The sequence below is a fragment of the Nocardia sp. NPDC001965 genome (genome assembly GCF_053594175.1).
This window is the reverse complement of the sequence record NZ_JBSFDZ010000020.1, coordinates 8,330-66,000: the sequence shown is the minus strand read 5'-3', so window position 1 is coordinate 66,000 and position 57,671 is coordinate 8,330. Positions and strand designations below refer to the sequence as shown.

At 68.7% G+C, this 57,671-nt stretch carries 50 protein-coding genes and 2 pseudogenes (1 of these 52 cut by a window edge); 35 read left to right on the top strand and 17 right to left on the bottom strand.

The annotated features are described in order from the left end of the window. From ACWCPQ_RS24565 to ACWCPQ_RS24555, 3 genes are all read left to right on the top strand, one after another. On the top strand, positions 1-358 hold the end of the coding sequence (locus ACWCPQ_RS24565) for an alpha/beta fold hydrolase (RefSeq protein ID WP_449902789.1). It extends 518 nt beyond the left edge of the window; 358 of the gene's 876 nt are visible here — the last part of the coding sequence; its start codon lies beyond the left edge, outside the window; it ends in the stop codon at positions 356-358. A 194-nt stretch (positions 359-552) separates the two neighbouring features. Then, a complete protein-coding gene (locus ACWCPQ_RS24560) occupies positions 553-1,332 on the top strand; it encodes a DUF72 domain-containing protein (RefSeq protein WP_449902786.1) in 780 nt (259 codons plus the stop codon). A 116-nt stretch (positions 1,333-1,448) separates the two neighbouring features. Continuing rightward, positions 1,449-2,423, top strand: a complete 975-nt coding sequence (locus ACWCPQ_RS24555; RefSeq protein WP_449902784.1) for a TIGR03557 family F420-dependent LLM class oxidoreductase — start codon at positions 1,449-1,451, stop codon at positions 2,421-2,423. Between the two features lie 183 nt (positions 2,424-2,606). On the opposite strand, the gene ACWCPQ_RS24550 is transcribed toward ACWCPQ_RS24555, so the two are convergent. Continuing rightward, positions 2,607-3,404 carry a VOC family protein gene (locus ACWCPQ_RS24550; protein ID WP_449902782.1) on the bottom strand — a complete coding sequence of 266 codons (798 nt, stop codon included), beginning with the start codon at positions 3,402-3,404 and terminating at the stop codon, positions 2,607-2,609. A 326-nt stretch (positions 3,405-3,730) separates the two neighbouring features. On the opposite strand from ACWCPQ_RS24550, the gene ACWCPQ_RS24545 reads away from it, so the two are divergent. From ACWCPQ_RS24545 to ACWCPQ_RS24525, 5 genes are read left to right on the top strand one after another with little or no spacing between them, the layout of a single operon-like run. Then, positions 3,731-5,131, top strand: a complete 1,401-nt coding sequence (locus ACWCPQ_RS24545; RefSeq protein ID WP_449902779.1) for a GntP family permease — start codon at positions 3,731-3,733, stop codon at positions 5,129-5,131. A gap of 23 nt (positions 5,132-5,154) precedes the next feature. After that, entirely contained in the window at positions 5,155-6,396 is a 1,242-nt protein-coding gene (locus ACWCPQ_RS24540) for a CaiB/BaiF CoA transferase family protein (RefSeq protein ID WP_449902776.1), read from the top strand. Further along, on the top strand, positions 6,393-7,331 hold the full coding sequence (locus ACWCPQ_RS24535; protein WP_449902774.1) for a hydroxymethylglutaryl-CoA lyase: 939 nt from the start codon (positions 6,393-6,395) through the stop codon (positions 7,329-7,331). Before ACWCPQ_RS24540 ends, ACWCPQ_RS24535 begins: the two co-directional genes overlap by 4 nt. After that, positions 7,328-8,344 (top strand): 2-hydroxyacid dehydrogenase, encoded by a 1,017-nt coding sequence (locus tag ACWCPQ_RS24530; RefSeq protein ID WP_449902771.1) that lies wholly within the window; start codon positions 7,328-7,330, stop codon positions 8,342-8,344. The genes ACWCPQ_RS24535 and ACWCPQ_RS24530 overlap by 4 nt, the downstream gene beginning before the upstream one ends. 33 nt (positions 8,345-8,377) lie before the next feature. Further along, entirely contained in the window at positions 8,378-8,680 is a 303-nt protein-coding gene (locus ACWCPQ_RS24525; protein ID WP_449902769.1) for a hypothetical protein, read from the top strand. 56 nt (positions 8,681-8,736) lie between these two features. Here ACWCPQ_RS24525 and ACWCPQ_RS24520 read toward each other — a convergent pair whose 3' ends face one another. The 3 genes from ACWCPQ_RS24520 to trpB all read right to left on the bottom strand — a co-directional run bounded on the left by ACWCPQ_RS24520 (position 8,737) and on the right by trpB (position 12,684). After that, complete coding sequence (locus ACWCPQ_RS24520; protein ID WP_449902767.1) at positions 8,737-9,540, bottom strand: IclR family transcriptional regulator; 804 nt, start codon at positions 9,538-9,540, stop codon at positions 8,737-8,739. A gap of 118 nt (positions 9,541-9,658) precedes the next feature. Continuing rightward, positions 9,659-11,122: an MDR family MFS transporter gene (locus ACWCPQ_RS24515; RefSeq protein ID WP_449902765.1), complete on the bottom strand. Its 1,464-nt coding sequence runs from the start codon at positions 11,120-11,122 to the stop codon at positions 9,659-9,661. 320 nt (positions 11,123-11,442) lie between these two features. Beyond that, positions 11,443-12,684 (bottom strand): tryptophan synthase subunit beta, encoded by a 1,242-nt coding sequence (trpB, locus tag ACWCPQ_RS24510; protein ID WP_449902763.1) that lies wholly within the window; start codon positions 12,682-12,684, stop codon positions 11,443-11,445. Between the two features lie 340 nt (positions 12,685-13,024). Between trpB and ACWCPQ_RS24505 the strand changes: the two genes are divergently transcribed. From ACWCPQ_RS24505 to ACWCPQ_RS24485, 5 genes are all read left to right on the top strand, one after another. Beyond that, positions 13,025-14,395: an NAD-dependent succinate-semialdehyde dehydrogenase gene (locus ACWCPQ_RS24505; protein ID WP_449902887.1), complete on the top strand. Its 1,371-nt coding sequence runs from the start codon at positions 13,025-13,027 to the stop codon at positions 14,393-14,395. Continuing rightward, positions 14,392-15,453 carry a tartrate dehydrogenase gene (locus ACWCPQ_RS24500; RefSeq protein WP_449902760.1) on the top strand — a complete coding sequence of 354 codons (1,062 nt, stop codon included), beginning with the start codon at positions 14,392-14,394 and terminating at the stop codon, positions 15,451-15,453. Before ACWCPQ_RS24505 ends, ACWCPQ_RS24500 begins: the two co-directional genes overlap by 4 nt. Positions 15,454-15,611: 158 nt before the next feature. Next, positions 15,612-15,956, top strand: coding sequence for a YrdB family protein (locus ACWCPQ_RS24495; protein WP_449902757.1), 345 nt, complete (start codon positions 15,612-15,614; stop codon positions 15,954-15,956). A 415-nt stretch (positions 15,957-16,371) separates the two neighbouring features. Further along, a complete protein-coding gene (locus ACWCPQ_RS24490) occupies positions 16,372-17,829 on the top strand; it encodes a catalase (RefSeq protein WP_449902755.1) in 1,458 nt (485 codons plus the stop codon). Positions 17,830-18,080: 251 nt separating this feature from the next. Next, a complete protein-coding gene (locus ACWCPQ_RS24485; RefSeq protein WP_449902753.1) occupies positions 18,081-19,046 on the top strand; it encodes a glycerate kinase in 966 nt (321 codons plus the stop codon). Between the two features lie 18 nt (positions 19,047-19,064). Here the strand turns inward: ACWCPQ_RS24485 and ACWCPQ_RS24480 are convergent, their stop codons facing one another. Continuing rightward, a complete protein-coding gene (locus ACWCPQ_RS24480; RefSeq protein ID WP_449902751.1) occupies positions 19,065-19,532 on the bottom strand; it encodes a PPOX class F420-dependent oxidoreductase in 468 nt (155 codons plus the stop codon). 610 nt (positions 19,533-20,142) lie between these two features. Here ACWCPQ_RS24480 and ACWCPQ_RS24475 point away from each other — a divergent pair. From ACWCPQ_RS24475 to ACWCPQ_RS24445, 7 genes are all read left to right on the top strand, one after another. Continuing rightward, positions 20,143-20,466: a hypothetical protein gene (locus ACWCPQ_RS24475; protein ID WP_449902749.1), complete on the top strand. Its 324-nt coding sequence runs from the start codon at positions 20,143-20,145 to the stop codon at positions 20,464-20,466. Positions 20,467-20,942: 476 nt separating this feature from the next. After that, entirely contained in the window at positions 20,943-21,077 is a 135-nt protein-coding gene (locus ACWCPQ_RS24470) for a hypothetical protein (protein ID WP_449902746.1), read from the top strand. A gap of 241 nt (positions 21,078-21,318) precedes the next feature. Then, positions 21,319-21,969: an ABC transporter permease gene (locus ACWCPQ_RS24465; protein WP_449902885.1), complete on the top strand. Its 651-nt coding sequence runs from the start codon at positions 21,319-21,321 to the stop codon at positions 21,967-21,969. Then, positions 21,962-23,149, top strand: a complete 1,188-nt coding sequence (locus ACWCPQ_RS24460; protein WP_449902743.1) for an ABC transporter ATP-binding protein — start codon at positions 21,962-21,964, stop codon at positions 23,147-23,149. The genes ACWCPQ_RS24465 and ACWCPQ_RS24460 overlap by 8 nt, the downstream gene beginning before the upstream one ends. Continuing rightward, on the top strand, positions 23,146-23,925 hold the full coding sequence (locus ACWCPQ_RS24455) for an ABC transporter permease (protein WP_449902741.1): 780 nt from the start codon (positions 23,146-23,148) through the stop codon (positions 23,923-23,925). The genes ACWCPQ_RS24460 and ACWCPQ_RS24455 overlap by 4 nt, the downstream gene beginning before the upstream one ends. Then, positions 23,922-24,899 (top strand): glycine betaine ABC transporter substrate-binding protein, encoded by a 978-nt coding sequence (locus tag ACWCPQ_RS24450; RefSeq protein ID WP_449902740.1) that lies wholly within the window; start codon positions 23,922-23,924, stop codon positions 24,897-24,899. The genes ACWCPQ_RS24455 and ACWCPQ_RS24450 overlap by 4 nt, the downstream gene beginning before the upstream one ends. Positions 24,900-24,923: 24 nt before the next feature. Then, on the top strand, positions 24,924-26,687 hold the full coding sequence (locus ACWCPQ_RS24445) for an FUSC family protein (RefSeq protein ID WP_449902738.1): 1,764 nt from the start codon (positions 24,924-24,926) through the stop codon (positions 26,685-26,687). 120 nt (positions 26,688-26,807) lie between these two features. Here the strand turns inward: ACWCPQ_RS24445 and ACWCPQ_RS24440 are convergent, their stop codons facing one another. Then, positions 26,808-28,361 carry an alpha/beta hydrolase gene (locus tag ACWCPQ_RS24440; RefSeq protein WP_449902735.1) on the bottom strand — a complete coding sequence of 518 codons (1,554 nt, stop codon included), beginning with the start codon at positions 28,359-28,361 and terminating at the stop codon, positions 26,808-26,810. A 350-nt stretch (positions 28,362-28,711) separates the two neighbouring features. Between ACWCPQ_RS24440 and ACWCPQ_RS24435 the strand changes: the two genes are divergently transcribed. Then, entirely contained in the window at positions 28,712-29,860 is a 1,149-nt protein-coding gene (locus ACWCPQ_RS24435; protein ID WP_449902733.1) for a lipase family protein, read from the top strand. A gap of 31 nt (positions 29,861-29,891) precedes the next feature. Here ACWCPQ_RS24435 and ACWCPQ_RS24430 read toward each other — a convergent pair whose 3' ends face one another. Both ACWCPQ_RS24430 and ACWCPQ_RS24425 read right to left on the bottom strand, forming a co-directional pair. Beyond that, positions 29,892-30,485, bottom strand: a complete 594-nt coding sequence (locus ACWCPQ_RS24430) for a TetR/AcrR family transcriptional regulator (protein WP_449902730.1) — start codon at positions 30,483-30,485, stop codon at positions 29,892-29,894. A 39-nt stretch (positions 30,486-30,524) separates the two neighbouring features. Next, a complete protein-coding gene (locus ACWCPQ_RS24425; protein WP_449902727.1) occupies positions 30,525-31,748 on the bottom strand; it encodes a cytochrome P450 in 1,224 nt (407 codons plus the stop codon). A gap of 110 nt (positions 31,749-31,858) precedes the next feature. Between ACWCPQ_RS24425 and ACWCPQ_RS24420 the strand changes: the two genes are divergently transcribed. The 9 genes from ACWCPQ_RS24420 to ACWCPQ_RS24380 all read left to right on the top strand — a co-directional run bounded on the left by ACWCPQ_RS24420 (position 31,859) and on the right by ACWCPQ_RS24380 (position 43,112). Then, positions 31,859-32,203: a YnfA family protein gene (locus tag ACWCPQ_RS24420; RefSeq protein ID WP_449902726.1), complete on the top strand. Its 345-nt coding sequence runs from the start codon at positions 31,859-31,861 to the stop codon at positions 32,201-32,203. A 235-nt stretch (positions 32,204-32,438) separates the two neighbouring features. Next, complete coding sequence (locus tag ACWCPQ_RS24415; protein ID WP_449902724.1) at positions 32,439-33,764, top strand: bifunctional o-acetylhomoserine/o-acetylserine sulfhydrylase; 1,326 nt, start codon at positions 32,439-32,441, stop codon at positions 33,762-33,764. A gap of 168 nt (positions 33,765-33,932) precedes the next feature. Beyond that, entirely contained in the window at positions 33,933-34,370 is a 438-nt protein-coding gene (locus ACWCPQ_RS24410; RefSeq protein ID WP_449902722.1) for a PASTA domain-containing protein, read from the top strand. A gap of 602 nt (positions 34,371-34,972) precedes the next feature. Then, positions 34,973-35,062 (top strand): potassium-transporting ATPase subunit F, encoded by a 90-nt coding sequence (locus ACWCPQ_RS24405; protein WP_449902720.1) that lies wholly within the window; start codon positions 34,973-34,975, stop codon positions 35,060-35,062. Then, on the top strand, positions 35,063-36,733 hold the full coding sequence (gene kdpA, locus ACWCPQ_RS24400) for a potassium-transporting ATPase subunit KdpA (protein WP_449902718.1): 1,671 nt from the start codon (positions 35,063-35,065) through the stop codon (positions 36,731-36,733). It abuts the gene before it with no gap. Then, entirely contained in the window at positions 36,733-38,880 is a 2,148-nt protein-coding gene (gene kdpB / locus ACWCPQ_RS24395) for a potassium-transporting ATPase subunit KdpB (RefSeq protein ID WP_449902716.1), read from the top strand. The genes kdpA and kdpB overlap by 1 nt, the downstream gene beginning before the upstream one ends. Before the next feature lies 1 nt (position 38,881). Then, the gene (locus ACWCPQ_RS24390; RefSeq protein ID WP_449902715.1) at positions 38,882-39,826 is read left to right on the top strand and encodes a potassium-transporting ATPase subunit C; all 945 of its coding nucleotides are present in this window, start codon (positions 38,882-38,884) and stop codon (positions 39,824-39,826) included. 26 nt (positions 39,827-39,852) lie between these two features. After that, a complete protein-coding gene (locus tag ACWCPQ_RS24385; protein WP_449902713.1) occupies positions 39,853-42,393 on the top strand; it encodes an ATP-binding protein in 2,541 nt (846 codons plus the stop codon). Next, the gene (locus tag ACWCPQ_RS24380) at positions 42,393-43,112 is read left to right on the top strand and encodes a response regulator (RefSeq protein WP_449902711.1); all 720 of its coding nucleotides are present in this window, start codon (positions 42,393-42,395) and stop codon (positions 43,110-43,112) included. The genes ACWCPQ_RS24385 and ACWCPQ_RS24380 overlap by 1 nt, the downstream gene beginning before the upstream one ends. An 11-nt stretch (positions 43,113-43,123) precedes the next feature. Here ACWCPQ_RS24380 and ACWCPQ_RS24375 read toward each other — a convergent pair. From ACWCPQ_RS24375 to ACWCPQ_RS24365, 3 genes and pseudogenes are all read right to left on the bottom strand, one after another. After that, a pseudogene (locus ACWCPQ_RS24375) lies at positions 43,124-43,276 on the bottom strand (DUF7144 family membrane protein); the annotation flags it as partial. Between the two features lie 25 nt (positions 43,277-43,301). Then, a pseudogene (locus tag ACWCPQ_RS24370) lies at positions 43,302-43,463 on the bottom strand (hypothetical protein); the annotation flags it as partial. Positions 43,464-43,583: 120 nt separating this feature from the next. Then, positions 43,584-45,407 carry an alkyl/aryl-sulfatase gene (locus tag ACWCPQ_RS24365; protein ID WP_449902709.1) on the bottom strand — a complete coding sequence of 608 codons (1,824 nt, stop codon included), beginning with the start codon at positions 45,405-45,407 and terminating at the stop codon, positions 43,584-43,586. A gap of 288 nt (positions 45,408-45,695) precedes the next feature. Between ACWCPQ_RS24365 and ACWCPQ_RS24360 the strand changes: the two genes are divergently transcribed. Then, positions 45,696-45,926, top strand: a complete 231-nt coding sequence (locus ACWCPQ_RS24360) for a lipopolysaccharide assembly protein LapA domain-containing protein (protein WP_449902707.1) — start codon at positions 45,696-45,698, stop codon at positions 45,924-45,926. Between the two features lie 49 nt (positions 45,927-45,975). On the opposite strand, the gene ACWCPQ_RS24355 is transcribed toward ACWCPQ_RS24360, so the two are convergent. From ACWCPQ_RS24355 to ACWCPQ_RS24335, 5 genes are all read right to left on the bottom strand, one after another. Further along, entirely contained in the window at positions 45,976-47,664 is a 1,689-nt protein-coding gene (locus ACWCPQ_RS24355) for a SulP family inorganic anion transporter (protein WP_449902882.1), read from the bottom strand. A gap of 65 nt (positions 47,665-47,729) precedes the next feature. Then, a complete protein-coding gene (locus tag ACWCPQ_RS24350; protein WP_449902704.1) occupies positions 47,730-48,389 on the bottom strand; it encodes a GAP family protein in 660 nt (219 codons plus the stop codon). A gap of 176 nt (positions 48,390-48,565) precedes the next feature. Then, complete coding sequence (locus tag ACWCPQ_RS24345; protein WP_449902702.1) at positions 48,566-48,991, bottom strand: DUF7144 family membrane protein; 426 nt, start codon at positions 48,989-48,991, stop codon at positions 48,566-48,568. A 93-nt stretch (positions 48,992-49,084) separates the two neighbouring features. Beyond that, on the bottom strand, positions 49,085-50,236 hold the full coding sequence (locus tag ACWCPQ_RS24340) for an AI-2E family transporter (protein WP_449902700.1): 1,152 nt from the start codon (positions 50,234-50,236) through the stop codon (positions 49,085-49,087). Next, positions 50,233-50,607 (bottom strand): SHOCT domain-containing protein, encoded by a 375-nt coding sequence (locus tag ACWCPQ_RS24335; RefSeq protein WP_449902698.1) that lies wholly within the window; start codon positions 50,605-50,607, stop codon positions 50,233-50,235. Before ACWCPQ_RS24335 ends, ACWCPQ_RS24340 begins: the two co-directional genes overlap by 4 nt. A 336-nt stretch (positions 50,608-50,943) precedes the next feature. Here ACWCPQ_RS24335 and ACWCPQ_RS24330 point away from each other — a divergent pair, with 336 nt between their 5' ends. From ACWCPQ_RS24330 to ACWCPQ_RS24320, 3 genes are all read left to right on the top strand, one after another. Continuing rightward, the gene (locus tag ACWCPQ_RS24330; RefSeq protein WP_449902696.1) at positions 50,944-53,460 is read left to right on the top strand and encodes a LuxR C-terminal-related transcriptional regulator; all 2,517 of its coding nucleotides are present in this window, start codon (positions 50,944-50,946) and stop codon (positions 53,458-53,460) included. A 118-nt stretch (positions 53,461-53,578) separates the two neighbouring features. After that, positions 53,579-53,776 carry a hypothetical protein gene (locus tag ACWCPQ_RS24325; RefSeq protein ID WP_449902695.1) on the top strand — a complete coding sequence of 66 codons (198 nt, stop codon included), beginning with the start codon at positions 53,579-53,581 and terminating at the stop codon, positions 53,774-53,776. Positions 53,777-53,786: 10 nt separating this feature from the next. Beyond that, positions 53,787-54,752, top strand: a complete 966-nt coding sequence (locus tag ACWCPQ_RS24320) for a DUF389 domain-containing protein (protein WP_449902693.1) — start codon at positions 53,787-53,789, stop codon at positions 54,750-54,752. Positions 54,753-54,760: 8 nt separating this feature from the next. Here the strand turns inward: ACWCPQ_RS24320 and ACWCPQ_RS24315 are convergent, their stop codons facing one another. Beyond that, entirely contained in the window at positions 54,761-55,780 is a 1,020-nt protein-coding gene (locus ACWCPQ_RS24315; protein WP_449902691.1) for a polysaccharide deacetylase family protein, read from the bottom strand. 118 nt (positions 55,781-55,898) lie between these two features. Here ACWCPQ_RS24315 and ACWCPQ_RS24310 point away from each other — a divergent pair, with 118 nt between their 5' ends. After that, entirely contained in the window at positions 55,899-57,491 is a 1,593-nt protein-coding gene (locus ACWCPQ_RS24310; RefSeq protein ID WP_449902689.1) for a putative glycoside hydrolase, read from the top strand. Positions 57,492-57,671 lie beyond the last annotated feature (180 nt).

Below are 57,671 nucleotides of genomic sequence, written 5' to 3'. Positions count from 1 at the left end.
CCGGTGGGGCCTGCGCCGGTACCTGCGCAACGGAACGTTCACACCGGAGCGGCTGGAACAGGATCTCGGCCTGCTCCGGACCCCGGCGGGCCGGCGCTGGTACGCGCATTTCTGGTCCGGCTACGAGGTACGGGTTCGCCCCGAGTTGCGGGCGCGGCTGGGTGCGATCGAATGCCCCACCACCATCATCTGGGGGACCCGGGATCCCGCCATCCCGATGACCACCGCCGAGGAGCTGGCCCGGCACATTCCGAACGCGGAGCTGGTGCGCGTGGACGCCGATCATTTCCTGATGGAACAGCGACCCGGCGAGGTCACCGCGGCACTGCGCGATTGGCTGCGCCGGCCCGCGCGGTGACGACCGACCGCCGGGACCGTCGTCGTGCGTCCGCCGGGCAGCGGGTATGGGTGGGAGCGTCCGGGGTAGCCGCCGGGTATGGCAGTCGACCATGTCGTACCGGCAGCGGATAGAAGAGATCCGGTACGCACCCGGATCGAGACCGACCACCGGACGACCGATATTAGAGCGCTCGAGGCAGCGGTGGTCCGGCGATGACACTGCGTATCGGCACCTCGGGTTGGCAGTACCGGGACTGGCGCGGCGTCCTCTACCCGGACCGATGCCCGCAGAGGTTGTGGCTGGAGCACTATGCCGCGAATTTCGCGACCGTCGAGAACAACAACGCCTTCTACCGGCTGCCGGCGCGAGAGACCTTCGCGGCCTGGCGGCAGCGAACTCCCGACGATTTCGTCCTCGCCGTCAAGGCCAGTCGTTTCCTGACGCATATGAAACGTCTGCGCGATCCGGCGGAGCCCGTGGCGCGGCTGCTGCGGCACGCCGAGGGCCTGGGCGGACGCCTCGGCCCGATTCTCCTGCAACTACCCGGCACACTCCCGGCCGATCCGGGCCTGCTCGACACCTGTCTGCGCTGTTTCCCCGCCGATATCCGGGTCGCGGTGGAGCCACGGCACGAATCGTGGTGGTCACCGCGTATCCGCGCGGTGCTCGAGCAGAACCGGGCCGCGCTCTGCTGGGCCGATACCGGATCTCGCCCGGTGACACCGCGGTGGCGGACCACCGGCTGGGGCTATCTGCGCCTGCACCGCGGCCGCGCACGACCGGCGCCGCGGTACGGCACCCGCGCGCTGCGCGGCTGGGCCGAGCGGCTGACCCGGACCTGGCCGGACGACGCCGATGTATTCGTCTACTTCAACAATGATCCCGGCGGTGCCGCGGTCCGTGACGCTGTCGCGTTCGCCGGAATCGCCACGGCGATCGGTGCGACCGTGACCAGGACACCCGGCGGAATCCGCCCGGGGACAGCTCGCTGACTCCGGGCGACCGGTTTCCGGCGCGACCATCCGGGTACCGCGCGACCATCCGGTACCGCGCTGCCCGCGCGCCGGAATCACGGTGCCCGTCGACGACTACAGCGTTCGGAGGAACCATGGAGATCGGCTACAAACTCGCCGCCGAGGGATTCGGCCCCGCCGAACTGGTCCGGCAGGCCATCGGCGCCGAGGCCGCGGGATTCGATTTCGTCGAGATGAGCGACCATTTCCATCCGTGGCTGGACAATCAAGGCCACTCCCCCTTCGTCTGGTCCGTACTCGGCGCCGTCGCCGCCGAGACCGACCGGATCGGGCTCGCGACCGGGGTCACGTGCCCGACCGTGCGATATCACCCCGCGATCATCGCGCAGGCGGCGGCCACCCTCGCGCTGCTCTCCGACGGCCGTTTCACCCTGGGTGTCGGCTCCGGCGAACGCCTCAACGAACATATCGTCGGCGACGGATTCCCGGTCGATGTCGCCGGCCGTCATCAGTTGCTGCGGGAGGCGCTGGAGATCATCCGGCTGCTGTGGCGCGGCGGCTACCGGTCCTACGACGGCCGGTATCTGAAATTGTCCGACGCCCGCGTCTTCGATCTCCCCGACGAGCCGCCGGTGATCGCGGTGGCCGCGGGTGGCGGCAATGCCGCCGATATCGCCGCGGAACTGGGCGACGGGCTCTTCGCCACCGAAGCGAAGCCGGAATTGGTGACCCGCTACGAGGCCGCCGGGGGCAACGGCCCGCGGTACGCCGAGGTACCGATGGCGTGGGCGCCGGACGCGGCCACCGCCGCCCGCGCCGCCCGCGACACCACACGCTGGGCGCTGACCGGCTGGAAGGTGATGAGCGAACTACCGAACCCGGTGAATTTCGCGGCCGCCTCCGCGACGGTACGGGAGGAGGACATGCTGGAGAAGTTCGCCTGCGGGCCGGACGCACAGCGCTACCTCGAGGTGGCTCAGCCTTTCGTGGACGCCGGATTCGATCATCTGGTGATGCAGAACGCCGGTCCCGATCCGGACGGGTTCCTGGATTTCTATCGCGCGGAACTGGACGAGCCGCTGCGCAAACTGACCCCGCAACCGGCCTGACCTTGACCCGCGCGAGCCGGGCGGGGCCGGTGCTGCCGCACCACCCACCGCCGGTGGCGATTTCGCCGGATTCCGATCGATCGCCCGCATCCGGGTATGGCCCCGGGATCGACGTACCGGGCAGCCGGCGCTTCGTTCCGCCTGCTGCCCGGCTGTGTCTCGGCCGTTCGCGACCGGGTCCGGTCAGGACGTCATCTCGGTGGCCTGCGACGTATCGATGACACCGAACGTCTCGCCCTGCGGCGCGGTGAGGACCCCCATCCGGCCGAACGGGCTGTCGTCGGGACCCATCAGCAGGGTCGCGCCCAGACCGGTCGCCGAGGCGAGGATCGCGTCGGTGTCCTCCACCTGGAACCAGGCCAGCCAATACGACGGCCCGGCACCGGGATTCTTGGTGGAATCGTTGAGGCCGCCCACGGGTTCGCCGTCGGGGGTCAGGGCGAAGGTCGCGTAGTCGACGTTCACGCCGTCGCCGATCTCGGTGAACGTCCAGCCGAACACCTGTGCGTAGAACTCCTGCGCCTGCCGGTAACCGACGGTGTGTAATTCGTTCCAGCAGTAGGCGCCGGGCTCGTTGTAGATCCCGGCGCCGAAATGCTGTTTCGCCTGCCAGACTCCGAACGCCGCACCGCTGGGATCGGTGGCGACGAGCATTCGCCCGACGTCGAGCACGTCGAAGGGCGCGGCCAGGACGGTGCCGCCGGCGGCCATGATCGCGGCGGCGGTGTCGTCGGCGTTGTCGCTGGCGATATAGGTGGTCCAGACCGAGGGCATCGGGGGTCCGGGCGGTTTGGGGCCGATCCCGGCGGCGGGGTGACCGTTGCGCAACGCCATCAGGTAGCCACCGGCTTCCGGTGCGCTCTCGGCGATCTCCCAGCCGAACAGCGCGCGGTAGAACTCACGGGCCCGGTCCGTATCGTCGACCTGACAGTCGGCCCAGCACGGGGTTCCGGCCGGCCAGGGGGTTTCGCGAATCGGCATTGCGTGTCCTCCGTGTTCCGTTTCGGGTTCGCACGAGTCGAGCGATGACGGGGCCTTGCGGCCGGATGGGACAGACCCGGATGAGACAGGCGCAGTACGGTCGCGGTCCGGTGGTCCGCCGCGGCCGAGGGTGAGCCAACCGTATCCAGCGCACGGCAGCCGGGCAACCACCTCGCAATGCGTTCGCCGGCCCACGACCACCGCCGCAGTGGTTGCCTATATCGTGGGTCTATGCTCATAATGTGAACCCTCTGTGGCCTGCGTCACGAACGCAGGCCGCCGCTACGGAAAGCACCGCCGCCGGTGCGACTCGATGGGATATGCACATGTCAGACCTCGCAACGATGGTCAACACGGGTGCCGCGGTCCTCGCGGTGGTCGTGCTGATCATCCGATTCAAGATCAACCCGGCGGTCTCGCTGGTGATCGGCTCCGCCTATCTGGGACTCACCGCGGGCCTGGGCACCGAGAAAACGGTCGAGACGATCACCACCGGATTCGGCGACATCATGGCCGAGGTCGGATTACTGATCGCCTTCGGCGTCCTGACCGGAGCGATGTTGCAGGAGACCGGCGCGATCGAGCGTCTCGTCCGGACGCTCATCCGGGTATTCGGTGTCGACCGGATGCCGTACGCGCTCTCACTCACCGTCGCCACCGCGCTGCAATCGATCTACCTGGACGTCCTGCTGGTCATCTCGGCGCCGCTGGCCCGATCGGCCGCCGCCAAGATGACCCGGAAAGGCACCGCGCGGATGGCCACGGCGCTGGCGATCGGCGGTGAATGCGGCATCGTGCTCACCGTGCCCGGGGTCGGCGCGCTGGCTCTGGCCGGGCTCCTCGGGGTACCGCTGGGCAAGATGCTGCTGTTCGGCCTGATCCTGGTGATCCCCACGGTCACCATCGCGGTCGCCGTGATGTGCTTCCTCTTCGACCGCGGCTGGTGGAACGAAGAACGCGACGAACAGCCCTACTCGGCCGGCGACCGGCCGGATACCGCAGGTACGAAGCCGGATCCCGAGGAAGGGGGCACGGCAGGCAGTGGGGGCACCGCCGTGGCAGCGCCCCCGCGCGCGCAGACCCACACCCCGCTCCCGCTGTTGCTGGCGCCGCTGATCACCGCGCTCCTGCTCATCGCCGCGGGCGCGGTCCTGGATGTCGCCGAGATCCACAACCCGGTGATCGAGTTCCTCTCGACCCCGGTCATCGCACTGCTGATCGGGCTCGTCGGCACCAGTGTCGTGGGCCGGCGCAGTGTCGGTATCGAACGGATCCAGCGGTGTATCGCGACCGGTTTCCAGGAGAGCGGCCAGATCCTCATCCTGACCGGTGTCGGCGGATCACTGGCCGCCACCATTGCGGCCACCGGACTCGGCGATATCCTCGGCGACTATTTCTCCGCGAGCACCGCGGCACCGTTGCTGATGGTGTGGGCCATTGCGGCCGTACTGCATATCGCGGTCGGTTCGGTGACCATCTCGGCGATCACCGCGGCGGGCATCCTGGCCCCGGTGGCACCGGCGCTCGGTATCGATCCGGTGCTGATCGCCCTGGCCGCGGGCGCCGGATCCCTTTTCGCCGTGCACGTCACGAGCAACACCTTCTGGCTCCTGCAATCGCTGATGGGGCAGACGACGCGCGGCACGTTGAAAACCTGCTCGGTGGGAGTCTCGGTCGCCTCGGTGGTCGCGATCGCGCTCATCATGCCGCTGAGCCTGGTCCTGTGAATCTCGGAAACGATAGGGAAAATATGCGCAACGAAACCGTGCGGCCGCTCGACGGGATCCGGGTCCTGGAACTCGGCAACTACATCGCCGCGCCGACCGCCGGCCGGATGCTGGCCGATTTCGGTGCCGAGGTGATCAAGGTCGAGCGGCCGGTGACCGGCGACGAACTGCGCCGCTGGCGGCTGTACGGCGGTGAGACCTCGATGCTCTACCGCACGATCAACCGGAACAAGAAGTCGATCGTGGTCGATCTGCGGACTGCGGCCGGCCGCGCCCTGATCCTCGATCTGGTCCGCGAATGCGATGTGCTGCTGGAGAATTTCCGGCCCGGCACGCTGGAACGGTGGGGATTGGGCCCCGAGGCACTACAGGAAGCCAATCCGGACGTGGTGATCACCCGGATATCGGCCTACGGGCAGACCGGACCGCAGGCCGCCCGGCCCGGATTCGCCGCGGTGGCCGAAGCGGCCGGCGGATTGCGTGAGTTGATCGGCGATCCGGATCGGCCACCGGTGCGCACCGGCGTCTCCATCGGTGATTCGATCGCCGGGATCCACGCCGCCTTCGGCACGGTGATGGCCCTGTTCCAGCGGGCACGCAGCGACGGCCCGATCCCGCTGGCGGAACGCATCATCGATGTGGCGCTCAACGAATCGATCCTGTCGGTGATGGAGTCCCTGGTACCCGACTATCTCGCCTACGGGGTGAAACGTGAACGCGTCGGCGGCCGGATGGAGGGCATCGCGCCCAGTAATGCCTATCCGTGCAGCGACGGCACCAGCATCATCGTCGCGGGTAACGGCGATGCCATCTTCCAGCGCTATATGGAGACCATCGGCCGGCCGGACCTGGGCGCCGACCCGGATCTGCGCGACAATGCCGGACGCTGGGCCCGCCGCGACGAACTGGATACCGCGATCGCCGGTTGGACGATCGGGCACACCCGGGCCGAGGCGTTGCGGATTCTCGACGCGGCCGGGGTACCGGCGGGTCCGATCTACACCGCGGCCGATATCTGCGCCGACGAGCAGTACGCCGCGCGGAACATGATCCAGCAGTTCCAGGTGGACACCGGTGCCGCCGAACCGGTGACGGTGGGGTTCCCCGGGATCGTCCCGGTGATCGGCGGGGCCTCGCTACCGATCCGTACAATCGGGCCCGACCTGGGTGAACACACACGCGAGGTACTCGCCACGGTACTGCGCCTCACCGACGACGAAATCGACAGCGTCACAGGCACTTCGGAAGCAGAGGTTACAGTATGACCTTCACCTACACCCCCGCGGCGCAGCTGCGCGACGTGACACTGCGCGACGGCCTGCAGCTCACCGGGAAACCGCTGGATACCGAGCGGAAGGTCGCGTTGATCCGCGAACTGCTCGCACTCGGAGTGCCGGAACTCGAGATCGGCTCCATGGCCCGGGCCGACCTGGTGCCGCCGCTGGCCGATTCGCTCGACGTGATCGCGGCACTGACGCCGGCCGAACTCGCGAAATGCTGGGTGTGGGTGGCCACCCCGCGCCATGTCGAGAAGGCGGCCGCGGCGGGGGCGCGGAATTTCCAGTACTGCCTGTCGGCATCGGATTCGCACAATCAGGCCAATATCGGCCGCAGCACCGAGGACAGCGTCGCCGCCATGCCCGCCGCGATCGAACTGACCCGGGACTGCGGTGGCGCCATCCAGCTGTGTATCGCGACCGCGTTCACCTGCCCGTTCGAAGGTGTAATCGACCCGGCGCGGGTACTGGGTATCGCCGCCGATCCACGGACCGACGGCGCCGTCGACATCGTTGTCGCCGATACCCTCGGCCAGGCGGTGCCGGCGCAGGTACAGCAGCTGATCCGGGCGGTCCGGGAGAGCACTCCCCCGCGCCGGATCGTCTACCACGGCCACGACACCTGGGGGCTGGGTGTGGCGAACACACTGGCCGCCGTCGACGCGGGTGCGACACTGGTGGACGGTTCGCTGGGCGGCCTGGGCGGCTGCCCGTTCGCCCCCGGCGCGAGCGGCAACACCGCCACCGAGGACATCCTGTTCGCCACCCGGCCCGACTGGCTGACCCCAGCCGTGCTCGCGACCGTCGTCGAGACCGGGGAGGCGCTGCTCGCCGATCTGGGCGAGCCGAACCGGTCGAAGACCGCCCAGGGCGCCCGCTCGGCGGCCCACGCGTTCGACTGGGTGATCGGCGAGCAGTCGTGACGGCAACGGATTTCCTGGTCACCACCCCGTTGCCCGATCCCGGTATGCGGCTGCTCGAAGCCGCCGGTTCGGTAACCGTGGCTCCCACCCGGATGACGCGGGAAGAACTGGCGGATGCCTGCGCGTCCGGTGACTACCGGGTGGTCGTGGCTCAATTACAGGACGAATTCGACGCCGCGTTGCTGGACCGGGCGAAGATCAGCGGTATCAGCAATTTTGCGGTGGGCTACAACAATATCGATATCGCGGCGGCGACCGCGAATTCGATCGTCGTGGGCAACACCCCCGGCGTACTCACCGACGCGACGGCCGATATCGCTCTGCTGTTGATCCTGGCCGTCGCCCGGCGATGCGTCGAAGCCGACACCCTCGTGCGATCCGGGAACTTCCACGGCTGGGAGCCGGAACTACTGCTGGGCCACGATGTCAGCGGCCGGACGCTCGGGCTGGCCGGATTCGGCAGGATCGCACGGGCCACCGCACGGCGCGCGCTCGCCTTCGGGATGACGGTGAACTTCAGCCCGCGCCCGCCCGGTGATCGCGAGGTGAGCGAGACCGAACTCGGTGAATTCGCCGGCCGGGTACAGCAGCTGCCGTGGTCCGAACTCGTGGCCACCAGCGACTTTCTCTCGGTGCATGTCCCGTTGACCGAGCAGACCCACCATCTCGTGGATGAATCGGTACTGCGATCGATGAAACCGTCGGCGATATTGATCAATACCGCGCGCGGCCCGGTCGTCGACGAGACGGCACTGGTGGCGGCGCTGCGCGACGAAACGATCGCCGGGGCGGGACTCGATGTGTACGAGAACGAACCGCGGCTGGCACCGGGTCTCGCCGAACTGCCGAATACCGTACTGCTACCGCATATCGGCAGCGCGACGGTCCCGGTCCGCGCCGAGATGGCCCGCCGCTGTGCCGAGAACGCCATCGCCATGGCCCGCGGCGATCTCCCGCCGTACCCGGTCGATCCTGCGGCGTACACCGGCGGAGCGACAACGGCACCGAGTTGACGGGATCGGCACTGCTCATACCATCATGAGGACGTGAACGCTCCCCCACCCGGACCCGTTTTCGATGTGTTCGCCGTCTTGAACGGCGTCGTGGATCTGCGGTCCTATCCGCGCCGGAATCTGGTGCTGAGCTCCCCGCAGACCGGCGGATTCGTCTTCGATTCGGCGGCCTACCAGCGGGCGATCTTCGAGCCCGTGGTCCATCTGCTCAACGGCGTCGAACTGCTCGAATCGCAGGGATGGGAACTGGTCAGCGTGGTCGAACGGAATATCGACAACGTCTACTACATGTTGGCGTTCATGCGCCGGGCCCGGGGCGGGGCGCCCGCGGCGTAGATTCGACGCGCGACCAGGCCAACCGATTCCCGGGCAGCGCCGCGGCCGATTCGGCCTCAGCGAGTTCCGCTGTCCCCGGCCGGGATACGACCGCCCAGGGTGCGGGTGACCTGTTCGGCGTAGCCGACGAGCAGGTCCACCCAGGCCTCGCACTGTGCCAGCGGCATGCGCAGCGTGGGGCCGCTGATCGTCAACGCGGCGGCCACGTTTCCGGTGGCGTCGAATATCGGCGCGGACAGGCCGGAAGCCGAATCCTCGCGTTCCCCGGCGCTGATCGCGTAGCCGTCGGCTTTCGCCCGGGAGATGAGCGAACGCAGTTCGGGCGGGCTGGTGACCGTGCCCTCGGTCAGCGGTTCCAGCGGCGCGGCGAGTACCCGTTCGGCGAGTTCGGGATCCCAGGCCAGCAGAATTCGACCCGCCGACCCGGCATAGAGCGGGATGATCTTGCCCACGTACATGTCCCGGCGCAACGCGTGCCGGGTCTCGGCGATGGCCACACATACCCGGAAGCCGTGTTCGGCGCGGAATACGCAGGCGGTCTCGCCGGTGACGTCGCGGATCTCGCGCAGCACCGGATCGACGATCGTCAGCAGATCGAGTCCCTTCACCGCCGTGGCGGCCCAATAGCTCATCCGCAGTCCCACCCGGATCCGGTCACCGGCCCGATCCAGCAGACCCCGGTCCACCATATTGGTGACCAGTCGCTGCACCGTGGACGTCGGTAATCCGGTGGCCTGCTGGATCTCACCGAGCGTCAGCGACGGGCGGGCCGGGGAGAAGGCATCGAGGATCTCGGTGATCTTTCCCAGCACCAGCAGCGGCTGGTTGTTCGCGGCCGCACCGCCGTCTTGCCTCGACATACCGCCGAATCTACGCCGCGGCCGCCCACCCCGGCACAGGACACCGCCGGTGGACACGGGTGGTGTCCACCGGCGGCGCGGAAGACAGGACCGGCCGTGCGGGAACGGTCCCGAACGATCAGACCTCCACGAGTTCGGGATCGGGTCTCTCGGTGTCGTCCGTCTCACCGTGCGTACCGGACCGGTTCGGCAACAGGACCGCCGTCACGATCACGATGAGCGACAGCGCCGCCGATACCACGAAGGCCAGTCGCATACCGCCGAGTTGCGCGGTCAGCACATCGGTACCCGCGGCTTCGAGCGCGGTGGTGCGGCTCGCCATCACGGTCACCACCAGGGCCGTACCCAGCGCGGCGGCGACCTGCTGGAGAGTGCCCAGCATGGAACTGCCGTGCGAGTAGAGGTCCTCGGGCAGCGCACCGAGCGCCAACGTGAACACCGGGGTGAACGCCGCGGCCAGCGACACCATGAGCAGGATGTGCAGGGCCAGCAGCTGCCAGTACGGCATGGCCGCGGAGATCTGGGTGAATCCGGCCAGCGCGGCGGTGATTCCGATCGCACCCGGAATGACCAGGACGCGCCCACCGAACCGGTCGAACAGGCGGCCGATCACCGGACCCAGCAGTCCCATGGCCAGACCACCGGGCATGACCAGCAGACCGGTCTCCAGCGGCGAGAGACCGCGCAGGTTCTGCAGGTACAGCGGCAACAGCATCATCGAACCGAGCATCGCCAGGAACGCGACCGCCATCAGGATCAGGCCCTTGGTGTAGGTACCCGAGCGCAGGATCCGCAGATCCAGCAGCGGGGTGCCGTGCCGCTGCAGCCACAGCTGCCGGACGACGAACAGGCCGATCAGCGCGGCACCGGCCACGGTGATCAGCGCCGGAGTGGCCACCGTACCGGCCTCGAAACGGCTCAGCCCGTACACCAGGCTCCCGAAACCGAGCGCGGCGAAGACCACGCTGATCCAGTCGATCGCACCGGTTTCCGGTTCGCCGACGTTCTCCAGCCGCCGCAACCCGAACCAGGTGACCACGCCCGCGATGGGCAGCACCAGCACGAACAACCAGCGCCACGACGCGATCTGGAGCACCAGACCGGAGATGACCGGCCCCATGGCCGGTGCCACCGAGATCGCCAGCGTCACATTGCCCATGACCCGCCCGCGGTCGCGTTCGGGTACCACGGTCATCAGGGTGGTCATCAGCAGCGGCATCATCACCGCGGTACCACCGGCCTGGATGATCCGGCCGATCAGCAGTACCGCGAACGAAGGCGCCACCGCCGACAGCGCGGTACCGGTGAGGAAGATCCCCATGGCCAGCGCATAGGCGCGGCGGGTGGTGACACGCTGCAGGAACCAGCCGGTCACCGGGATGACAGCGGCCATGGTGAGCATGAAGGCGGTGGAGACCCACTGCGCCGCCCGCTCGGTGACTTCCAGATCGTGCATCAGGCGCGGGATCGCGTTGATCATGATGGTCTCGTTGAGTATCACCACGAAGGTCGCGATGACCAGCAACCGTACGACGACCGGAGTACCTCCTCCGGTCCGGCGAACGGATAACAGGGCGGGCATCGGCTACCTCCGGCGATCGTGAGCGAACTGGCGTATGACCCGAGCGTGGTCGTCGATGACCGTTGCACGGTGACACGTGAGAACAGACGGGTGAGCTGCGCCGCGCTCATCGGTGACGCGCCAGTGTTTCTCACGGTTCTGCACCGGATCAATCGGTTTTCGGGCTGCCGTATTCCCGGTCACAGCCGGAATCGGCTGCTCGGGGGCCGGTCGGGCCGACCGGTCCCCGGGCCCGTGTGAGTGAGGTCATGTCCGGCCGCCGGGCGTGCGGTGGTGGACCGGGCCACGCCGTCCGTTCGCCGTACCCGGCTGCCGCAGCGTCAGGAGAGGCCCGCTTCGCGGGCGGCGATCTCGAGGTCCTTGTCGCCGCGGCCGGACAGGCACAACAGTACGACCGTGCCGGGAGCCAGTTCGCCGCGCTCGGCGAGATCCAGTAGGCATCCCACCGCGTGCGCCGATTCGAGCGCGGGGATGATTCCTTCGCTGTGCCCGAGTTCCCGCATACCGCGGAGTGCGAGTTCGTCGGTGACGGGGACAGAACTCAGCCGGCCGCTGTCCTTCAGGTAGCCGAGTTCCGGGCCGACTCCCGGATAGTCCAGTCCCGCGGCGATGCTGTGCGTCGCCGCGATCTGGCCGTCGTCGTCCTGTAACAGGTAGCTGAAACTGCCGTCGATCTCCCCGGGGGTCCCCGCACTCAACGTAGCCGCGTGCGCCCCGGTCTCCATACCGCGTCCCGCGGCTTCGGCCCCGATCAGCCGGACACCGGCATCGGCCATGAACGGCCGGAACGCGCCCAGCGCATTGCTGCCACCACCGATGCAAGCCAGCACGTAGTCGGGCAGCCTGCCCTCGGCGGTGAGGATCTGGGACCGGGCTTCGGCGCCGATGGGATATTGGAAATCTCGCACGATGCGTGGGTAGGGGGCGGGTCCGGCCGCACTGCCCAGCAGATAGTGGGTGGTGTCGACCTGCGTGACCCAGTCCCGGACGGATTCGGTGATCGCCTCCTTGATCCGGCGGTTCCCGGTTTCCACCACCCGGATCTCGGCCCCGAGCAGCCGCATCCGGATCACATTCGGCCGCTGCCGTTGCGCGTCGACCGCACCCATGTACACGGTGCAGCTCAAACCGAGCATCGCCGCCACCGTCGCGACCGCGACGCCGTGTTGTCCCGCACCCGTTTCGGCGACGAGGCGGCGTTTGCCCATCCGGCGGGCGAGCAGACCCTGTCCGAGCGCGTTGTTGATCTTATGAGACCCGGTATGGGCCATATCTTCCCGTTTGAGGTAGACGGTCGGCGCCGCCGCACCCAGTCGCGCCGCGAAACGCGGCACCTGGTGCAGCAGGGTGGGTCTGCCCACTCGGGTGCGCAGCAACCCGGTCAGCTCGCGGGTGAAGGCCGGGTCCGCGCGGGCCAGCTCGTATTCCTTCTCCAGGTCGAGCAGGGCGGCCATGAGGCCCTCGGGGGCGTATCTGCCGCCGAATCTCCCGAATCGGCCGCGCTCATCCGGGAAATCCCCGGGACGAAAGGCATTTCGCTCGACCCCGTGACCGACGACCATCCAGCACTCACATTCCCTGTTCCCGACACCGCTGCGGGAAAGTCTGGCTGCCCGGCGCGAGCGCCGAGTCACCTCTCGGCAACGGATTAGTTAACAGTACTAAAGGGATGGATTTTCGTCGCAGCCTCGCGAAGCGCGCAATCCGGGCCTTCCCCACCACGAGAACCGGTCACTATTGTAGGATTGTCGACAATATTGGCCAGGGATGACCGGCCGCCGACAGGGAGGAGCATTCACCGTGCTCACGGAAGCCACACTCACCGCCGCCGAACGGAAAGCCGTGGAGTCGGTACCCACCGGCCTCTTCATCGACGGCGGGACCCGCGAAACCGCGAAGACCATGCCGGTCCTCGATCCGGCGACCGGTCAGCGGTTGTGCGATGTCGCCGACGCCGCCCCCGAGGACGGCCTGGCCGCTCTCGACGCCGCGGCGAACGCCCAGGCGGCATGGGCGCGCACCGCCCCGCGCGAGCGCAGCGAGATCCTGATGCGTGCCCACCGCATGCTGCTCGACGACGCCGACCGGCTCGCCCTCGTCGCCACCCTCGAAATGGGCAAACCCCTGGCAGAGGCACGCGGTGAGGTCACCTACGCCGCCGAGTTCTTCCGCTGGTTCGCCGAGGAGGCCGTCCGCCTCGACGGCGGCTACATGCCCGCACCCGGCGGCGGTGCCCGGTTCCTGGTGACCAGGCAGCCGGTCGGTCCGAGCCTGCTCATCACACCCTGGAATTTTCCGATGGCCATGGGCGCCCGCAAGATCGGGCCCGCACTGGCCGCCGGGTGCACCAGTGTGGTCAAACCCGCCGAGCAGACACCGCTGTGCACGCTGGCACTGGCCCAGATCCTGCACGAAGCAGGTGTTCCCGCCGGAGTGGTGAACGTGGTGACGACCTCGGACCCGGGCGCGCTGATGGCGCCGCTGATCCACGATCCGCGCTCGCGCAAACTGTCGTTCACCGGATCGACCGCGGTGGGCAAGAAACTGCTGGAGCAGTGCGCCCGGACCGTCATGCGCACCTCGATGGAACTCGGCGGCAACGCCCCCTTCATCGTGTTCGACGATGCCGACCTGGACGCGGCAGTCGACGGGGCACTGGCGGCGAAGATGCGCAATATCGGACAGGCCTGCACCGCGGCCAACCGGTTCTTCGTCCAGCGCGGCGTGGTCGGCGAATTCGCCGAACGGCTCGCCGCGCGGATGGGCGAACTGCCGCTGGGACGCGGCACCGAACCCGGGGTCGTCGTCGGCCCGCTGATCGATTCCGACGCGGTGGCCAAGGTGACCGAACTCGTCGCCGACGCGCGCGCCCGTGGCGCCCGCGCCCTGCTGGGCGGTGAACCGCTGGACGGCCCCGGGCATTTCTACCCGGCCACCGTTCTGGTGGATGTCCCCGACGAGGCGCAGATCTGCCATACCGAGGTGTTCGGCCCGGTCGCGAGTATCGCGACCTTCGATACCGAGGAGGAGGCCGTGGCGCGCGCCAACGACACCCCCTACGGCCTGGTCGGCTACGTCTACACCGAAGGGCTGCGGCGCGGTCTGCGGGTCTGCGAAGCTCTGGACACCGGCATGGTCGGCTTGAACCAGGGCGTCGTGTCGAACCCGGCCGCCCCGTTCGGCGGGGTGAAAGAATCCGGTCTCGGCCGCGAAGGCGGCCTGGTCGGTATCGACGAATTCCTCGAGATCAAATACATCGGAGTGCCACTGTGAATTCCTATCGGATCGCGACGATTCCGGGCGACGGTATCGGCGTCGACGTCACCGCCGAGGCGGTGAAAGTTCTCGACCGGGTGCTGCCCGGGATCGAATGGACCGAATTCGACTGGTCCTGCGAGAACTATCTGCGCACCGGCGCGATGATGCCCGCGGACGGGCCCGAGCGGCTCGCCCGGTTCGACGCGATCCTGCTCGGCGCGGTCGGGTTTCCGGGCGTACCCGATCACATCTCGCTGTGGGGACTGCTGATCCCGCTGCGCCGGGCCTTCGGCCAATACGTCAACCTGCGCCCGGTCCGGTTGCTGCCCGGTACCACCTCGGCGCTGCGCGACCGCACCGCCGCCGATCTGGACCTGCTCATCGTCCGGGAGAACTCCGAAGGCGAGTACTCCGAGATCGGCGGTCGGCACAATCCCGGCCGGCCGGACGAATTCGTTCTGCAGGAGTCGGTTTTCACCCGGGTCGGCTGTGAACGCATCATCCGCTACGCCTTCGAGCGGGCGACCGAACGCGCGGGCCGGGTCTGCTCGGCCACGAAATCGAACGGCCTCATCCACTCCATGCCCTACTGGGACGAGGTGTTCGAACGGATCGCCGCGGAATACCCGGCGGTGCAGACCCGGCAGATGCATGTCGATGCGCTGGCGGCCGAAATCGTGCTGCACCCCGACCGGCTCGACGTGATCGTCGGCTCGAACCTCTTCGGTGACATCCTCTCCGACCTCGCCGCCGCCGTCACCGGCGGACTCGGGCTCGCCCCCTCCGGCAATATCAACCCCGCCCGGGACGCCCCGTCGATGTTCGAGGCGGTCCACGGCAGCGCACCCGATATCGCTGGTCAGGGCATCGCCAACCCAGTGGCGCAGATCCTCGCGGGCGCCATGCTGTTGGAACATCTCGGCGAGCACGTCGCCGCCGCAGCGGTCGACCGGGCGGTCACCGATGTCCTGGGCGACGGCGGTCCGCGCACTCCCGATCTCGGTGGCACCGCCACCACCACCGAGGTCGGTACGGAAATCGCCGACCGCGCGTCGGCCCTGCTGCACGCCTGACCGCTGGTCCGGGGCCGGCGTCACCGCCGGTCCCGGTTCGGCTGCGAACAGCTTCATCGAGTTGCCGAGCCGACGGGTGACGGTTGACTGGGCCGAACTCTGCGTGCACACTGCTCTCACTAGAGAGCGGTGCTCACAGAGGGTGATGGAGAACGAGCATGTACGAAGTCTGGAAATGGGCCAACCTCACGGTGGCTTTCGTGGTGGAGCTGGCCGCGTTCGCAGCGTTGGCGCTGTGGGGGTGGCAGGTCTCCGACGCGGCTCCGGTCAAGATCGTGGCGGCTGTCGGCGCGCCGGTACTCGCCGTCACCGCGTGGGGACTCTTCGCGGCGCCGAACTCCGTATTCGACCGGCCGGTGCTCACTCTCGTCACCGAGATCCTGGTCTTCGGTGGCGCGGCGGTCGCGTTGTGGGCCGCGAGCTACCGTACGGCGGCAGTCGTCTTCGTCGCCGTACTCGTCGCGAACCTGCTGGCGATCCGGCTCGGGCACCTTCGACCGTGACGAGCTCGACCACTGCGGCTCCCCGGGCCACCATCGGCTTCGTCCGCACCCCCAGGGGAAGGACGGCCCCGATGCCCCCGATCGCCGTCCGTAACCGCGTGAACAGGGCTTCCACTCCCGCGACCAGCTGATCTTCCTTCCTTTCCCGATTTCGGTGACGCAGGTGCCGGCTCCACAGCCCCGAAGCCGCCGCCGACGATCAGCGCGCACGGAGGGCACCGGCGGGTCGCGGCTGTGTCACGCATCCGCCTGTTTGTTTCCTTCCTGATTACCCGGTGACATTCTGGGAAGAGCCAGTGTGTGGACGGTCCCGGGTCAGGAACTCCTTCCTCGCGCTCGATCCGGCCACGCGATCAGGCCGCCGGCTCCGCAGTCCCGGAGCCGGTCCATTCGCTCGGAAGGAGACGCCGAGAGCATGACCAGCGAGCAGCCCGAAATCCTGACGACCGATGCCGGCATTCCGGTCGAGAGCGACGAGCATTCACTCACCGTGGGCCCCGACGGGCCGATCCTGCTACAGGACCACTACCTCATCGAGCAGATGGCCCAGTTCAACCGGGAGCGGATCCCGGAGCGGCAGCCGCATGCGAAAGGTAGTGGCGCATTCGGTCGCTTCGAGGTCACGAACGACGTCAGTGCCTACACCAAGGCGGCCGTCTTCCAGCCGGGCACGAACACCGAAATGGTCGCCAGGTTCTCCACGGTCGCCGGGGAACGCGGCAGCCCGGACACCTGGCGCGATCCGCGCGGTTTCGCCCTGCGCTTCTACACCAGCGAGGGCAACTACGACATGGTCGGCAACAACACCCCGGTGTTCTTCATGCGCGATCCGATGAAGTTCCAGAACTTCATCCGCTCGCAGAAGCGCCGCGCCGACAACAACCTGCGCGATCACGATATGCAGTGGGATTTCTGGACCCTGTCCCCGGAGTCCGCGCACCAGGTCACCTGGTTGATGGGCGACCGCGGTATCCCCAAGACCTGGCGCCATATGAACGGCTATTCGAGCCACACCTATATGTGGGTCAACGCCGCCGGCGAGAAGTTCTGGGTGAAATACCACTTCAAGACCGATCAGGGCATCGATTTCCTCACCCAGGAGGAGGCCGACCGCCTCGCCGGTGCCGACAGCGACTACCACATGCGCGATCTGTTCCAGTCCATCGATCGGGGCGACTACCCGAGCTGGACGCTGTACATGCAGATCATGCCGTTCGGCGAAGCGGAGAACTACCGGTTCAATCCCTTCGACCTCACCAAGGTGTGGCCGCACCGCGACTACCCGCTGATCGAGGTCGGCCGGATGACATTGGATCGCAACGCCACCGACAATCACACCGAGATCGAGCAGGCGGCGTTCCAGCCGAACAACCTGGTGCCCGGTATCGGCCCGAGCCCGGACAAGATGCTGCTGGCCCGCATCTTCTCCTACGCCGACGCCCACCGGGCCCGGCTGGGTGCGAACTATCAGCAGATCCCGGTGAACGCACCACACGTCCCGGTGCACAGCTACAGCAAGGACGGCGCGATGCGTATCAATCCGGTCGCGGATCCGGTGTACACCCCGAACTCCAAGGGCGGACCGCGCCCGGATATCGACCGCTACGGTGAACCGGCGGGCTGGCATACCGACGGCGATCTGGTGCGCGGCGCCTATACGCTGCACGCCGAGGACGACGACTGGGGCCAGGCGGGCACCATGGTGCGGGAAGTCCTCGACGACGCGGCTCGCGAGCGGCTGGTGAACAATATCGTCGGCCATCTGCTCGACGGAGTGAGCCGCCCGGTGCTCGAGCGCGCCTTCGAATACTGGCGCAATGTCGACAAGGAACTCGGCGACCGGATCGAGAACGGCGTCGCCGCGAAATCCTGACCGCCGGACCGGCGGCCGCGGCGAGCCCGGCTTCCGCGGCCGCCGGCACCGGGCGCCACCGGCGCCCGCGCTCGATGCGAGCCGATAGAGTCGGGCGCCATGAGCGTGCCAACGGTGGGAGCAGCACCGGGATCGTGGGCCCGGCCGGCGGGAGAGGACGCGGTGGTCTCCGTCCTTTCCCCGGAGAACGAGCACCGCGCCCCTCGGGGATCCGGCGGGCGCCCGACGTCGGCGACGGGCGGCCGCGCCGCATGACCGTGCTCGTTTGTCCCGACAGCTTCAAGGGCACCTACACCGCCGCCGCGGTAGCCGATGCCGTCGCCGGCGGCGTCGAGGAATCCGGCGCGACGGCCGTTCGCCTCCCGGTCGCGGACGGCGGCGAGGGCACCCTCGCCGCGCTCACCCGCCCACTCGGCCTGCACCAGGTGACCGCCCCGGCACGGAACCCGTGGGGTGTCCCGCTCACCGCGACCTTCGGGCTGTCCGACGACGGCACCGCGGTCATCGAGATCGCCGCGGCCGGTGGTGTCACCACCCCGCACGACGGTCCGCGCGATCCGGTCACGGCCGATACCTACGGCACGGGCATGCTCATCGCGGCGGCGGTGCGGCGCGGGGCCCGGCGCATCGTGGTCACCGCGGGTGGTTCGGCCACCACCGACGGCGGTACCGGTGCGATCGCGGCCATCGAGGAATCGGGTGGTCTCGGCGGGGCGTCGATCACCGTACTCACCGATGTCACCACCCGGTATGTGGACGCGGCGCGGGTCTTCGGACCGCAGAAGGGGGCCGATCCGGCCACCGTCGAACTGCTCACCCGGCGCCTCGCCGAGATCGCGCGCACCCTGCCCCGCGATCCCTCCGGTGTCGACGCGACCGGCGCGGCGGGCGGCTTCTCGGGCGGTATGTGGGCCCGGTTCGGCGCCGAACTGCGCTCGGGCGCGGAATATGTGCTCGACAACGCGGGCTTCGATGCCCTGGCCGAGCGAGCGAGCGCGATCGTCGTCGGGGAGGGCCGGCTGGACGGCCAGACCCGGGCCGGGAAGATCATCTCGGCGATCCTCGAACGCGCCGGCACCACCCCGGTCTACGCGGTGGTGGGCTCGGTGGGCGAGGATCTGGGCGACTACCGGTCACGGTTCGCCGAGATAATCGTGGCCTCCGATACCGAGGCCATGCGGGCCGCGGGGCGCCGGATCGGCACCGTCGCGCCCTGACCCGGCACCACCGGACGATCAGCCCGCGATATCGGTCCCGGGCGGAAATCCACCCGTGGCGATCGGGCCCCACCGCTGGATCTCGATACGGATGAGCGATTTGCCCTGCCGTGCCATCGCTGCGCGGTAATCGCCCCAGTCCGGGTGTTCGCCCGCGATCCCGCGGTAGTAGTCGACCAGCCCGTCGAGTGCTTCGGGCATATCCAGAATTTCGGCGCGCCCGTCGACCTGCACATAGGCGTCGTCGAACTCGTCGGAGAGGACACAGATCGACACCTGCGGTTCGCGGCGGATGTTCCGGGTCTTCGCGCGGCCGGGATAGGTGGAGACGACGATCCGGCCCTGCGGATCCAGCCCACAGGTCACCGGCGACATCTGCGGGCGGCCATCGGCGCGGGTGGTGACGAGCACGCCGTGATGGCGGGAATCCAGGAAAGCCAGCAACTCGTCCCGGTCGGCGATGGTGGCGGTCGCGATACGCGGCATGGAGACCTTTCGGAAAGTGATCGGTACTCGGGCGGTCGATCGGCAGCATAGTCACAGTCGGCGAGCAGCTCATCGCGGATCGCGACGAGTTCCCCGGGGTCGAGCGACTCCCGTGTCCTGCCTGCCGAATCCGCATTCCCCCGGCCGGGCACATGATTCACCCGCGGCGCATCGGGTACCGCGCACGAACATCGGGTCCCGCGAAAGTCCCGGACCCAGCCGACAGGAGCCATCGTCATGCGTGCCACCGACCCGCAGCGCCCGTTCCCCGAACCGCATCCGGCGCCCGACCCCGAACCCACCCCGCCGCTGCCCTCGCCGGGCCCGCGGCCGCCGGAGCCGCAACCGCCGACGCCCGGACCGGCGCCGGAGCCGGAGCCGCAACCGCCGATACCGGTACCGCCACCGGAACCACAACCCCCGGTCCCCGGACCCATCCCGGAACCACCGGGACCTTCGCCGGTGCCCGGACCGGCTCCGGATCGTCCACCGGTCCCGGATCCCGGCCACCCTGTCCCGCCACCACCACCGCTACCCCACTGATTCAACTGCGATCCGACGGGTATTCGCGGACAGTCCCTGGTCGCAGTACCGACAGAAAGGACATTCCATGGTCGCCGGAAACGACGGTCCGAATCAGCGCAATTCCACGAGTGAGCACCATTTCCCCGACGACGCGCGGACGACCCGTTCACACGCCGGAGAATCCATCGAAGACCGGCGCAACTGGCCGGGCATCATCCTGGCCGCGGTCGGCATCGTGCTGGTGGGCCTGACCCTCACCGCGGCGGGCTACGGTTTCGCCGGATGGGCGGTGGTCGCCGGGATCCTCGGCGTGATCTGCCTTGTCGCCGGCGGACTCATCGTGGTGGCCGAACATCGGCGGATCAAACTCGAAGAGGGCGCGACGCTGCGCGAACCACGTGGCCACTGATCGCCGCACTCCACGACTGTCGGCGGCCCGGGCCCGACGAGTTCACCTCGCCCGGCCAGCGACAGGGCCGGGGTGGCGCGCGAGCGCCCGCGGTGATCGACGCCCTCGGCGGCCGGCGGACGCAACCGCCCGCGGGACACCCCCCCCGGACGATATCGGCCTCCCCGAACCGGTGAAGTGCAACTCGAACCCACGATGCCGCCCCGCGGTGCCTGCTTCGGACCCACCGAAACGGTGCCGATCGAGCAGCGCCCGACCGGATCGCCGCCGGGCAACCGACCCCTATCCCCGGGCATTTCCGGGGTCGTGCCCGGGGAACGCCTGGATCGCCCGGTAGGCGACTGTCTGCGCACCGGCCACGAGATCGGTACGAATATCCCCGGCGCCACGGATACGGCGGTGAAATCGGTCCGCGTTTACGCGCTGACCTGGATATTTCGCTGATTGAGCGAGCCGGGCACGGGTAAGTGCCCAGTATGGAAATACTGGTCATCCTCCTGATAGCGATCCTGGTCGCCGCGGTGGTCGGGTACCGGTTGTGGAAGGGGCAGCGTCCGGGTGCCCTCGATTCCCCGGACAACGACGGCAATCCGCACCGCGACGACCGGTGAACTCCCCCGGCCCACTCGCCCCGGACAACGTACTCGCGTAGGCCCGGGCCCGTTACGGCGGCGGTACACCGAGCTCATCGTGTTTCGAATCCGACCGTCGCGGGCACTCCCTCTGCGGACGTGGTGCGCAGTCGCCGTGTCCGGCGCATACTCTCGACGGTCGCATGTGCTCCGGGAAACCGGTCCGGGCGTGGCGAGGTCGCGATAGCCTCGCTGCAGGCCCGGAAGGGGAGGTCGGATCCTGGAAACGTGGTGGAGCTTCGTCGTGGAACGGCGGGATCAGCTCGTCGTGGACTCCTATCTGCACGTATCGGCAGTCGTGCAGTCCCTGCTCATCGCGACGGCGGTGGCGGTTCTCGTGGGGGTGGCGGTCTACCGCAGTCCGTTCGGGTCGGCAGCCGCGACCGCCGCGGCCGGGACGATTCTCACGGTGCCCTCGTTCGCCCTGCTCGGTCTGCTCATCCCGCTGATGGGCCTGGGTGTCGCGCCGACGGTGACGGCTCTGGTGCTCTACGCACTGCTGCCCATCCTGCGCAATACGCTCATCGGCCTCTCCTCCGTCGACACCGCGGTGGTGGATGCCGCACGCGGGGTCGGGATGAACCGGCTGCGGATACTCGCCGCGATCGAACTTCCGCTGGCCTGGCCGTCGATTCTTACCGGTATGCGGGTGAGTACCCAGTTGATCATGGGCATTCTCGCGCTCGCCGCCTACGCCAAAGGTCCCGGGCTGGGCAATCTGATCTTCTCCGGGCTGGCCCGGCTCGGTAGCCCCAACGCGGTACCGCAGGCACTCACCGGCACGGTACTGATCATCGCGCTGGCCCTGGTTCTCGACGGGATCTTCGTCCTCGTCGGACGTTTCACCATTTCGAGGGGAATTCGTGACTGATTCCGAGACCCGCACCGCCCCGGCGGTGTCCGGGGTCGAGATCGTGCTCGACGCCGTGACCAAACACTATCCGGGACAACGCGATCCGGCGGTCGACGCGGTATCGATAACTGTTCCGGCCGGTGAGATCGTGGTCCTGGTCGGCCCCTCGGGCTGCGGCAAGACCACCACCATGCGGATGATCAACCGCCTGATCGAGCCCACCTCCGGCACGGTCACCATCGATGGTCGCGACGCCGCCGGAATCGACGCCGACCGGTTGCGGCGCGGGATCGGGTATTCGATCCAGCAGGCCGGCCTGTTCCCGCATATGACCGTGGCGAAGAACATCGCGACCGTTCCCGGGCTGATCGGGTGGGACCGTAAGCGGATCGCCGCCCGCACCGACGAGATGCTCGATTTGGTGGGTCTGGATCCCGGGACCTACCGGCGCCGGTATCCGCGCCAGCTCTCCGGTGGTCAGCAACAGCGGGTGGGCGTCGCGCGGGCGTTGGCGGCCGATCCGCCGATCCTGCTGATGGACGAACCGTTCGGCGCGGTGGATCCGATCACCCGCGCGCTGCTCCAGGACGAACTGTTGGGTCTGCAGGCCGAACTCGGGAAGACGATCGTCTTCGTCACCCACGATTTCAACGAAGCGGTGAAACTCGGCGACCGGATCGCGGTCCTGGGCGACCGGTCCCGGATCCTGCAGTACGACCGGCCCGCCGCGATCCTGGCCGATCCGGCCGACGACACCGTGGCCGGGTTCGCCGGATCCGACGCCTCGCTCAAACAATTGACGCTGACCCGTATCCGCGAGGTGCCGCTGGGTGAATGCGCCACGGTCGCCGAGGGCGATCCGCTGGAAGCGGCACGGACCGCGGCCGCCGGGCAACCCCGGGTCCTCGTGCTGGATACCAGCGGCCGGCCGCTGCGCTGGATCGCCGCGACAGACCTCGCCCACGCCGGATCGATCACCGAGGCCCGCTCGCTACCGGTGGAGACCCTGTCCGCGGAATCGACCCTGCAGGAGGCGCTGGCGGCGCTGCTCGGCGATCGGAACGCGACCGCGGTGGTCACCGGGACGCGCGGCGAGTACACGGGTCTGGTCACGATCGACACCCTCGTCGGTCATCTGGCTGCGCTGCGTACAGCGAACGAAGCAGGCGAGGGCGCCGCCGCGGATGTGCCGGCATGACCGCCGCCCTGACCGCGGGAGTGCCGGGAAAGCGGTCCGCGCAGTGGCGGGCCGAGCGCCTGCGGCTCCTGGTGCAACCGGTACTCGTCCTGGTGCTCACCGCGAGTGTCCTGGTCTGGGCGTTCCGCCGTGACCTCACCGTCACCCAGCAGGAAAGCCTCAACCCGGGCAATATCGCCGCCGTCACCTGGCAGCACATCCTGATCACCGCCACGGTGGTACTGCTCGTGGTCGTGGTCGGGGTACCGCTGGGCACCGTGCTCAGCCGGCCCGGATACCGTCGGCTCGCACCGTTGTTTGTCGGTATCGCCAATATCGGTGCCGCCGCACCGGCGATCGGGTTGATCGTGCTCTTCTATCTCCTCACCCGGACCACGGGTTTCTGGATCGGGGTGGCGCCGATCGCGTTCTATTCGCTGCTACCGGTACTGCGCAACACCATCCTGGGCTTCCAGGAGGTGGATCCGCTGCTGGTGGACGCCGGGCGCGGACAGGGCATGTCGGCGACGACCGTGCTGCGCCGCATCGAATTCCCGCTCGCTGTCCCCTACATCCTGGCCGGGTTGCGTACCTCACTGGTGCTGGCCGTGGGCACCGCGACACTGTCCTTCCTGGTCAGCGCGGGCGGCCTGGGAATCCTCATCGATACCGGATACAAGCTGCGCGACAATGTCACGCTGGTGGTCGGCGCGGTCCTGGCGGTCGCGCTGGCGCTGCTGGTGGACTGGCTGGGCGCGGTCGCCGAACAGTTCCTCGGCCCGCAGGGGTTGAAATGAGAGCCGCCCGATCACCACGACTGCTGCTCCTGGCCGCGGTACTGCTACTGGCCGGATGCGGTCTGCAGGCCGGTAGTGCGGTGCCGCTACAGGTGGGGCCGGGCAGTATCCGTCCGGTGCCCGAGCTCGCGGGTGTGCCGATCACGGTGGGGTCCAAGGATTTCACCGAACAGAACACCCTCGGCTACATCATCGAATTCGCCCTGGTCGCCGCGGGCGCCGAGGTCCGCGATCTGACGAATATCCAGGGTTCCAACAGCCTGCGTGACGCCCAGGTCGACGGGCAGATCGATATCGCCTACGACTACACGGGTACAGGCTGGGTCAATTACCTCGGCAACGAGAATCCGGTACCGGACGAACAGGGCCAGTTCGAGGCGGTCCGCGACGCCGACCTCGCGGCGCACGGCATGGTGTGGACGGCGATGGCGCCCATGAACAACACCTATGCGCTGGCGACTGCGCGCCGCACCGCCGAACGCACCGGCACCTGGACTCTCTCCGACTACGCGGACCTCGTCGCCACCGACCCCGCCGCGGCGAGTATCTGTGTCGGTACCGAGTTCAATGTGCGTCAGGACGGGTTTCCCGGGGTGACGCGGGCTTACGGGATCGACAGCGACCGGGTGCCCAAACGTATCGTCCAGGATGCGGTCGTCTACCAGGCGACCGCCGACGCGACGCAATGCGGATTCGGCTCGGTCGCGGCCACCGACGGCCGCATTCCCGGTCTGGACCTGGTCCTGCTGCGTGACGACCGCTCCTTCTTCCCCAAGTACAATGCTGCGCTGGTGATGCGCGCGGATTTCGCCCGGGCGCATCCGCGGGTCGCCGAGATCATGGCACCCGTCTCGCGGTTGCTGACCAACGAGTCGATCACCGAACTGAACCGGCAGGTCGATGTCGACGGCCGCGAACCCGCGGCGGTGGCTCGCGACTGGATGATCGCGCAAGGGTTCGTCACCGAGGAGTAGGACAGCCGGACAAGGAGATGGTGGATGGTAGCCCCGGACGGTCCGAAGCTTCCCTCACCCGCTCCGGCCCGATCGGTGTTGTTCGGTCTGCCGCCGGCCGGACGGCGACTACCCGGCGCGGCACGCGCGGCCCTGGCGTTCGGCGCACCGGCCCTGATCGCGGTATCCCTCGGCCACGAACAGCAGGGCCTGATGGCCGCGACCGGTGCGCTGGCGGTGATCTTCGGGGAAGGCCAGGTCTACCGCCGCCGGTGGCGCGTCATCGGCGCCGCCGCGGCATCGCTGACGATCTCGGCGTTGGCCGGCGGGCTGGCCGGGGAACTGATCCACCAGCGGCTCGACGCGGGCGGCTCGCACTGGTGGCAGTTGCTGATCGTGCTCTTGATGTCGGCGGTCGCGGTGACCGGGACATTCGTGAACTCGGCGCTGCGCATGGGGCCCCCGGGCGGGTTCTTCTTCGTGCTGGCCGCCGGTGTCGGCGCGCTGATCGTGGGGCACGGCGTGCCACCCGGCCAGGTGGCGCTGTGGACGGCGCTCGGCGGGGTCAGCGCGCTGCTGGTGGGGATGTCGGGGGCACTGACGGGAGCGCACACGCCGGAAGAGCGCGCGGTGGGCGCCGCGGTCGACGCAGTGCGCGACTACGCCGCGCTCGACACCCTGGCCGGGGACCGGGTGGACGCACGCTACGCGACCGCGATGAAAGTGCAGACGGCGTGGGCGCTGCTCGACGATGCCCGGCGCACCGGAGACGACCGGCTCGCCGCCACGCTCACAGGTGCCCAGCGGCTCTTCGCCGAGGCGCTGCACCGCAACGGGTCCGGCAACGACGAATCCGATCTACTCTTCGATACCGGCCGTCCCGCGCCGACACCGCGACCGTCGGTGCGCTACCGGATCCTGCGGTCGCTGTCACCGGACAGTCATGCGGTGGTCTCGGCGAATCGGATCGGCCTCGCCGCGGTCCTCGCCGGGTGTTCGGCGGTGGCACTGGATCTCGGCCGGCCGGACTGGGCGGTACTCACTGTCACGGTCCTGCTGCATCAGGGTCCGGACCGGGTGCGCGGCACGTACCGCGGAGTGCACCGGATCGGCGGCACCGCGCTGGGGTTGGCGCTGTTCGCGGCGCTGTACGCGCTGGAGCCCCGGAGCTGGGCGCTGGTGCTGATCCTGATGACCCTGCAGTTCGCGATCGAGATGTTCGTCGCCCGCAACTACGGTCTCGCGGTCGTCTTCATCACGCCGCTGGCGCTGCTGATCGGTGGCGGCGGACAGTACAGCGATATGTTCCCGGTGCTGCGCGACCGGCTGCTCGAGAGCGTCATCGGGGTGGCGATCGGACTGACCGCGCTGTGGGCGGTCGACCGCCGCGCCCATCGGCGGGTGCTGCTGCGCAACGATCAGCGGGTACTCGAAGTCCTCGGTCACCTCCTGCGCCGGATCGCACCGGGACCGATCCAGCACGATCGCCCGCCGACCCCTCGGCGCGAGGCGCCGGATCCGCGGCACACCACGGTATCGAACCCGCCATCGGATCCACTACACGAAGCGCTACCCGAGATGCGGATGCTGCGACGGGAACTGGAATTCGAACTGATGGGTTCCACCCTCGGTGCGATCGATGCCGCCCACAACGAACCAGAATGGGCAGGTGCGCATTGGACCCGCCACCAGCGTATCCGCCGACTCGGCCACGAGGTGCTCGCCGCGACCCGGCAGGCCCCGGAACAGCTACCCGGCGATACCGCACAGCTGGGTCGCTGGTCCCGCAGCCTCGCCGAACTGGCCTAGCGGCGCCCGGGGGCGACGACGACGGCGCTCCCTGCACCGCACGCCCGCCGGCGACGCGATCACGCGCACCGATCGGCGGCCCGACACCCGAACCCGGTGCGAGCGACCGCCGGGACACCCCTACCCGGATTGCGCCGGGTTCGAGTCGGGACGGCAGGTGGTGTCGGTATCGGGGAGGGTGCCGTCCCGGAAGTAGGTGTTGACGATATCGCTCACACAGCCGCTCATACCGGCTCGGAGGACTCCGTGCACGCGGGTATCGGCCAAGGTGACCATTCGTGACGACGTCAGGTCCCGGTGCAGGGCAAGACCTTCCTGGTAGGGAGTGCGGGTGTCGCCGGTCGCCTGCAGGATGAGGGCCGGTGCCGAGTTGTGCACCGTGGTGGGCGGCTCGACGGGGTCCGGCCAGAACGCGCAGGCGGTGATGTTGTTGGCGAACGCGCCGAACACCGGTTGGGTCGCCCGCACGCTTTCGATATTGCGGTAGTACCAGGCCGGATCGCGCGGTGCGGCCTTGTCACCGCACAGGACAGCGGCCATACCCGAGGCGTTCAGCGCCACGGGGCCGCTGATCTTCGTTTTCAGCTGCTCCATATCCATCGGCAGCCCGGACACCGCATCGGCGACGAACCGCACGACGTCGGCGAGGTCGGCGTTCTTCTGTGGGCTCGACAGCAACGCCAGCAGCATCATCGGCACGGTGTGTTCGTCGATGAGATAGCCGTCGCCGAGCACCGGACGTGCGGCGGCACGTCGGATCATGTCCTCGACGAAGGCGCGGACCTGCGGTCCGCTGTCACCGAAGTGATAGTCGGCGTCGCGGTCGGCGGCCCAGATCGCCCAGTCGTCGAGCGCGGCCTCGTTGACCGCGCCCATGTCCTGGTAGGTGCCGATCCAGTAACGGTCCGGGGCGATGGCACTGTCCAACACCATCCGGTCACTGCGCTGGGGGAACATCTGCGCGTACACCGCGCCCAGGTAGGTGCCGTAGGAGCCGCCGTAATAGCTGAGTGCGCGCTCACCGAACGCGCTGCGGACGATATCCATGTCCCGGGCGGTATTGCGGGTGGTGATCTGGCGGGCCTTCTCGGGGTCGGGTGCCACACACGACGCCGCCAGCGCGGCGGCCAGGGTGGTGTCGCGTGCGAAACCGAAGCCGTCGAAACCGGCCGAGAACAACATGGTCGGCAGCGGCAGCGCGCAGTTCACCGGATCCGATCGGCCGATACCGCGTGGGTCCATGCCGATCAGGTCGTATCGGGCGCGGACATCCGGGGTGAGCCGCTCCTGGAGCTCGGCCATCATGCTCAGACCCGGACCGCCGGGACCGCCGGGGTTGGACAGCATGATCCCGCGGCGCCGGTCCGGGTCGGTGGCCGGGATACGCGAGATCGCCACGGTCAGCGTGCGTGCGTCCGGTCTGCTGTAGTCGAGCGGGACGGTAACGCCCGCGCACTGGGCACCGGCCTCGTCGAGCGCCGCGTCGTCGCACGGCTGCCAATCCAGCTGCTGGTGATAGAACCGCTCCAGTCCACCCGGGATGCCGTCGACCGGCTCGGCGCTCGCCGATGCCAGGGGCAGGGTGGCGAAAACAGCGACCGAGACGACCCCCGGCACGAGCCGTCGGAGTCGGCGACGGCTCGTGCGGTAACGGCGGTACGCACTCTTCATCATCACGGCCGGCACCTCTCATTCGGTGAGCTTTCGATCGGCCAGGAGCGATTGCAATCGTTATGTTATCGTGTGGCGAGTCGTTACGCTATCGTGATCTTGACCCAGGAATGGTAGAGCCGGTCGATGCGGGCCCGGAGTGCTTGCGCGTCGGAAATCCGAATGCGGGAGATGTGATGGAATCCGGGCTGACATTTGCGAGAAATCCGAGAAATTCGTGCCGGACAACACGTTCGGTTACCGACACATCCGGCCTGCCGGCCGCCGGTGCCCGCCGGAAACCGGCGAAATCCCGGCGGATCGGCCGACTGTGGCTCGCGCTCTGCACGCTCGCCGCGATCACCCTGCCGGCGATGATGTCCATGCCGGTCGCGCAGGCCACGGTGCCGCCGCCGGGTGAGGACCCCTTCTACGCCGCGCCCGCCGATCTCGCCGCACATCCGAACGGCGCGATGCTCGGGGCCCGGACGATCACGCCACTCGGCCTGCCGGTACCGGTACAGGCGTGGCAATTGCGTTATCGCACAACCGATTCCGACAACAATCCGCAACTGAACATGACGACGGTGCTGGTCCCACCGGTACCCTCGAACGGGCCACGCCCGGTGTTGTCCTATCAGGTACCCGAGAACAGTCTCGACACCAGATGTGCGCCGTCGTTCACGCTGCGCGGCGGACGCAACACCGATATCGCGGCCGTCGCGCAGGATGTGCCGTTCATCGCCGACGCGCTGATGCGCGGCTGGGCCGTCGTGGTCAGCGATTACGAAGGCCCACAATCGCGGCTCTTCGACGGGGTGAGCTCCGGGCGTGGAGTCCTGGACGGAATTCGCGCCGCGCGATCCTTCGCCGCGGCCGGGATAGACGCCGCGAGCCCGATCGGCGCCTGGGGCTACTCGGCCGGCGCCTTCGCCACACTGTGGGCCACCCAGCTGCGTGCGGAATACGCACCGGATGTGCGGTTCGTCGGCACCAGCGCCGGTGGAGTTCCCACCGATATCCCGACCATGGCCGAACGTGCCGACGGCGAAGCGGGAGCGATGCTGATCCTGCTCGGGCTGGCCCGCAACGAACCCGATTCCCGGCTGGCCGACCTCCTGAACGACCAGGGACGCAATGCGTTGCGCGCCGCGGACACCTCCTCCTGCGGTGCGGATCTGGCGCAGAAGTTCCCGGACCCCCACATGGACAATTTCGCCACGGTCCCGAACCTGCCGGCCCAGCCCGCCTTCCGCAGCGCGGCCGCACCCAACGAGCTCGGCGGCACCACCCCCGACACGCCACTGTATCTGTACCACAGTGTCTCCGACGAGAAGATCCCCGTCGCCGGCTACACCGCCCTCGTCGATACCTACTGCGCGCAGGGCGCGACCCTCACCGCGACCCACTCGCTGTTTCCGGGCCATATGGGAGCCGCCGCGGGTGAGGCCGCCGGCGGCATGAACTTCCTCGCCGACCGCTTCGCCGGCACCCCGCCCGCTCCGGGCTGCCAGGTGTCCTAGTCGGGTTGTCCGGTTGTTCATCGGGCCGGCCTCAGCCGGGCCCCTCCGCCGGACCGGAATCCAGTAGGAACGGCAGCAGGAAATCGCGCAGCAGGGCGCGTTCCTCGTCCTCGGTCGCCGGTGGCAGCGTCAGCAGCGAGATCATCACCCGGACCGCCCACCGGCCCAGCCGGTCCGCCGCCGCGCCGGGCAGATCGGGACGCAACCGCGCCACGAATACCGCGACCAGTTCGTCGATCACCTCCGACGAATCCGACAGCCGCGCCACGATTCCCACGTTGGCCGGTTCGAACCACACGGCCAGATGCGGAGTCTTGCGGGCTTCGGCCAAGGTCGCGGTCATTCCGTCGAGCAGGAGTCCGGCGCGGTCCGGGCCGTCCAGCGGCCGGTCGCGCCAGACCCGCGCGAGGAGCCCGGTGGCTTCCCGGCCGGCGAAGGCCACGTACAGCGCCTGCCGGTTCGGGAAATAGCGGTACAGCGTAGCCCGGGAACATCCCGCCGCCTCGGCGACCTCGGCCATGCCGACCGTCCCGGCACCCTTGTCGATGACCAGCGCGCGGACCGCGTCGAGGATCCGTTCGCCGGCCAGTTCGACCCGGCCACCGGCCAGCCAGTCACCGGTCATCGCGGGCCCTGGCGGCAGCCGGACGGTCGCGCCCGGCGATCACGGCGCGCACCGGAACGGGACACTGATCGGCCGCCGGACGTACGGCCCGGGCGCGTAACGAACAGCGTCGATATCGACGCGGTAGTCCGGGAAACGATCCAGCAGTTCCTCCAGCGCCACCCGCGCCTGCATCCGGGCCGCCGCCGCGCCCAGGCAGTGGTGGGGGCCGTGCCCGAAGGTCATGATGCGCTGCGGGTTCCGTTCGATGTCCAGTTCGGCGGCATCGGCGCCGAAGACCCGTTCGTCGCGATTCGCCGAGCCGTACACGAGCAGCACTTTACGGCCCGCGGGAATTGTCACGCCGTCCAGCTCCACGGGACCTGTACTGGTGCGGGCCAGGCCCTGTACGGGAGAGGTGAGCCGGGCGAACTCCTCGATCGCGACCCGGATGCCCGCGGGATCGGCGGCCAGCGCCGCGCGCTGCTCGGGATACTGCTGCAGCAGCTGCACCGCGCCACCCAGCAGGCCTGTCGTGGTGTCGTTACCGCCGGCGACCATGGTCCAGGTGTAGGCCAGGATCTGCACGAGACCGTCGATATCGGTGTCGTCGGCGCCGATTCCGGCCTGGACCAGCAGCGATACCGTATCGTCGCCCGGGTCGGTGCGGCGGCGCGCGATGAGTTCGGCGAAATAGCCCAGCATCTCCATCGACGCGGCCTGGGCGTCGGCCGTGCGCTGGGTACTGGCGGCGACCACCGCATCGGTCCAGCCGTCGAAGCGGGAGCGGTCCTCCTCCGGGACCCCGAGATAGTAGGCGACCACCATCGTCGGCAGGGGTTTGAACAGGTCGGCCACGATATCGCCGCCGCCCTGCTCGGCCAGCCGGTCCAGCCGTTGCCGGACGTACCGGCGCACCACCGGTTCCACTTCGGCGACCTGGCGCGGGGTGAAACCGCGCGCGACCAGTTTGCGGAAATCGGTGTGTTCGGGCGGATCCTGCATCACCATCGGCGGGTTTCCGGTGAGCCCGATCTGCTCGAGTTCGCCGTATTCCACCGTCAAACCCTGGCCCGAGGAGAAGGTGCCGGTGTCGCGCGCGGCCGCGTACACATGTTCATGCCGGGTGAGCACCCAGTAGTCGTTCTCCGGACGATCGGCGGGCACCGCGCGGTGTACCGGATCGTGGTCCCGCAGTGCGGTGTACATGGACCACGGATCGCGCCATGTCTCGCCGGAGCGCAATTCGAAGCGAGCTCGGCCCTGATACGTTTCTGCCACCATGTTTCGACAATAAGACAGTTCTAACATTATGTCTTACGATTCGGCGAATCCGGGCGCGGCGGTTCCCCACGCTCGAGCGGTACGCGCGAAGTCTCGTAGGCTCGGCGACCATGAGCGTTGTCCGGTCGATCCTGCTGTTCGCCCTCGCCGCCCTCGCCGAGATCGGCGGCGCCTGGCTGGTGTGGCAGGGTGTCCGCGAACATCGCGGCTGGGCCTGGATCGGCGCCGGAGTCGTGGCGCTGGGCGTGTACGGATTCGTCGCCACCCTGCAGCCCGATGCGAACTTCGGCCGTATCCTCGCGGCGTACGGCGGCGTCTTCGTCGCCGGCTCTCTCCTCTGGGGGATGACCCTCGACGGTTTCCGGCCGGACCGCTGGGATATCACGGGCGCGCTGCTGTGCCTGGCCGGAGTCGCCCTGATCATGTACGCACCGCGCGATATCGCCGCCCGGTGACCGACGGAATCGGCCTCGACGCCGGATCACGGGAAAGCCCGTCACGGCCCCCGCCCACACGGCATCATTGGACTCAGCCCGAACATAACGGTGGCCTTTTGCACCCGGCCACCCCTAGCGTGAACGGGCCGCAGCGAGGTATCGGGCCGCGGCCGACCGGAAAGCGTGCTGCCCGAGGCGGATTCGCCGGCTCCGGAGTGATCTGCCGTCCCCTACCCACAGGAGAGTTACCGAGATGACCGAACCCACCCCGCCGGCCGACCCGTCCGCCGGTTGGAGCTTCGAGACCAAGCAGATCCATGTCGGCCAGGACCCCGACGCGAGCACCAACGCCCGGGCCCTCCCGATCTACCAGACCACCTCCTACACCTTCCGCGACACCGCGCACGCCGCGGCGCTGTTCGGACTGGCCGAGCCGGGCAATATCTACACCCGGATCATGAACCCGACCCAGGACGCGGTGGAACAGCGGATCGCGGCACTCGAAGGCGGCGTGGCGGCACTGCTGCTGTCCTCGGGACAGGCGGCGGAGACGCTGGCGATCCTGAACATCGCGGGCGCCGGTGACCACATCGTCTCCAGCCCCCGGCTGTACGGCGGCACCTACAACCTCTTCCATTACACGCTGCCCAAGCTCGGCATCGAGGTCTCCTTCGTCGACGACCCCGACGATCTCGATCAGTGGCGTGCTGCCGTCCGGCCCAACACCAAGGCCTTCTACGGCGAGACCGTCTCCAATCCGCAGAACCACATCTTCGATATCAGCGGTATCGCCGACGCCGCGCATACCGCGGGCGTTCCGCTGATCGTGGACAACACGGTCGCGACCCCGTATCTGATCCAGCCGCTGGCGCACGGCGCCGATATCGTCGTCCACTCCGCGACGAAGTACCTCGGCGGCCACGGTGCGGCCATCGCCGGCGTGATCGTCGACGGCGGCACCTTCGACTGGACGGTCCGCGGCGCGGACGGCCCCCGGTTCCCGGGCTTCACCGAACCCGACCCCAGCTACCACGGCGCGGTGTTCGCCGATCTCGGCGCCCCGGCCTACGCGCTCAAGGCCCGGGTGCAGTTGCTGCGCGATCTCGGCACCGCGATCGCGCCGTTCAACGCCTTCCTGATCAGCCAGGGCCTGGAGACGCTGAGCCTGCGGGTGGAGCGCCATGTGCGGAACGCGCAGGCGGTCGCCGAGTTCCTCACCGAACAGCCGACGGTCACCTCGGTGTCGTACGCGGGCCTGCCGTCCTCGCCCTGGTACGAGCGGGGTAAGCAGCTCGCGCCCAAGGGAACCGGCGCGGTGGTCGGCTTCGAACTGGCCGGTGGCGTCGACGCGGGTAAGAAGTTCGTGGACGCGCTCTCGCTGCACAGTCACGTCGCCAATATCGGCGATGTGCGTTCGCTGGTCATCCATCCCGCGTCGACCACGCATTCCCAGCTCACCCCGGACGAGCAGCTGAGCTCCGGGGTCACCCCGGGCCTGGTGCGCTTGGCCGTGGGCATCGAGGGTATCGACGATATCCTCGCCGATCTGCGCGCCGGCTTCGCCGCCGTGGAGGGCTGACCTCCGTCCGGCCGCGCACGCACAGAAGCCGGATCCGCCGTCGGGCGGGTCCGGCTTCTTTGTCGTCCCTATCCGCCACCCCGGCTCGATCGATCGCGTAACGAGTTCTGATAGCAGAACGATCTCGTAGTGATCTACAACACATAACAACGAGTCGAAGGGGTACCTATGAAGAGAGCCGCCGTATGCGCGCTCGTACTGTCCACCGCGGTACTGGGCGGTTGCGGGATACCGCGGTCCGAGGCGGAGTCGCGTACCCCGGTCCCCGCTCCGGTGCCGGTCGAGATCACCAGCGTCGATCTGACCGAACCGGCCGCGACACCGCGGCCGGTCGCGACCGAGACCGCGCCGCCCGCCGCGGATATCTCCACCCGGGTGCCGATGCCCGCGGTGGTCTGCATGAATCTGCAGGCGGCGCAGGATCTGATCCAGACGGCGGGCGTGTTCTACTCGCGCAGCGAGGATGCCACCGGTCAGGGCCGCAAACAGGTGGTGGACCGCAACTGGGTCGTGGTGGCGCAGACGCCCGCGGCCGGGGCGCTCATCGGTGAAGGTGACGCGGTGCTGTCGGTGGTGAAGGTCGGCGAACCGACCGACTGCTACTGACCGCCCGCGCGCGTCCGGCCGGCCGTGGGATCGGACGGCCGGACGCGCGGGCCCGGCTCAGATCGGGACGCAGGGGGTCCCCGACGAATACACGTGCAGTACGCAGCGCACCGCCAGGATCACGGCCTGGATGAGCTCGATCGGGTGATAAGCGAACGGGTGCATCGACAATCCTCCGTTGTGCGGGCCGAAGCGGATCCGATGGGGGGTGGTCCGTACGCGATCTCCTACAGCGTGCTCTCTCGGTCCGTGTCGCGCACCGATTCCGGCGCACGCGCCCACATACACTTTCCGACGGCCGCACCTCCATCCCAGGTGAGCACAGCCGTACAACCAGCGGCGACAGGCGTCACATCGACCGGACGACACCCGCAAGGAACCCGTCAACGCGGGCAAGGAGCCCGTAAAGGACCCGTCAACGTCCCCGGCCACCGGACGATGCGGCTCGTACTTTCGATCCGCGGCAGCAGCGGCCGACCGGCCGCGCGGTGCTGCCCATGTTTTTCGGAAACGGAGGCGAGAGTGTCGATCCTGGCCTATCTCCTGGTCACGGTCGCGGTATTCGGTGTACTCGGATTCGTACAGCGGATGGTGGAGCGATTGTGAACGTCGTCAATGCCGTGGGACTCGTCCTGGCCCTAGCGGTGACCGCGTTCCTCGTGGCCGCCCTGCTGTTTCCCGAGAGGTTCTGAGTGAGTACCACCACCGCGGGGATCCTGTTCCTCGCCGCCCTGGTGATCGCGTTGGCGCTGGTGCACGTTCCGCTCGGCGACTACATGTACCGCGTCTACACCCGCACCGGACATGCCCGTATAGAACGAGGAATCTATCGGCTGATCGGCGCCGACCCCGACCGGGAACAGACCTGGGGCGGTTATGCCCGCAGCGCACTGGCCTTCTCGGCGATCAGCGTGATCTTCCTGTTCCTGTTGTTGCTCGTCCAGGACAAGCTGCCGTTGGTCCCGGCCGATCCCGGTACACCGATGACCGCGGGGCTGGCCTGGAACACCGCGGTCAGCTTCGTCACCAACACCAACTGGCAGAACTACGCCGGTGAGTCCACCCTCGGGCATCTGGCCCAGGCCGCGGGGCTGTCGGTGCAGAACTTCGTCTCCGCCGCGGTGGGAATGGCCGTCGCGATGGCCTTCGTGCGGGGATTCGTGCGGTCGCGCACCGGCACGCTCGGCAATTTCTGGGTCGATCTGGTGCGCGGCGCCCTCCGCATCCTGCTGCCGCTCGCCGTGGTCTCGGCTGTCGCGCTCATCGCGGGCGGGGTGATCCAGAACCTACATCTGCACGATCAGGTGGTGACGACCCTCGGCGGCGCCGAACAGACCCTGCCCGGTGGGCCGGTCGCGAGTCAGGAAGCCATCAAGAACCTGGGCACCAACGGTGGTGGTTTCTTCAATGCCAATGCCGCGCACCCGTTCGAGAACCCGGCCACGTGGACCAACTGGCTGGAGATATTCCTGCTGATGGTGATCGCCTTCTCGCTGCCCCGCACTTTCGGGCGCATGGTCGGCAGCCCGAAGCAGGGCTACGCCGTCACCGCCGTCATGGGCGTCCTGGCGCTCATCAGCATCGGGCTGGTCAACCTGTTCCAGCTCCAGCACCACGGCACCGTGCCCGCCGCGGTCGGCGCGGCGTCGGAAGGGGTGGAACAGCGCTTCGGCGTGGCGAATTCGGCGACCTTCGCGGCAGCCACCACGCTGACCTCCACCGGTGCCGTCGATTCCGCACACGATTCCTACACCAGCCTCGGCGGCATGTTGCTCATGTTCGATATGCAGCTCGGCGAGGTCGCACCGGGCGGTGTGGGGTCCGGGCTGTACGGCCTGCTCATCCTGGCGGTGATCACCGTGTTCGTGGCCGGGCTCATGGTAGGGCGCACCCCGGAATACCTCGGTAAGAAGATCACCCCCCGCGAGATCAAACTCGCTGCCGGTTATTTCCTCGTCACACCGGTGATCGTGCTGACCGGTACCGCGATCGCCATGGCCATGCCCGGACAACGCGCCGCCATGCTGAATTCCGGGCCGCACGGTCTCTCCGAGGTGCTCTACGCGTTCACCTCGGCCGCCAACAACAACGGGTCGGCGTTCGGCGGGCTGACCGGCAATACCGAATGGTTCAACACCGCGCTCGGTCTGGCCATGCTCCTGGGCCGCTTCCTGCCGCTGATCCTGGTACTGGGCCTGGCCGGTTCGTTCGCCCGGCAGGGCCGCACACCCGCCTCCGAGGGAACGCTGCCCACCCATCGACCGCAGTTCGTCGGCCTGGTCGTCGGCGTGACTCTGATCCTGGTCGCTCTCACCTTCCTGCCCGCGCTGGCGCTCGGGCCGCTCGCCGAAGGAATCCATTGATGTCCGCTCCCGTTCTCGAATCTCCCGGCGCACCGGGTGAATCCGCCGAAAGGAACAAGCGCGTCCGCGGGGGTCTGCTCGATCCCCGGATGTTGCTGATCTCGCTCCCGCAGGCACTGCGCAAGCTCGACCCCCGGACCCTGTGGCGCAATCCGGTGATGTTCATCGTCGAGATCGGCGCCGTCTGGTCCACGGTGCTCGCGATCGCGGAGCCGAGCTTCTTCGCCTGGGCGATCGTGGTGTGGCTGTGGCTGACCGTGGTGTTCGCCGATCTGGCCGAAGCGGTCGCCGAAGGCCGCGGCAAGGCACAGGCCGACACCCTGCGCAAGGCCAAGGCCGATACCGTCGCCCGGCGGTTGCACGACTGGTCGCCGGGCGCGACCGGTGTCGAGGAGGCGGTTCCGGCGCCCGATCTGCGCCGCGGCGATCACGTCGTGGTGGAGGCAGGACAGGTGATCCCCGGCGACGGCGATGTGGTCGAGGGCATCGCCTCGGTGGACGAATCGGCCATCACCGGCGAATCGGCACCGGTGATCCGGGAATCCGGTGGCGACCGGTCCGCGGTGACCGGTGGTACGACGGTGCTGTCGGACCGGATCGTGGTACGGATCACCCAGGAGCCGGGACAGAGCTTCATCGACAAGATGATCGCGCTGGTGGAGGGCGCGGCCCGGCAGAAGACGCCCAACGAGATCGCGCTGAATATCCTGCTCGCGGCGCTGACCATCATTTTCGTGGTGGCGGTGGTGACCCTGCAGCCGCTGGCGATCTTCTCGAAGGCGAACAACCCCGGCGTACCCGACGGCCTGGCACTGGGCACCCACGGTGTCACCGGGATCGTGCTGGTCTCGCTGCTGGTGTGCCTGATCCCGACGACGATCGGCGCATTGCTGTCGGCGATCGGTATCGCGGGAATGGACCGGCTGGTACAGCGCAATGTGCTGGCCATGTCGGGTCGCGCGGTGGAGGCGTCCGGGGATGTGAACACCCTGCTGCTCGACAAGACCGGCACCATCACGCTCGGTAACCGGCAGGCCGCGGCCTTCCTTCCGCTCACCGGGGTGGACGACGCGCAACTGGCCGACGCGGCGCAGCTGTCGAGTCTGGCCGACGAGACCCCCGAGGGACGTTCCATCGTCGTGTACGCCAAACAGGTACACGGGCTACGCGAACGCACACCGGGCGAACTGACCCACGCGCAGTGGGTGCCGTTCACCGCGGCCACCCGGATGTCCGGCGTGGACGTGGACGGGCACCAGTTGCGCAAGGGAGCGGCCAATTCGGTCGCCGAATGGATCCGCAGCCAGGGTGGTTCCGTACCCACCGAACTCGGCTCCGTCGTCGACGGGATCTCGGCGGCGGGCGGTACCCCGCTGGCGGTCGGCGAGATCCGGGACGGCGACGCCCGGGTACTCGGTGTCATCCACCTCAAGGATGTGGTGAAACAGGGGATGCGCGAGCGGTTCGCGGAAATGCGCCGCATGGGTATCCGCACCGTCATGATCACCGGCGACAATCCGCTCACCGCGCGGGCGATCGCCGACGAGGCCGGGGTCGACGATTTCCTCGCCGAGGCCACCCCGGAGGACAAACTCGCGCTGATCCGGCGGGAACAGGAGGGCGGCCGGCTGGTCGCGATGACCGGCGACGGCACCAACGATGCTCCCGCGCTGGCCCAGGCCGATGTCGGGGTGGCGATGAACACCGGTACCTCGGCGGCCAAAGAGGCCGGGAACATGGTGGATCTGGATTCCGACCCGACCAAGCTGATCGAAATCGTCGAGATCGGTAAACAGCTGCTCATCACGCGCGGAGCGCTGACCACCTTCTCGATCGCCAACGATATCGCCAAGTACTTCGCGATCATCCCGGCGCTGTTCGTCGGCCTGTTCCCGGGACTGGACCTGTTGAACATCATGCGGCTGGCCAGCCCGCAGTCGGCGATCCTGTCGGCGGTGATCTTCAACGCGCTGGTCATCGTCGCGCTCATCCCGCTGGCACTGCGCGGGGTGCAATACACCCCGAGCAGCGCCTCGAGTCTGCTGAGCCGCAACCTGTCGGTCTACGGGCTGGGCGGGATCATCGCGCCGTTCCTCGGAATCAAACTCATCGATCTGTTCGTCCGATACCTCCCCGGGATGTCCTGAAATGTCTCTGAGCGATCTGATCCGGCAGCATCTCGCGGCACTGCGCGCGCTACTGGTGCTCACCGTGGTGACCGGCCTGCTCTATCCGGCCGGTATCTGGGCGGTGGGTCAACTGCCCGGACTGCACGACAAAGCGAACGGTTCGATCATCGAGTCCGGCGGCCGGGCGGTGGGCAGCGCACTGATCGGCCAGTCGTTCACCGACGCCGACGGTGCGCCGATCGCCTGGTATTTCCAGGGCCGACCCTCCTCCGCGGGGGACGGCTACGACGGGCTCGCCTCCGGCCCGAGCAATCTCGGCCCGGAGGACATCGTCGACACCCCCGCCGATCCCGCTCTGCCGGCCGCGAGTTCGGACCCGGAAGCAGCCGGTTTCGCACCGAGCCTGCTCACCCAGGTCTGCACCCGCAGCCGGGAGATCGGCATCCGCGAAGGTGTGGACGGCGCGCGGCCGTTCTGCACTCCCGGCGGTGTCGGGGCGGTGCTCTCGGTGATCGGGACCTTCCACCACGACGGCACGGTGACCCCGTCGCGAGTGGTGAGCGTCAACGAACCCTGCCCGGCCGGGCGCGCGGCGCCGTCGGTGTTCCTGGCCGAATACCAGGGCGTGCGGGTGGAATGCGCACGCTACGGCGAGGACTACACGATCGGCCGGATCGTGCCGATCCCCGGCGACGCCCCCGGCGTCCCGGCCGTGCCGGCCGACGCGGTCACCGGCAGCGGAAGCGGACTGGACCCGGATATCTCGCCCGCCTACGCCGCGATTCAGGTGAACCGGGTCGCCGCGGCCCGGGGTATCGACCCGGCGGTGGTGCGGGACGCCGTCGCCGCGCACACCGCCGGCCGCGGCTTCGGTTTCCTCGGCGAGCCGCGGGTGAACGTGCTCGAGCTCAACCTGGATCTGGACGGCCGCTATCCGGCACCGGCCGCTGCGGGCGGCGAGTGACCCGTGCACGGTGACATGATTCGGAAGTGAGCACCACACACGACCGCACCCCGGGTGAGCTGCGCATCTATCTCGGCGCGGCCCCCGGGGTCGGGAAAACGTACGCGATGCTGGGCGAGGCGCATCGCCGGCTGGGCCGCGGCCAGGATGTGGTGGCCGCCATCGTCGAGACCCACGGGCGCGCGCAGACCGCGGAACTGCTCGAGGGAATAGAGCAGCTACCCCGGATCGCGATCCCGTACCGCGGGACGGTGCAGTACGAGCTGGATGTGGACGCGGTCCTGCGCCGACGGCCGGAACTGGTGCTGGTGGACGAGCTCGCGCACACCAACACTCCGGGCAGCCGTAACCGGAAGCGCTACCAAGATGTGCAGGAACTGATCGCGGCCGGGATCGATGTGGTGTCCACGGTCAATATCCAGCACCTCGAGGGCCTCAACGATGTGGTCGAGCAGATCACCGGCGTCGTCCAGCGCGAGACCGTGCCGGACGCGGTGGTCCGGGCCGCCGACCAGATCGAGCTGGTGGACATCACCCCGGAAGCACTGCAGCGGCGGATCAGCCACGGCAATGTGTACGCCGCCGACAAGGCCGACGCCGCACTCGCCCACTACTTCCGGCGCGGTAACCTCACCGCCCTGCGCGAACTGGCGCTGCTCTGGCTGGCCGACCAGGTGGACGCCGCGCTGGCGAAATACCGGGCCGACCATCGGATCACCGCGACCTGGGAGGCCCGGGAGCGGGTGGTCGTGGCGGTCACCGGCGGCCGGGAATCGGAGACACTGGTCCGGCGGGCTGGGCGGATCGCGGCCAAATCCAGTGCCGAACTGCTCGTCGTACACGTGGTTCGCGGCGACGGGCTGACCGGTGTGGCCGCACCACAGATGGCGGCGGTCCGCGAGCTGACCGCTCACCTCGGTGCCGAATTGCACACGGTGGTCGGCGACGATGTGCCCACCGCGTTGCTCGATTTCGCCCGGACGGTCAACGCCACCCAGCTCGTACTCGGCACCTCCCGCCGCTCCCGCTGGGCGCGGATGTTCGACGAGGGTATCGGCGCGGAGGTGGTGCAGCGGTCCGGCACGATCGATGTGCACATGGTGACCCATGAGGCGGCGGGGCGGCGGCACCGGCGGCCGCGTCCCCGGATGCGCCGCCGGGCGGCCTGGGTCGCGGCGTTCGTGGTGCCCTCGGCGATCTCGGCATTGCTGGCGACCTGGCTGGACCGCTACCTCGATCTGGTGAGCGAGAGCGCGCTGTACTTCGTCGCGGTGCTGGCGGTCGCCCTGTTCGGCGGGGTGCTGCCGGCGATCGCGGCCGCGCTGCTCGCCGGGTTGCTGCTCAACATCCTGTTCACCGACCCCCGCTACAGCATCACCATCCAGGAACCCAACAACTTCCTGCCCGCGATCCTGCTGCTGGTCGTCGCGGTGGCGGTGGCGGTTCTCGTCGATACCGCCGCCCGGCGGGCCGAACAGGCCGGGAAGGCCTCGCGCGAGGCCGAACTGCTCACCCTGTTCGCGGGTTCGGTGCTGCGCGGCACGGACCTGACCGCACTGCTGGACCGATTGCGCCAGACCTACGGTCAGCGGGCCGTCACCCTGCGCCACCACACCGACGGAGTGATCGCGGCGGTGGGCGACGACCCGCCGGACCGGGCCGATGCGGCCGATACCGCGGTGGAGGTATCCGACGGTGACTACTGGCTGCTGCTGGGCGGACCGACGCTGCGGGCCCGGGACCGGCGAGTACTGGAGGCGGTCGCCAACCAGGCCGTGGGACTCGTCCGGCAACAGCAGCTCGCCGAGGAGGCCAACCAGGCCGCGGCGCTCGCCGAAGCCGACCGGTTGCGGCGGGATCTGCTCTCCGCGGTCAGCCACGATCTGCGGACCCCCCTGGCCGGCGTCAAGGCCGCCATCTCCAGTCTGCGCTCCGACGATGTGGAGTTCTCCCCCGAGGACCGCGCCGAACTCATGGCCACCGTGGAGGAGTCGGCGGATCAGCTCACCTCACTGGTCGGCAACCTCCTCGATTCGTCGCGACTGGCCGCGGGGGTCGTGCGACCGCGGTTGCGGCCGGTCTATCTGGACGAGGTCGTGCACCGGGCGCTGGTCAGCGTCGGGGTCAGTCCCCGCGGCGCCCGGCGCGGCGCCCTGGACCGGGTCACGGTGCTGGTGGGGCCCACGGCCGTCCAGGCCGATCCCGACCTGCTCGAACGCATTCTGGCCAACCTCGTGGACAATGCCCTGCGCTACGGCGCCGAATCCCCGGTGAAGGTGGACGCGACGACGGCGGACGGCCGGGTGGTGGTCCGGGTCGTCGATCACGGCCCCGGATTACCGGGTACCGATCCCGAGCGGGTCTTCGACCAGTTCCAGCAGGTCGGCGACCGCGACAACACCAGCGGATTGGGTCTCGGGCTCTCGGTGGTCCGCGGGTTCGCGCTGGCCATGGGTGGTTCGGTGACCGCCGAGCCCACGCCCGGTGGCGGGCTGACCGTGACCGTCGAGCTGGCGGATACAACCGGTATCGTCGGCGCCGACCCACTGCCTACGGAGGTGCCGTAATGAAGTCCGCGCCGGAGTCCGGGCAGGAGCCGGGCCCGCATCCGACCGTTCTCGTGGTCGACGACGAACCGCAGATCCTGCGCGCCATGCGGATCAATCTGTCGGTCCGTGGCTACGAGGTGGTGACGGCGTCCACCGGGGCCGGCGCATTACGCGCCGCCACCGAACGCCGGCCGGACGCGGTGGTCCTGGATCTGGGCCTTCCCGATATCGACGGCATCGAGGTGCTGGCGGGATTGCGCGGCTGGACGCGGGTCCCGGTGATCGTGCTCTCGGCCCGTACCGATTCGGCCGACAAGGTGGACGCGCTGGACGCCGGCGCCGACGACTACATCACCAAACCGTTCGGTATGGACGAGTTCCTGGCCCGGTTGCGCGCGGCGCTGCGGCGCGCGGCCGCTTCGGCCGAAACCGACGAGCCGGTGGTGGTGACCGATTCGTTCACCGTCGACCTTTCGGCGAAGAAGGTGATCAGGGGCGGCACCGAGGTACATCTGACCCCCACCGAATGGGGTGTGCTGGAGATGCTGGTGCGCAATCGCGGAAAACTGGTGGGCCGCACCGAACTGCTGCGTGAGGTCTGGGGCCCGGCATACCAGACCGAAACCCATTACCTGCGGGTATACCTGGCCCAGCTACGCCGGAAACTCGAGGACGACCCGTCCCACCCCCGGCATCTGCTGACCGAACCGGGTATGGGACACCGCTTCCGGCAGTGACACCCGGCGGGCTACGCCTGGTGGGGTTGCCAGGTGGCGACCGCCCGGACCGCCACTGCGCACACCACGATCATCACCGTTGCCCATCCGGGCGCATGCGGTAGCCACAGGAAATCGGCGACCATGGTCGCCGCCGCGATCACGATCGCCATCACCCTGACCCACGCGGTCCCGGCCGATCAGCGTGACCCCGACAGCCGCCGGCAGAATGCTGTAACTGAGGTGTACATATCCCCGGAGCGACGAGGTCGGGCGGTAACTATATTGCGGCGGGTCCGCCGGGTACGGATCGTCGAGCAGGGCCGAGATGCCCTGGACCACGCCCAGCACCGCGATCGCGCGGAACAGCACGCCGACCGCGGCGGCGCCGACCGCGGCGACCGACTGCCGCGTATGGGTACCTCCTGTCGCTGCGTTGCCGTCCCGGATGTGCGTAGCCGGTGCGGCACGGCCGGGCTACCGTCGCGCGGCTCACGGTGTGACGATCGGGAACTGTGGATCGGGCGCGTCCAGCAGCCCGATGAAGGTTTCCAGCAGACTCCGGTCGCCGGTGATCGTCACGCCGTCGAACCCCCTACCGCTCAACGCTTTCAGCAGTTGCTCCTTGGTGAGTGTCAGCGTGAGATCCGCGGAGCCCGCCGCGGGCGCCTCCGGTGTCGGGGCCCGGTGGGTGAGCGCACCGTTGGACAGTGTGATGCGGTGGCGGAGGTTCTCGTCGGTCAGTTCCCAGTCCATCGTGAAATCCACCGCCGCGGCCCGCAGGCCGTCGACCCGGACCGCCAGCGAATCGATGATCATGTCCAGGGTCAGCGCGGTCATCATCTCGGGGCTCGCCGAGGAGATCGGAGTCGGGCTCGGGCCCTTGCGCAACTCCTGCGCACCCGTCAGATAGAAATTGCGCCAGGTGCCGTTCTCGGCGCCGTGCCCGAGCCGGTCGTAGACCTGCGCCAGCGCTTCTGCGGCGCCGTTGTGGCCGGGTTCGGCGAAAACGGCGTGGTTGAGCAGGGTCGCCGCGAAGCGGAGGTCACCGGCATCGGCGTATTCGCCTCCCTTCGCGACCAGCGCCTCGATCCCGCCGTAGTCGGCCACGTAGCGCTGCGCGAGTTCGACCGGTGGATGCTCCCACAGATGCGCCGGATTGCCGTCGTACCAGCCCATGTACCGCTGATAGATCGCTTTGACATTGTGGCTGGTGGAGCCGTAGTAGCCGCGGTTGGCCCAGATCCGGTCGAGCGCGGGCGGGAACTCGAATCGTTCCGCGATCTCCGGCCCGGTGTACCCCTCGTTGGTGAGGCGCAGTGTCTGATCGTGCAGGTAGGCGTACATATCGCGCTGGTTCGCCAGCCACACGGTCCAGTTCTCCCGGCCCCAGGTGGGCCAGTGGTGCGAGGCGAACGCGACATCGGCCTTGTCGCCGAACCGGGCGATGGCCTCGTCGAGATACCGGGCCCAGACGCGGGAATCGCGGACCAACGCGCCGCGCAGCGTGAGCACATTGTGCATATTGTGGGTCGCGTTCTCGGCCATACAGAGGGCGCGATGGTCGGGGAACAGGAAATTCATCTCGGCCGGGGCCTCGGTCCCCGGGGTGAGTTGGAAGACCATCCGAACGCCGTCGATCTCCTCTTCCTGGCCCGTATGCGTGATGTCGACGGTGGGCGGGATCAGCGTGATGGTGCCGGTGGAGGTCGTCATACCCAATCCGGCACCGATCTGGCCATCCGGTGCCTTCGGCAGCACCGCCCCGTACATGAAGACGGCCCGGCGGTTCATGGCATTGCCGGCGTAGACGTTCTCACTCACCGCGTGTTCCAGGAATCCGGCGGGCGCCAGGATGGGCACCTCGGGATGGCCCACCGGCACCGCGGCCCGCGCCCCCGCGAAATGGTCCGCGTGCGAATGGGTGTAGATCATGCCGGTGACCGGCCGGTCACCGCGTTGCGCGCGGTACAGCGCCAGACCCGCGGTGGCGGTCTCCACCGACAGCAGCGGGTCGATCACGATGACACCCTCGCGGCCCTCCACCAGCGTCATATTCGACAGGTCCAGATTCCGTATCTGGTAGATGCCCTCGGCGACCTGGAACAACCCCTGTTTGCTGCAGAGCTGGCCCTGCCGCCACAGGCTGGGATTCGCGGTGGCCGGGCATTCGCCGTCGAGGAATTCGTAGGCGCCGATGTCGTAGACCACCCGACCGTCCGCGGCCGTCACCACCGGCGGGTCGAGCTCGGCCATGAAACCACGCGCCGCATTGCCGAAATCGGCGGTGTCGTCGAAGTCCAGCTGCAGGGTCATCGTTACCTCACGATCTGTCGGCCGGTTCTCGGTTCCGGTGCGGGCGAGCGCTCATCGCCGCCACCGGCTGCGGCGGCTGCGGGCCGCGATGTCGACACACGGGCATCGTCCACGCTAGGTACGGCGGCCCCGCGCTGTATCACCTGCGACGGGTGAACTCCGCCGCGCGCGGAACCGCCCGAACCGGCTCGCGAGGGCGCGGCTCATCCCCAGCGGGTGATGCCGACGGGCCACCGGCGCCGGAGACTGCACAGTATTCCGACCACTGCGACCTCCCGGAGGACCGCGATGACCGAACGCGCACCCAAGCCGTCACTGCTGTCCCGGATCACGGTGAACCAGTGGCTGGCGCTCGCCCTGACCGTGGTCGCCGTGATCTTCATCGTCGAGAACCGCGACCATGTGGAGATCCGGTTCCTGCCGGTCACGGTGAGTTCGCCGATGTGGCTGATTCTGCTGATCATGTTCCTGATCGGTCTGGTGGCCGGTCTGCTGATCCGGCGGCGCAGCCGGCGCTGAGCACCGGATCGCGGGTTCCCGGCGGCATGGTGCCGAACCCGCCCTCAGGTCATCGCTCGCTGTCGGACGGCTGGTGGCGCCCGGTCTGCTCCCCCAGGGCCGCCGCGACGGTGGGATACACCGGAATGCGCTGGGTACCCGGTTCCGCCGCCGCGAGTTCGTCGCCGAACTGGCCGATAGAACGCGCGATCCGGAAATCCACCCGGCGCCGCGCGAGAGTATCGCGCAGATCGACCAGCATGATCGCGGCGGTCACGTCGATCACCGGTGAGGTCTCGGCGTCCAGCACCACCAACCGGGTGCGCTCGGTGCACAGCTCCTGGATCCGGCGGCGGACGGTATCGGCGTTGACGAAGTACAGCCCCGATTCCACCCGCACCACCAGCGCGTCCGGGCGCGGGCTGAGGTCGGGATGCCGGGCCACGTCCAGCCACAGCCCCCCGCGGGGGGCGAGCGCCGCGATATGGGGCTGCGAGGTGCGGTAGACCAGCAGCACCATGGCGATGCCGATACCGATGAGCAGACCGGGCAGGGTGCCGAAGAACAGTACGCCCAGCAGCGCGGCCACGGCGGCGATGAAATCGGCCCGGGCGGCCTTGCCGTATATGCCACCCAGCCACTGCGACCACACCCGGTACAGCCGGCGCAGCGCCGCGATATCCACCAGTTCGATCACCGCGGCGATCACCACGGCGGCCAGGGTCGCCTCGGGCAGCTGTTCGAACAGGCCGGTGAGGAAAAGTAAGGTGAGCACGGTCAGCGCGGCCACCACCAGACCGCTGACCTGTGTTTTCGCGCCGGCCGATCCGTTCACCGCGGTTTTCGACAGACTTCCGTTCACCACCATCCCGGAGAAGAACCCGGCCCCGAGATTCGCGGCGCCCAGTCCGAGGAGTTCTCGGTTCGGGTCCACCTCGTATCCGGCCTTGGCCGCATAGGTTTTGGCGGCACCCAGTCCCTCGGCGAATCCGATGAGCAGCACCCCCACGGCGGGCCCGAGCAGATCGAGATAGTCGCCGAGCGCGACGCCGCCGGGCAGCCCCGGCACCGGCATACCGGATTCGATGGGGCCGACTATCTCGACTCCCTTGTCGTCCAGGCCCAGAACCGTCACCGCCAAGATCCCGGCGAGCACGGCCAGCAGCGAACCGGGCACCAACGGCAGCCAGCGTTTCAGCCCCAGCACGAGTACGAGGCTCAGCCCGCCGACCAACAGCGTGCGCCAGTCGATATCACCGAGGTGGGTCAGCACACCCCAGGCCTGATCGAAGAAATCACCGTCGCGTTTCCCGACACCCAGGAGCTCGGGCACCTGGCCGATGATGATCACCAGGGCCAGACCGATGATGAACCCCTTCAGCACCGGCTCGGAGATGAACGACGCCACGAAGCCCAGTCGCAGCAGTCCGGCCAGCAATCCGACCACGCCGGTGGCGATCGCCAGGGCGGTGGTGAGCGCGAGATACCGGCCGGCGTCCGCCCCCGCCAACGGCGTGACGAGCGCAGCCGACAGCGCCGCCGTGGCGGACATGGGCCCGACCACGAGATGCCGGGAACTGCCCGCCAGCGCGTACAGGACCAGCGAGGGAACCGCGGCACACAGACCCACCACGGGCGCCACCCCGGCGATGGTCGCGTACGCCAGCGCCTCCGGTACCAGTACTGCCCAGACCGTCAGCCCGGCGACCACATCCGGCCGGATCCAGGCCCGCCGATAGCCGTGCAGAGAGGGGAACAGGGCACCCCACAGTGCCCCGGCCGCACCGGCCGCCGTACTTTCCGAATCCGCTCCGCCGCGGCCGGTCACAGGCCACCGATTCCTTTACCGAGCACCACCGCGCCCATCACCGACAGCACGATGGCCATCACCACGTGATTGTTCGCCTCCAGCCAGGCCCGGGCCCGGTCGAGGGTGCCGCGCAACCGGTCGGCCGCGACGGCGTAACCGACGACCACCCCCAGCACACTGGCCGCGGCGAGCACGGTGAACACGGCCACTGCCACCACCTGTGCGCCGACCCCCAGCCCGCTCGCGCCCACTGTCACTCCCGCCGACGCGCACAGCAGCAGATTCTTCGGGTTCACCGCCGCCAGAGCCGCTCCCAGCAACAGTGCCTTGCCCGCGGTGAGCTGATCGATCCCCCGCATCCACCCCGGTTCGGCGGTATCGGCACGATGCCCCCACTGGGCAACGGCCACCGCCAGCAGCAGCAGCCCCAACCCGATCTTCATCCACGCCACCGCGCCGCCCGGTTCGGAGTCCGTGGACAGTCCGATCACGGCGGCGAGCAGGGTGAACACCACCGTCGTGAGCACGATGCCGCCGGTCCAGCCGGCGGCGAAACCACCCGCGGCCGCCGACGCGTTCTTCGACAGGATCATCAGGATGGCCGCCACCAGCGGGATCGGCGAGATCGAGACCCCGACCGCCAAGGGAAGCAGATCACCGGTCACAGTGCCCATTTCGCCACGCTAGGCCGCGGGCCGGACGGATTTCGTCATACGAACCGGGTGAATACCGGCGGCCGCCGATCCGGGAAGGCGAAGATCAGGGTCAACCGGCATCAGCCGAGGTCCTTCCCGGCTCCGGACGCGTACCCCGGCAGCCGGGCCGCCGGGGTACGCGCGAAACGTAGGTCTCAGGTCTGCGGCCGCCAGGTGGCGATCGCCCAGATCACCACGATGTTGAGGGCGATGATGAGAATCGACCACCACGGGTAGTAGGGCAGCCACAGGAAATTCGCGAGGATGGACAGGGCAGCGATGCCGATCGCCAGACCGCGTCCCCACGCCGTACCGGTCATCAACCCGAACGCGCTGATGATCAGCACCGCACCCAGCACGATATGGATCCAGCCCCACGTGGTGATGTCGAATTCGTAGGTGTAGTTCACGCCGACGACGAACAGTTCGTCCTCGGCCACCGCGGCGATACCTTCCAGCACCGACAGCACGCCGACGGTCAGCAGCAGTATCGCGGCGGCGATGGAGGTGCCGGCGGCGACCCCCTGCCGACGCGGAGTGTGGCCGGAGGTACCCGCCATCGGTTCCCGTGCAGTTGTCATCTCCACTCCTTCCGAGCGCAGGTGTGCGTCGACTCTCGCGTGCGGCACCGGGGGACACCTCACCCGTGCCGGGTGAAATCGGCCGCGCGGCGCTCACCGCGCGGGTCCGCCGGTATCGGCCTCCTCCTCCGGTTCGGTATCGGGCGGCCGGTCGCTGATGAGCACATCCATCCATCGAGTCGACGGATCGATATCGAAGAGCAGCGCCTTGGCGAGGAGGGTCAGCGGAATCGCCAGCAGTGCTCCCAGCGCCCCGAGCACCCAGGACCAGAAGACCAGGGACAGGAAGGTGACCGTGACGCTCAGCCCGACCGCGTCACCGACGAACTTGGGCTGGATCACCGACTGCACCACCACGTTGAACACGCAGTACAGCACGATCACCCACACCATCTTCGCCCAGCCGCCGTCGAGCAGGGCCAGTAGTGCAGGCGGGATCAGCCCGATCACGAATCCGATGTTGGGGATGTAGTTGGTGATGAACGACAGCAGTCCCCACAGGATGGGGAACGGGACCGCCAGCAACCACAGCGCCGCACCGTCGAGCACCGCCACAATGAGTCCGAAAACGGTGGAGACGATGAGGTACTTGCGGGTGCCGGCGGCGAAACTGCTCAGTGCGTTCGAGATATCGGGACGCATCCCGGCCACCCTGCTCATCCGGCGCCCGAAGGTCATCCCGTCGAAGGCCATGAACAGCAGCAGAGCCAGGACGAACAGCAGATTCGAGAAAACACCGGCGAGTTCGCGCAGCGCGGATTCCAGCACGTCGACCAGCTGCCCCCAATCGAAACCGCTCAGCGCCTGCTCTATCCGGTCCTGATCGACGTTCAACTGCTCCAGCAGGGAACGCACCTGATCGAACAGCGAGGAGAACTGGTCGGAGTAATCCGGGAGCGCGGTCGCCAATTGGGCGGCCGACAACGCCATCGCGGCGACCAGGCCGAGCAGCACCAGATAGACCACCGTCAGCGCCGCGAGCATCCCCACCCAGGCGGGTGCGCCGCGGCGCTGGAGCCGGGTCTGGATGGGTTGCGCGGCGATCGCGAACATCAGCGCCAGGAACACCGGGCCGAGCACACCGGAGAACGCCTTCGCGCCGGTGACGGCCACGACAGTGGCGGCCGCGACGAGCAGCACGATCAGGCCGCGCGGGATCGCCCACTGCGGCGGGTCGGCATCCTTCGATGCCGGCCCGCCGCGCTCCGGTGCGGGCTCGGCCGCGTCCGGGGGCGATGCCGTCACGACATGGCCTTGGCCTTGAGCCGTTCGAATTCGGCCTCGGAGATGGTGCCCTCGGCGAGCAACCGTTTCGCGTCCGCGATCTGGGCGGCCGGATTGGTGCCGGCGGTGTGCTGGATGTATTTCTTCTGCGCCGCCTCGACCTGCTCGGCCTCGGCCGCCGTCCGTTCGTTCATCCCCCGGCCGCGCACGATCAGGTACACCAGCGAGGCGAGCAGCGGCAGCACGATGAGCAGCACCACCCAGATCGCCTTGATCCAGCCCGAGGTCTCCTTGTCCCGGAACAGATCACCGATGATGTAGAAGAGCAGCAGCAGATAGGCGACGAACGCGAAACTCACGATAACCAGCCAGAGCGCTTCCCAGAAGGACATGGCCCACCTCTTCGCATCGGATACAGAAGTCCCCGGGTGCCGGCGACTCCTGCGACGCTATGGCCGCAGCGCCGCCGCGCGGCTCACCCGATGCGGATGATTTCGCCCGGATACGCCCTGGTAACAGGTTGGTTCACGACCGGCGGAGAGGCCTCGCAGCTCCGGTAGGCTGCGGCCGAGTGCGTGCTAGTGCTGTTTCGGACGACGTCTTCGGGAGGCACCGTGACCACTTCGCCAACACTGGATCTGACAGGTCGCTCCGTACCGCGAGCCCGGGCCCGATCACCCATCCCGGTGTTCCCCTTCACGCCCGTGTCACGGCCACGATTGCATTCGATGCTGGATACCGTGACCGAGGCGGGCAACGGTGGCGTCCTGCTGATCTGTGGGGCGGTGGGTATCGGCAAAACGGTGGCGGTGGCGGAATGGGCCGCGCGGCAACTGCCACATTCACGTCACGACACCCGGATCGCCTGGGTCACGATCCGCGATCAGACCTCGCTGTGGCCGGAGCTCCGATCCGGCCTGGGCAGTTCCGGCCCGGGCACCGGACAGCCGGCCGCCGGTGTCGGGGAGGCGGAGGCGGTGATCGCGGCGCTCGCCGACGATTCCACGCCGACGGTGCTCGTCCTCGACGACGCCCATCTGATCACCGACCCGCTCGCGCTGGCCGGACTCGAGTACTTCCTGCAGCACGCCCCGCCGACGGTGACGACCGTGCTGTGCGCGCGGTTCGACCCGCCGATCCGCTGGCATCTGCTGGAACTGCAGTCCCGGCTCACCCGGTGGAGCGCTCCCGACCTCGCGTTGTCGCCGGAGGAGGCCGCCGTACTGTGCGCCGAGCACGGGTGCGATCTCGACCCGCACTCGATGACCACCCTGATGTCGCTCACCGAGGGCTGGGCTGCGCTGGTCCGGATCGCCGCGATCTACCTCGCCGCACACAACGGCGATCACCGCGACGCCCTCACCGCGCTGGCACGGCCACCGCACGCCTTCACCGACCTGCTGGTGGGCGAGCTCATCGAAACCCTCTCACCGGCCCTGCGCCAGTTCCTTACCTGCACGAGCATCCCGGAGGAGTTCACCGATGAACTCGCCGACGCCATGGTCGGCGGCGGTTCGGCACATCGGCTCTACGAACTCGACCGGATCAACTTCCCGATGACCTCGACGACCCGCGGCGGCAAGGTCTGGCACGCCTACCATCCGATGCTGCGGGCCTACTTCCTCGCCGAAGCCAATCGGCTCGGCGTGGAACTGTGCTCGGATCTGCGGCTGCGGGCCGCGCGGCAGTTGATGTCGGCCGGGGAGTTGCGGGCCGCGCTTCCGCATCTGCTCACGGTAGCCGATCACCGGCCGCTGGCCGGTTTCCTGGCCGAGCACGCGCTGGCCCTGGTGTTCGCCGGCGACGGCGAGGCATTGTTCGACGCGCTGGCGGAGACCGCACCCGATGTTCTGGCCGACCCGTATCTGCGGTTGCTGCAGGTCACCGACGCGCTACTGCACGGCGACAGCAGTTCGGCACAGGCCTACCGGGATACGGCCCGCTTGCTCGCCGACGACGATCCGCTCTCGCTGGCGGGCCCGTACCGGCTCGAGGCACTCACCACCGCCGTGGACGCGGAACTCGCGGTGGCCACCGGCAGTGTCGCGGACGCGGGTGTTTTCCCGGACCGGATGCCGCCCGCCGACCGACCCGACCTCGACGGGTATCTCGCGGTCACCACCGGAACCGCGCTGGCCCTGCGCGGTGAGCTGGCCCGCGGTGAGGAACGACTGCGGGTCGCGCTGACCCGCACCCGGTCCCGCTGCCACCCCCGGCTACGGCTGATCGCGGTGACCCGGCTCGCTGTCACCGCGGGGCTGGCCGGATCGATCACGACCATGCGTCAGCGCGCCGAACGGGCCTGCGCCATCGCCCGCGATCACGAACTGCTGGACCTGCCGGAAACCGTGCACGCCACGGCATTGGAGGCCTACGGCGCCTACCTCCAGGGCACCGAACCGCAGCCCGGGCATATCCGGATCCTGTGCGCCGAGCACATCCGCCGCGACGGAACACCCGGCCCCGTGGCGGGTTGGCTACCGCATGTGGTGGGCAGTCTGCTGGACTGCCATCATTCTCCCGACCGGGGTGCCGCCGCCGAACGGCTGCGGCGCAGCATCGGCCGCCTTCTCGATGCGGATCCGCCTCCCGCGCTCAGCGGCGGCCTGCTCAGCGCGGCGGTATGGGCGCTGCTGGGCGCGGGCGAAACAGTGACCGCTCAGCAGCTGATCGAGCGTGCGCGCACGGTACTGGGCCGCACCCCCGATACCGTCCTGTCCGGCGCGGCGCTGACGGCGGTCGCCGGTAACCATCACGGGGTTGTTCTCCAGGTGGAACCACTACTCACGGCCACCCCGGGGCTGCATCCGGTCACCCAGCTGACCGGATGGCTGCTCTACGCTCGCGCCCACCACCAGCTCGGTAACGACACCAAGACCCGCGAAGCGATCGACAACGGGCTGTGCGTCGCCGCCACACACCGGATCACCCGCCCGTTCTTCGATGTCCCCGGCACCGTCGAACTGCTCGACTATTACGCGGGATGCTTCGGCCATCGCAGCGCGTTCGCCGATTCGGTGCGGGCCGGACATCAGCGGCGCCGGACCGACCATCCCGCGCTCACCGCGACCGAGCTGACCGTCCTGCGCCAGCTGCCCTCGGGTCGCACCACCCAGCACATCGCCGACGATCTCGGAGTTTCGGTCAACACGGTGAAAACCCATATGCGCGGGATCTACGCCAAACTCGGCACCGGCTCCCGGATGGAGACCCTCCAGGAGGCGCGCCGCACCGGGCTGCTCTGAGGCGAACGGCCGAGCTTCACCCGGAGCGGAGGAGGCACCGCGCGTGGTAGCGGCGCAGACTCGAATTCGCCGCGACGGCACCGGTCGTCGGCGGGTCCGGACGAGGCAGGAGACGGCGATGCGATACCAGTTCACCATCGACGGCGAACTCTCCGAACGCGCGCTGGCCGCCTTCCCGGAGCTCAGCGGGGACCGCGGCCAGGGCACCACGGTGCTGTGCGGTCCGCTCACCGATCCCACAGGTGTGCGCGCGGTACTCGCCCGGATCGACAATCTGGGGCTCACCGTACTCGAGATGCGCCGGCTACCGGACTGAGGTTGCGACAATGTCGCTGTTGGTTCCCATCAGTCAGCGCCGGGAACTGGCGGATATCACCGACCGACTGGACCTGAGTGCCGGTGACGTCCGCGCCAAACGGTCGGCCTTCTGGCTCATGCTGGTTCTGTCCGGTGTCATCGCGGTATCCGGCGTGGTGGGCGATTCCACCGCCACCGTGATCGGTGCCATGATCGTGGCGCCGCTGTCGGTGCCGATTCTGGGCATCGGGCTGGGAATCGCCACGGGTCGCGCTCGGCTCGTGGCCCAGAGCATTCTGGTGGTGGCGGCGGGCGCGGTCGTGGTCGTGACGCTGGGAGTCCTCGTAGCACAGGTGCTGCCGAACCCCACCGATGTGCTCGCCAATTCCCAGGTGCTGGGCCGGACCTCGCCACGGCTGGTCGATCTCACTGCCGCGTTGGCGACCGGTCTGGTCGGCGCTGTCGCCGTCACCCGGCGGGATGTCGGTGATGTCCTGCCCGGTGTGGCGATCGCCATCTCGCTCGTTCCCCCGCTGGCGGTGGTCGGTGTCTGCCTCGGTTCGGGAGGACCCGCACTCGCGCTGGGCGCGTCGATCCTGTTCGCCTCCAATGTCGTCGCCATGGTGATCACCGCCGCCCTGGTGCTGGTTCTCACCGGATACGCACACGAGGCGGGCGCGGGAGCCGCCCGGCGCGGCCGGGCCTACGCGGTTCTCGCCGCGGCTCTGGTGGTGGTCGCGGTCCCGATGGTCGTCAACTCGCTGGCCTCGCTGTGGGCCGAGCAGATCGCCGACGCGGCCGGCGAGTGGCTGCGCGATGTTCCCGGCGCGCAGGTCACCGACGTGACGGTGCACGGTGGCACCGCCACTGTCCAGATCCGCGCGCCGCAGGACCTACCGCCGCTCGGACCACTCCAGCAATCCGTCGACGCACTGGTACCGTGGGATCCCCGGGTGATCGTCGTGCATACCGTCGGTTCCCGGGTCACCGACTGATCCAGTGCTCAGTACGGGGCTGCCCGCCCGGCCCAGCGTGGACCGAGTTCACCCGCCGAGGCGCGCGGGAACGAGATCCGGTCGGGGTCACCGTCGGAGGTGAAACGCCCGCCGGGGTTCGCCGCGAGTTCGTCGAGCCAGTACGCCGAATCGAACGGCACCCGCCCGAGACCGGATCGGATCCGCGGTACCGCACCCGGATCAACCGCACCGAACGGTGACGGCGCCGGGTTCGCACCGACCAGCATGACCGCCCCGAACCGGTAGGGGGTGCCGCCCCAGGCTCCCGCGAGCGCCAGCCCCGGGTCGGCGGGGGAAGAACCGAGCGGCAACGCCATGGTGGTCACCGCGGTGCCCGGGGCGGCGGCACCGATCGCCCGCACGTTCTGGGCGAGCTCACGTTGCACTCCCCCCGCGTCCAGGGATCCCAGATCCTGGTGGGTAGCAGTATGGGCACCGATCTCGTAACCGTGCCGGGCCAGCCAGGGCAGTGCCCGGGGGTCGCCGCCGAACGGGTCGTCGGTGACGTAGAAGGTCGCGCGGGCCCGGAAATCCGGATGCCGGGCCGCGAATTCCTCCAGGACGGCCACCGCGCAGTCCGGCGCGGGCACGCCGTCGGCGGTGAACCGCAGCTGGCTGGTCGTGGAATCGTCGAAGGTGAGGACCACCGGATGTGTTCCCGCCGGGATGTCCACGGTCCCCGCGGCGTATTGGGCGGCAGTGATCGGCCGGTACCCCTCGCGGCGGAGGCGATCGAGTTCCGCGCGGAACTCGGCGGGTGTCTGGTCGTATTCGCCGGCCGGCTGCGCGGACAGCTGGTGGTACATCAGGATCGGAACGCGACCGAGTTCGTCGGCGCCGACGGCCGCCGGGTCCGGCGGTGGCGGTGTGGTCACCGCCGGTGGTGCGGGGGCGACCGGCGCCGGTTGCGGTGGCGCTGCCTCCGGTGTTCCCCCGCAGGCAGCGGCACTCACGACCACGAGAGTCGCCACGACCGACCGTCCGACTGCTCCCGGGTAACGCACCATCGCCCGAATGTTACGTGCCGACAACGATTTACGTTCCATCTCCGGGAAAGCGATTGAGAACCCCGCGATCTGTCCATATTGACGGGACAGTGTTCGTGGGAGTTGATGCGTTGTGCTCATGCGGTTGCGGACCGCCGACCGTAAACGGTTGGTGGCCCTGGCCTTCGGTGTTCTCTTGGCAGTTCTGCTGGTTTCGGCCGGGGTCGGGGCCGGACGATCTCCGGCCCCCGCGCTCCCCCTGACCGGCCTACCTCCGGGCCCGGTCGGCGCGATTGCGCTGAAGGATCTGGCCCTGCGTGTGGACGCCACCGGTCACGATCCGCACGCGGTCGAACTCACCGTGGACGGTACGGCCGTGACCGGCCGGGTGGACGGCGACACCGTCGTCTATCACCCCGAGGGGCTGGCCGACGGCGAGCACACCTTCACCGCGGAGATCCCGGTCGGCGGACCGCTGGGTTGGTTACGTGACGGACCCGCCACCGCGGCCGCTTTCACCGTCGACACCACCGCACCGCAGCTGGAGGTCACGCCGCCGGAGGCCGCGGCCTCCTACCGCGACCCGGTCACGGTGCGGGGCCGGGCCCCGGAGGCCGCGCGAGTCTCGATCGGCGCCACCACGGTGACCCCCGCGGCGGACGGCAGCTTCGAGACCGAACTGCCGCACCATCCGTCCGGCTCCGAAGTGGTGGCGGTCGACTCGGCGGGCAATACGACGAAGAAGACGCTGACCGCCGGTATCGATCTGCCGCGGATGCGCGCGGTCCACGTGACCGCATACGCATGGTCCGACGACGGTATGCGCGAATCGGTGCTGAACATGGCCAGGCAGGGCCGGATCGATACCGTCCAGCTCGATATCAAGGACGAGGACGGCACCGTCGGATACGACTCGAAGGTCCCCCTGGCCCGGAGCACCGGCGCGGCCACCCCCATCTATCGGGCCCGCGACGCGCTGCGGCAGCTACACGAGATGGGTGTCCAGGTGGTCGGCCGGATCGTCGCGTTCCGGGACCCGACCCTGGCGGGCTGGGCCTGGCACAACGGACGACCCGACTGGGTGGTCCAGAACCCGGCCGGACAGCCCTACTCCAGCCACTACGGCGCGATCGCGTTCACCAATTTCGCCCACCCGGAGGTACGCGCCTACAACATCGCACTCGCGGTCGAGGCGGGCGAGCTCGGCTTCGACGGAATCATGTACGACTACGTCCGCCGGCCCGACGGCAGCCTGTCGAGTATGAAATTCACCGGGCTCACCCGGCCGGCGACCGAAGCCGTCGCCGGGTTCCTGGGCCAGGCCCGGGAACCGGTGCACACGGCCGGTGCCCACCTCAGCGCGGCGGTGTACGGTATCGCCGCCACCCGGCCGGACCAGATCGCCCAGGACATCCGGCTCATCGCGAAACAGGTGGATTTCGTGGCGCCGATGATCTATCCCTCGCACTGGGGACCCGGTGAGTACGGCGTAGCGGATCCGAACAACCAGCCCTATGACATCGTGGCGGCGTCGCTCCGTGATTTCCAGACCGCGACCAAAGGCACCAACGCGTCGGTGATCCCGTGGCTCCAGGACTTCAGCCTCGGCGCCGATTATGGAGATGCCCAGGTCAGAGCTCAGATCGATGCCACCCGTCGAGCCGGTATCGACAGTTTCTTCCTGTGGAACCCGGCCGTGAGCTACCACGAGGGGGCCCTCGACCCGAAGTGATGCGATACCTCCGCCTTCGCTACGGCCTCCGCGGACCGCATCTGCACACCCCACAACATCGCGCACCCGCCAACACACACCCCCTGCGATACCTCCGCCTTCGCTACGGCCTCCGCGGACCGCATCTGCACACCCCACAACATCGCGCACCCGCCAACACACACCCCCTGCGATACCTCC

Coding starts and splice junctions, on each gene's coding strand:
- ACWCPQ_RS24540 (WP_449902776.1), top strand. CDS start 5,155: ATGCGCAACGAAACCGTGCGGCCGCTCGACGGGATCCGGGTCCTGGAA.
- ACWCPQ_RS24440 (WP_449902735.1), bottom strand. CDS start 28,361: ATGATGAAGAGTGCGTACCGCCGTTACCGCACGAGCCGTCGCCGACTC.
- ACWCPQ_RS24515 (WP_449902765.1), bottom strand. CDS start 11,122: ATGCCCGCCCTGTTATCCGTTCGCCGGACCGGAGGAGGTACTCCGGTC.
- ACWCPQ_RS24390 (WP_449902715.1), top strand. CDS start 38,882: ATGTCTCTGAGCGATCTGATCCGGCAGCATCTCGCGGCACTGCGCGCG.
- ACWCPQ_RS24475 (WP_449902749.1), top strand. CDS start 20,143: ATGGTCGCCGGAAACGACGGTCCGAATCAGCGCAATTCCACGAGTGAG.
- ACWCPQ_RS24345 (WP_449902702.1), bottom strand. CDS start 48,991: ATGACAACTGCACGGGAACCGATGGCGGGTACCTCCGGCCACACTCCG.
- ACWCPQ_RS24435 (WP_449902733.1), top strand. CDS start 28,712: ATGATGTCCATGCCGGTCGCGCAGGCCACGGTGCCGCCGCCGGGTGAG.
- ACWCPQ_RS24550 (WP_449902782.1), bottom strand. CDS start 3,404: ATGCCGATTCGCGAAACCCCCTGGCCGGCCGGAACCCCGTGCTGGGCC.
- ACWCPQ_RS24445 (WP_449902738.1), top strand. CDS start 24,924: ATGGTAGCCCCGGACGGTCCGAAGCTTCCCTCACCCGCTCCGGCCCGA.
- ACWCPQ_RS24450 (WP_449902740.1), top strand. CDS start 23,922: ATGAGAGCCGCCCGATCACCACGACTGCTGCTCCTGGCCGCGGTACTG.
- trpB (WP_449902763.1), bottom strand. CDS start 12,684: ATGGTCGTCGGTCACGGGGTCGAGCGAAATGCCTTTCGTCCCGGGGAT.
- ACWCPQ_RS24365 (WP_449902709.1), bottom strand. CDS start 45,407: ATGACCCTGCAGCTGGACTTCGACGACACCGCCGATTTCGGCAATGCG.
- ACWCPQ_RS24310 (WP_449902689.1), top strand. CDS start 55,899: ATGCGGTTGCGGACCGCCGACCGTAAACGGTTGGTGGCCCTGGCCTTC.
- ACWCPQ_RS24490 (WP_449902755.1), top strand. CDS start 16,372: ATGACCAGCGAGCAGCCCGAAATCCTGACGACCGATGCCGGCATTCCG.
- ACWCPQ_RS24380 (WP_449902711.1), top strand. CDS start 42,393: ATGAAGTCCGCGCCGGAGTCCGGGCAGGAGCCGGGCCCGCATCCGACC.
- ACWCPQ_RS24520 (WP_449902767.1), bottom strand. CDS start 9,540: ATGTCGAGGCAAGACGGCGGTGCGGCCGCGAACAACCAGCCGCTGCTG.
- ACWCPQ_RS24330 (WP_449902696.1), top strand. CDS start 50,944: ATGCTGGATACCGTGACCGAGGCGGGCAACGGTGGCGTCCTGCTGATC.
- ACWCPQ_RS24420 (WP_449902726.1), top strand. CDS start 31,859: ATGAGCGTTGTCCGGTCGATCCTGCTGTTCGCCCTCGCCGCCCTCGCC.
- ACWCPQ_RS24560 (WP_449902786.1), top strand. CDS start 553: ATGACACTGCGTATCGGCACCTCGGGTTGGCAGTACCGGGACTGGCGC.
- ACWCPQ_RS24320 (WP_449902693.1), top strand. CDS start 53,787: ATGTCGCTGTTGGTTCCCATCAGTCAGCGCCGGGAACTGGCGGATATC.
- ACWCPQ_RS24545 (WP_449902779.1), top strand. CDS start 3,731: ATGTCAGACCTCGCAACGATGGTCAACACGGGTGCCGCGGTCCTCGCG.
- ACWCPQ_RS24335 (WP_449902698.1), bottom strand. CDS start 50,607: ATGTCCTTCTGGGAAGCGCTCTGGCTGGTTATCGTGAGTTTCGCGTTC.
- ACWCPQ_RS24555 (WP_449902784.1), top strand. CDS start 1,449: ATGGAGATCGGCTACAAACTCGCCGCCGAGGGATTCGGCCCCGCCGAA.
- ACWCPQ_RS24410 (WP_449902722.1), top strand. CDS start 33,933: ATGAAGAGAGCCGCCGTATGCGCGCTCGTACTGTCCACCGCGGTACTG.
- kdpB (WP_449902716.1), top strand. CDS start 36,733: ATGTCCGCTCCCGTTCTCGAATCTCCCGGCGCACCGGGTGAATCCGCC.
- ACWCPQ_RS24505 (WP_449902887.1), top strand. CDS start 13,025: ATGCCGGTCCTCGATCCGGCGACCGGTCAGCGGTTGTGCGATGTCGCC.
- ACWCPQ_RS24430 (WP_449902730.1), bottom strand. CDS start 30,485: ATGACCGGTGACTGGCTGGCCGGTGGCCGGGTCGAACTGGCCGGCGAA.
- ACWCPQ_RS24350 (WP_449902704.1), bottom strand. CDS start 48,389: ATGGGCACTGTGACCGGTGATCTGCTTCCCTTGGCGGTCGGGGTCTCG.
- ACWCPQ_RS24535 (WP_449902774.1), top strand. CDS start 6,393: ATGACCTTCACCTACACCCCCGCGGCGCAGCTGCGCGACGTGACACTG.
- ACWCPQ_RS24495 (WP_449902757.1), top strand. CDS start 15,612: ATGTACGAAGTCTGGAAATGGGCCAACCTCACGGTGGCTTTCGTGGTG.
- ACWCPQ_RS24415 (WP_449902724.1), top strand. CDS start 32,439: ATGACCGAACCCACCCCGCCGGCCGACCCGTCCGCCGGTTGGAGCTTC.
- ACWCPQ_RS24360 (WP_449902707.1), top strand. CDS start 45,696: ATGACCGAACGCGCACCCAAGCCGTCACTGCTGTCCCGGATCACGGTG.
- ACWCPQ_RS24425 (WP_449902727.1), bottom strand. CDS start 31,748: ATGGTGGCAGAAACGTATCAGGGCCGAGCTCGCTTCGAATTGCGCTCC.
- ACWCPQ_RS24470 (WP_449902746.1), top strand. CDS start 20,943: ATGGAAATACTGGTCATCCTCCTGATAGCGATCCTGGTCGCCGCGGTG.
- ACWCPQ_RS24485 (WP_449902753.1), top strand. CDS start 18,081: ATGACCGTGCTCGTTTGTCCCGACAGCTTCAAGGGCACCTACACCGCC.
- ACWCPQ_RS24315 (WP_449902691.1), bottom strand. CDS start 55,780: ATGGTGCGTTACCCGGGAGCAGTCGGACGGTCGGTCGTGGCGACTCTC.
- ACWCPQ_RS24480 (WP_449902751.1), bottom strand. CDS start 19,532: ATGCCGCGTATCGCGACCGCCACCATCGCCGACCGGGACGAGTTGCTG.
- ACWCPQ_RS24455 (WP_449902741.1), top strand. CDS start 23,146: ATGACCGCCGCCCTGACCGCGGGAGTGCCGGGAAAGCGGTCCGCGCAG.
- ACWCPQ_RS24325 (WP_449902695.1), top strand. CDS start 53,579: ATGCGATACCAGTTCACCATCGACGGCGAACTCTCCGAACGCGCGCTG.